Here is a 56,169-nt window from a genome sequence, read left to right as displayed (position 1 = left end):
CGCGTCTCCGCCTTCACCATGACCGACATCGACGCCATGGGCATGCGCGACGTGATGCACGAGGCGATCCGCATCGCCACCTCCGGCACGCAGGGCTTTCATGTCAGCTATTCGCCTGAGGTGACTGAATTCGCCGGCTGGGCGGCGGGCTCCGGCGGCATCACCGTGCGCGAAACGCATCAGGCGATGGAGGCGATCGCGCTGTCCGGCGGGCTGTTGTCGATGGACGTTTCCGGCCTGACATCAGGTTTGGAACCGCGGATTGCGTTAGACACCGTCAACTTCGTCATGTCGGCTTTCGGCAAGCGGATTTTGTGATCAGCCTCGCGCCTCGACCGCCGCACGCCACGAGCGCGCATAGTTTGCCCAGGCTGGGTCGGCTGGCGGTTCGACCCTTTCGCCTTTGCCTTGGATTTTTCCTTGGTCCGACGCCAGCAAGGCAGCGCCGATGCTGGTGCCGGTGGCCGCATCGGACGCAATGACGGCACGCGCCGTTGCTGCAGCCAGCATGCGCGTGAAAAGCCGGTTGCGGGCGAAAGGGCCCTCGACGATGGCCGGGCCTTCGGCACCGATCAGATCGAGGCAGGCAGCGGTCATCAGCGCCAGATAAAAAGAGATAGCGGCGAAGCGCTGGCCATTGTTGATGCCGTCGGCGTTGAGCCATGCGGCGGTGTGATGAGGAAACGGCCCCGAACCCTGTTGGATCGAAGGCAGCAAGGACGTCTCCCGCGCGAGCACTGTGGCGACATCCTCTTCGGTCCAGCCTTTCGATTGGCCTTCCATCAGCAGCGAAAACTCGCGGCCGCCCATGAAACGCGCCGAGGGCACGGGATCACCGAGCGCGTTGACGTTGACCAATGTGTCGCGGGCCGGGTCGAGCGCGATCTTGTTGCCGCCGACCGCCATCGACACCACCCAGGTGCCGGTCGAAGCGACGGAGAAAGGCGGTCTGTCGGATAGGAGATGTGGCAGCAGCGATGCATTGGAATCGTGCAGGCCGCAAAACACCGGCGTCTGCGGATCGAGCCCCGTTTGCCGCGCAAGCGCGGGCAGGATCGGGCCGAGGCGATCCTTCGCCGGCCGCACCGGCGCCATCAGGCGCCGCCATTGCATCTTGTCGACCAACGTCGAAAAATCCGCTTTCCACGGGTTCCACAGATCCGTGTGGCAGCCGAGCGAGGTCACTTCATTGGCGGCGACGCCGGTCAGGCGCAAGGCCCAGTATTGCGGGTACGTCAGGATCGCGGCGGCCCTGGCGAACTCAGCCGGAAAGTTCCTCTGCTGCCAGAAGAACTGCGCGCCGAGATTGAGACCGACCGGCAGGCGCGGCGTGCCCGTCTCGGCGAAGGGCGGACGGATCGCGTCATAGTCCTTGGCGAGGGCGTCGGGCCCGGCGAATTCATAGTCGAGCACCGGCAGCGCCAGCTCACCGGCAGCGTCCACCAGCACGCCCGTCGCGCCATGGGTGGTGATCGATATCGCATCGATGCGCTGTTCGCGATTGATCCCGGCGAGGCTGTCGAGGATGAACGACCACAGCAGCTCGACATCGTGGTGCGGGTAGGGACCGTCGGCAACGGGCGCGTTCGCCGTGCGGCGCAGCGCAACTTCGCGCAGATCGGCAAGATCGACCAGCGCCAGCTTAGCGTTGGTCTTGCCGATATCGATGACGGCGACGTGGCGGGTCATTCCATATGGAACATTGTTTCCAGCGGCACCGCCACCGGCTCGTTATCAGGCTTGGTCTCCATGATGTCGGCCATCTCGGCCCACCAGCGCTGCATCACGGGATGCTTCGGCAGTTCGTCCATGCCGTGGTCGTCGCGCCGCCACAGCACGCCGAACAGTATGTTGGTCTCATCGTCGAGATGGATCGAATAGTCGGAAACGCCGGCCTCTTTGAGCAGCGCCACCAGCGACGGCCAGATGTCGTCATGGCGCCTTTTGTATTCGGCCTTCATGCCGGGATTGAGCTTCATCTTGAACGCGAATTTCTCGGCCATCAGGTAAAACGCTCCCGCCGCACCCGCCGCCAGACGATGGGCAGCGCGATGACGATGATCAGCAGCAGGCCGATGAAGATCGACATGACGATCCCTGGCACATTGAGCAAGCCGAGGCCGAAGGTCACCAGCCCCATAATGAAGGCGGCGAGCACCACGCCCACAATGCTGCCGGCGCCGCCCAGGATGCTGACGCCGCCCAGCACCACCATGGTGATGACTTCCAATTCATAGCCTTGCGCGATCGACGGCCGGGTCGAGCCGAGCCGCGAGGTGATCAGCACCGAGGCGATGCCCGCCATCAGCCCGGTCAGGCAGAACAGGATGAAGTTGATGCGGCCGACGCGCACGCCGGAAAACTGCGCCGCGACCGGGTTGTTGCCGATGGCGAAGACGCGGCGGCCGAAGCTCGTCCTGTGCAGAAGGAGCCAGTAGATGACGGCCGCGACAAGGAACAGCGTCAGTTCGAACGACACCACCCACCAGACATAGCCCTGGCCGAAGAACGCGAAGCTCGAGGGATAGCCCTTGTAGGCCTGGTCGCCGAGGACGATGAAGGCGATGCCGCGAAACAGGCTCATCGTGCCGATGGTGACGACGATCGACGGCAATCCCAGCCTTGTGACGAGCAGCCCGTTGAAGGCGCCGCAGCCGAGCCCGACAACGATGCCGATCGCCACCAGCACCGGCGTGCCGGCGCCAGCCTGCACCGCCATGCCCATCATCGTCGAGGCAAGCGCAATGATGGCGGCGACCGACAGGTCGATCTCGCCGGAAATGATCAGCAGCGCCATGGCGAGCGCGATCAGCGCCTTTTCAGTGAAGTTGAAGGTCAGGTCCGACAGCGACCACGCGTCGAGGAAATAGGGCGAGGCGAAGCTGTTGACGGCAAAGATGGCGACCGCCACAGCGACCAGCAGCGCCTCCCATGAGAAGATCGCCGAGTTGAGCGGCTTGTCGAGCCGGTCGGGAATGTGGCGTGGAGCAGGAGTGTCGGTCATGCCGCTTCCGCCTTTTTGAGGATGATGCGACCTTGCCGGCGTTCGCCGCGCGCGTTGAGCACCACGGCCAGGATGATGGCGCTGCCCGAAATCGCCATCTGCCAGAAGGGTGAGATGTTGATGACCGGCAGCGCATTGGAGATGATGCCGAGGAACAGCGCACCGAGCACCGCGCCGCCGACCGAGCCGATGCCGCCGGCGATCGAGATGCCGCCGATGACGCAGGCGGCGATGATGTTGAGCTCGTAGCCGTTGGCGACCTCGACCGAGGCGATGACGTAGCGCGAGATCCAGAGATAGCCGCAAAGCCCGGCGGCCATCCCCGAGATGCAGAAGACGATGAACTTGGTGCGGCCGACATCGATTCCGGCATAGACCGACGCGGTCGGATTGACGCCGATGGCGTAGATCGAGCGGCCGAGTGCGGTGCGCGTCATCAAGAGGAAGAACAAGGCGATGACCAGTATGGCAATCCACGACAGGACCGGAATGCCGAGGAAGGCCGCGCGCTGCAGGCCGATGAAATCAGGGCTCATCTGGTCGGCATTGACCCAGGCGCCGCCCGATATGACGAAGGTGGCGCCGCGATAGATGGTGAGCGTGCCGAGCGTCACCACGATCGACGGGATGTTCAGCCGCCACACCAGCAAGCCGTTGATCGCGCCGAGCACCAGTCCGACCAGAAGTGCGATGACGATCAGCAGCGGGATCGGGATTGCCGGATGCGCGGCGTTCAGCATCGCTACCACCATGCCGGTGAAGCACAGGTTGGACGCCATCGACAGGTCGATCGAGCGGGTCAGGATCACCACCATCTGCCCCAGCGCCAGGATCATCAGGATCGAGGTGTCGTTGAACACCTGGCGCAGATTGGCCGGATTGGCAAAACCCGGAAAGCGCATCGAGATCAGCCCGATCAGCACAACGATTGCCGCGAGCAGCCAGACTTCGCGATATCTAGGAAAAGCCTTCATGCTGCGATCCCCGCTGCCGTCTTGACCAGCGTTTCCGCGTCGAGCCCCTTATTGTCGTAGACCGAAGCGATGCGGCCCTCGCGCATGACGACGACGCGGTCGGACATGCCGAGGATTTCGGGCAGTTCGGACGAGACCATGATCACCGACAGGCCCTGCGCAACGAGCTCAGCCATAAAGCCGTGCACGGCGGCCTTGGAGCCGATGTCGATGCCTTTGGTTGGCTCGTCGAGGATGATCACCTTGGGCGCGGTCGCCAGCCATTTGGCGATGACGATCTTCTGCTGGTTGCCGCCCGACAGCGTGCCGACATCCTGGCTGAGCGACGAGGCGCGCAAATCGAGCCGCTCGGTGTAGGAACGGGCCAGCGCGAACTCCTCCGCCAGCCGCAGCATGCCGGATTTGGATGTGCGCTTGAGTGAGGGCAGCGAGATATTCTGGAAGATCGGCAGGCCGATCACCACGCCCTGCTTGCCGCGTTCTTCCGGCACATAGACGATGCCGGCGTCGATCGAATCCGCCGCCGATTTCGGCACGATCGCCTTGCCTTCCAGCGTGATCGTTCCGCTGCTGGTGCGGGTGATGCCTGATATCGCCTGCATCACTTCGCTGCGCCCGGCGCCGACAAGGCCGTAGAAGCCGAGGATTTCGCCCTTGTGCAACTTGAAGCCGATGTCGTCGAACTCAGTCGGGTGCGACAGGCCGGAGACAGTGAGCACCGGAGCGCCGATCTCGGCCTTGCGCTGCGGAAAGATGTGATCGACGGCGCGGCCGACCATCATGCGCACGATCTGGCTCTGGCCGGCGTCCCTGATCAGGCCTTCGCCAACCATCTCGCCGTCGCGGAACACGGTATAGCGGTCGGCGATGCGGTAGATCTCGTCGAACTTGTGGCTGATGAACAGGATCGCCTTGCCTTCGCTCTTCAGGAACTCGACCAGCAAAAAGAGCTCCTCGATCTCCTTCAGCGAAAGGGCTGCGGTCGGCTCATCCATGATGACGATCTGCGCATCGATCGACATGGCGCGGGCGACGGCGACGAGGTGCTTGTTGGCGATGCCGAGATCCTTCAGCCGCGCATCGGCGTCGATGTGGCCAGCGCCCATGGTGTCCAATACTTCACGGGCTTGTCTGCGCATGGTGCGCCAGTCAATGATGCCGAAGCGCGATCGCGGCGCATGGCCGAGAAAGATGTTCTCGGCCACCGTCAGATCGTCGAACAGCACGGTTTCCTGATGGATGGCCGTGATGCCATGCCCGAAGGCGGCATGGGCGCTGGGCAGTGTGACGGCCTGGCCATCGATGCTGATGGTACCCGCGTCGGGCTGGTAGATACCGGTCATGATCTTGACCAGCGTCGACTTGCCGGCGCCGTTCTCGCCGATCAGCGCGGTCACCTGGCCGGGGTAAAGCGACAGGCTGACATCGTGCAGTGCGCGCACGCCGGGAAAACTCTTCGAAATGCCTGACAGGGTCAGGCGCGGAACCGGAGCCAGAGGCTGCTCGGTCGTCGGGCTGAGTTGGGCTGTCGTGTCCATAGTCGTATCAAGCCCTGAAGCAAGGTTCGTTTGAAGGCGCGGCGGAACCTCTGCCCCGCCGCGCCGGCTTGAAGGCTCCAGGATCAATAGATCTTGGAGAACTCTTCGATATTCGACTTGTCGAACTTGAAGGGCGGAGCCATCGCAGCCGAATTGGTGTCGTCGAGCGTGACTTTTCCAACGCGGCCGATCGACAGCGTCGCACCCGGCTTGGCTTCTTCCTTCTTCACCGCCAGATCATGGGCGAGGTAGACGGCTGAGTAGCCGAGATCGATCGGGTTCCACAGCGCAACCGCTTGGCTGGCGCCGTTGTCGATGAACTTCTTGAACTCCGACGGCAGTGCCAGGCCGGTGACGTTGACCTTGCCGATCAGGCCCTGGTCGGTCACCACCTGCGCGGCGGCAACGACGCCGACCGTGGTCGGTGCGATGATCGCCTTGAGGTTCGGATAGGATTTTAGCAGGCCCTTGGCCTCGTCCGTGCTCTTGGCCGAGTCGTCATCGCCATAGACGGTGGCGACGAGATTGATCTTGGGGAATTTCTCCGGCAGCACCTTCTTGGCCGCGTCGATCCAGGCATTCTGGTTGGTCGCGGTCGACGAAGCCGACAGGATGGCGACATCGCCGCCTTCCGGCAAATAGTCGGCGGCAAGCTTGATGATGGTCTCGCCGATCAGGTTGGTGTCCGAGGGGTTGAGGTGGAGCTGGCGGCCTTCCGGAGCGACACCCGAATCCCACGAGATGACAGTGATGCCGCGACCCATCGCCTTCTTCAGCGCCGGAACCAGCGCGTCGGCGTCATTGGCCGAAATGGCGATGGCGTTGACCTTCTGGGCGATCAGCGAATTGATCACTTCGATCTGGGCTTCGGCGGTCGCCTTGGTCGGGCCGGTGTAGATGATGTCGACGTCGCCGAGCTCCTTGGCCGCCTCTTCGGCGCCCTTGTTGGCGGCGTCGAAGAAGCCGTTGCCGAGCGACTTCACCACCAGCGCGATCTTGACGTTCTCGGCATAGGCCGCATTTACGAACATAGCGGCGGAGAACGCCGCCGTGACCATCAATTTCTTCAGAAAGCTCATCGAATATCCTCCCTTGAGCGTTGCATTCCATCGCCGCTGCGGGCCTCAGGCCTGCAGCGAAGATTCTTCCTTATTGCCTAGCGTTGTGCGGGCGACGATCAGCGTCACACCGGCGGTCTCCAACATCTTGGCCTCGCGGTCCTCGATGCCGTCGTCGGTGATGACGGTCGCGATGCGCGACAGGCCGCACAGGATCAGGCTCGAGCGTTTGCGGAACTTCGACGAGTCGACCAGCACCACCAGTTCGTCGGCCTGATCGATCAGTTTCTGCTCGGCCTGGATCAGCAGCGGATCGCCTTCCATCAGGCCCAACGGCCCGAGCCCTTGCGCGCCCATGAACATGCGGCGCGCATAGAAATTGCGCGTCACGTCATTTTCGAAGGGGGACAGGATGATGTTCTGCTCGCGGTAGATGGTGCCGCCCGACAGCATCACCGTGTTCTTGGAGTGCTTGAGCAGGTGCTCGGCGATCGGAAAGGAATTGGTGAAGATCGGCATCCGGCGGCCGGTCAGGAAATGCACCATCTGGAAGGTGGTGGTGCCGCCATTGATGATGATCGGCTCGCCGTCCTTGCACAGTTCCACGGCGTCCCGCGCGATCGCCCGCTTCTGCGCAGCGTTGATCGTCTCGTTGACGGAGAAAGGCCGGCCGGCAAGGCCGATGAACTGCGGTGGGGTGATCGCCTCGGCGCCGCCACGCACGCGGCGCAGGCGCTTTTGCACATGCAATGCGGCGATGTCGCGCCGGATCGTCGCCTCGGACGAGTCTGTCAGGTCGACCATCTCCTGCACCGTCACCACAGGCTTTTCCTGGACGGCGGACAAAATGATCCTGTGGCGCTCTTTTTCGTGCATGGTTCCTCCCTGCCAGCACATCTAGGCACTCAAAACGCGCAGTGTCAATCATTTCCGATCAGATAAATCCATTGTGCAGTGCAATATGATCGATGTTGATCGTTTGTGATTGACAACGCCGCCGCTTGCGTAGAAATTCGGACCAAAGGAACCGCGCCTTTTTGCGCGTCTCACGTCACGGGAGGATTACCTATGCTCGACAAGCGCTCCGGCACGCGCCTCGCCAATCTTTGGAATGAGGCGAAAGCCCTGGGGATGAGCGAGCCGGAACGTCTCGTCTATCGCTCGAATGTTCTTGGCTCCGACAAGCGCGTCACCAACTATGGCGGCGGCAACACCTCTTCCAAGATCTGGCAAAAGGATCCGCTCACCGGCGAGAGCGTGGAAGTGCTGTGGGTCAAGGGCTCGGGCGGCGACAGCGCCTCGATCAAGCTCGACGGTTTCGCCACGCTCTACATGGACAAGCTTAGGGCGCTGAAGGGTCTCTACCGCGGCCTCGAGCATGAGGACGAGATGGTCGGCTATTTGCCCCATTGCACCTTTAATCTTAATCCACGCGCGGCCTCGATCGACACGCCGCTGCACGCCTTCGTGCCGAAGCCCCATGTCGACCACATGCATCCCGACGCGATCATCGCGATTGCCGCCGCCAAGGATTCGAAGGCGCTGACCAAGGAGATCTTCGGCGACGCGATCGGCTGGTTGCCGTGGAAGCGTCCGGGCTTCGAACTCGGCCTGTGGTTGGAAAAATTCTGCCTCGAGAACCCTGAAGCCAAAGGCGTTGTGCTGGCAGGCCATGGCCTGTTCACCTGGGGCGACACCCCAAAGGAATGCTACGAGACGACGATCTCGGTGATCAACCAGGCGATCGAATGGTTCGAGCGCAAGTCTGAAGGCAAGCCGATCTTCGGTGGGGAAGTCGTCAAATCGCTCGACGCGCCGGCGCGTCGCGCCGTGGCGGCAAAGCTGATGCCGAGGATCCGCGGCCTGATTTCAGAAAAAAGCCACAAGCTTGGCCATTTCGACGATTCGCCCGCCGTGCTCGAATTCGTCAATTCGAAGGATTTGCGCCCGCTCGCGGCGCTCGGCACATCCTGCCCGGACCATTTCCTGCGCACCAAGATCCGGCCGCTGGTCATCGAGTTCGATCCTAAGGACCCCGATGTCGATGCTGTCATTGCCCGCCTCGCCGATGACGTGGCGGAGTATCGCGTTGGCTATCAGGCTTATTATGACAGGTGCAAGCATGCTGATTCGCCACCGGCGCGTGATCCGAACGCCGTGGTCTATCTGATGCCCGGCGTCGGCATGTTCACCTTCGCCGGCGACAAGGCGACGGCGCGCATCTCAAGCGAGTTCTACGTCAACGCCATCAATGTCATGCGCGGCGCCTCGACGGTGTCGACCTATGTTGGACTGCCCGAGCAGGAAGCGTTCGACATCGAGTACTGGCTGCTCGAAGAGGCAAAGCTGCAGCGCCTGCCCAAGCCGAAGGCGCTTGCCGGCCAGATCGCGTTGGTCACCGGCGGCGCCGGCGGCATCGGCCGGGCGACGGCCAACCGGCTGCTGCGCGAAGGCGCCTGCGTCGTGCTGGCCGATATCGACGAGACAGCCCTTGCCAGCACCAATGACGAGTTGGCGAAAGCCTATGGCAAGGATTTCGTGCGACCGGTGGTGATCAACGTCACGTTAGAGGACCAGGTGATCTCCGGTTTCGCCGAGACCGCGGTCGAGTTCGGCGGCATCGACATCCTGGTGTCGAATGCCGGCCTGGCAACCTCGGCGCCGATCGAGGAGACGACGCTGGCGCTGTGGAACAAGAACATGGACATCTTGTCGACCGGCTATTTCCTGGTTTCGCGGGAAGCATTCAGGCTGTTCCGTGCGCAAAAAATCGGCGGCAACGTCGTCTTCGTCGCCTCCAAGAACGGTCTTGCCGCATCGCCCAACGCCGCGGCCTATTGCACTGCCAAGGCCGCCGAAATCCATCTGGCGCGCTGCCTGGCGCTGGAGGGCGCCGACGCCCAGATCAGGGTCAATGTCGTCAATCCCGACGCCGTGCTGCGCGGCTCGAAGATCTGGACCGGCGAGTGGAAGGAACAGCGCGCCGCCGCCTACAAGATGTCGACTGACGACCTCGAGGAGCATTATCGCTCGCGCTCGATGCTGAAGCGTTCGGTATTCCCCGAAGACATTGCCGAGGCGATCTATTTCTTCGCCTCCGACATGTCGGCCAAGTCGACCGGCAACATCGTCAACGTCGACGCGGGCAACGCGCAGAGCTTTACGCGATAATAGTTTGAAGGCGGCGCTGCCCCTCACCCTTACCCTCTCCCGTGACGAACGGGGAGAGGGGGTCGCCAGCGCCGGCGCACTTCCCTTCTCCCCGTCTCTATACGGGGAGAAGGTGCCGGCAGGCGGATGAGGGGCAGCGCCAACCGAACGCATTTGGGAGGAAACGCAGTGTCCGAAACCATCATCTCAGCCGACATCGTCGACAAGGACAACGCCGCGCGCGCGGCCGACCTCAAGCGCGATTACGACTCGCTCGGCGAGCGCCTCGACCGCCGCGGCATCGCCATCGACGCTATCAGCGACAAGGTCGAAAAATTCGCCGTGGCGATCCCGTCCTGGGGCGTCGGCACCGGCGGCACCCGCTTTGCCCGCTTTCCCGGCGCCGGCGAGCCGCGCGACATCTTCGACAAGATCGAAGACTGCGCCGTGATCCGGCAGTTGACGCAGGCGACGCCGACAGTCTCGCTGCACATTCCGTGGGACAAGGCCGACCCGAACCGGCTGAAGCAGGCGGCCTCCCGCTTCGGCCTCGGCTTCGACGCCATGAATTCGAACACGTTCTCCGACGCCAGGGACCAAAAACTTTCCTACAAATTCGGCTCGCTGTCGCATGCCGATGCCGCAACGCGCCGGCAGGCGGTCGAGCACAATCTCGAATGCATCGAGATCGGCAAGACGCTGGGCTCGAAGGCGCTGACGGTGTGGATCGGCGACGGCTCGAATTTTCCCGGTCAGGTCAATTTCGCCAAGGGGTTCGAGCGTTATCTCGACGCGATGAAGGAGATCTACGCCGGACTGCCGGACGACTGGAAGCTGTTCACCGAGCACAAGATGTACGAGCCGGCCTTCTATTCGACGGTCGTGCAGGATTGGGGCACCAACTACATCATCGCCAAAGAGCTCGGCGACAAGGCGTTCTGCCTGGTCGACCTCGGCCATCACGCGCCCAACGTCAACATCGAGATGATCGTGTCGCGGCTGATCCAGTTCAAGAAGCTCGGCGGCTTCCATTTCAACGATTCGAAATATGGCGACGACGATCTCGACGCCGGCTCGATCGATCCCTACCGGCTGTTCCTCGTCTTCAACGAACTGGTCGATGCCGAGCTTTCCGGTGCCGAAGGTTTTGATCCGGCTCACATGCTCGACCAGAGCCACAACGTCACCGATCCGATCGAAAGCCTGATGTTGTCGGCGGTCGAGGTGCAGCGCGCCTATGCGCAGGCGCTGCTGGTCGATCGCAAGGCACTGGAAGCCTATCAGGACGCCAATGACGCGCTGATGGCGACGCAGACGCTGAAAGCCGCCTATCGCACCGACATCGAGCCGATCCTCGCCATGGCGCGGCTGAACACGGGCGGCGCCATCGATCCGGTTGCCGCCTACCGCGCCGCCGGCTATCGGGCCAAGGTCGCGGCGGAACGGCCGGCGGTTGCGGTTGGCAGCGGCGGGATTGTTTGATACCGGCCTGAAACGAAAAAACCCGCCTGAGGCGGGTCGCGGCGCAAATCAACATTGTAGTCAGTTTTGTAGTATAGTTGTCGGCACAAAGCAAGAACAAAACGGCTGAAGGTTGAGGCATGGGGCTTGCCGTCAACGCGGCGACGCTGAGAGGTAACGGCATTGGATCCTAGGATCCATGCCGTTACATCAGCCGAAGATCGCAACGGTGGTTACGAGGCGGCCGGTGACGGGTGCACCAATCCTTTTCCGTCCTATTGCCATGGACTCAACCCCTCCAAGCGGCTTTCCTAGGCGCACCCCCAGCCTCGGAGAACGGTCATGCACCGCCGCACCCTAATCGCAATCAGTCTTTCCCTCACCTTGACCTTTGCGCCGCTGACGGCCATCTTCGCCGCCTCGCCGCAGCCGGCGAAGGGCGAGCACGGCATGGTGGTGACCGCCCAGCATCTTGCGTCGGAAGTCGGCGTCGAGGTGCTGAAGAAGGGCGGCAATGCCGTCGATGCGGCGGTCGCCGTCGGCTATGCACTGGCTGTGGTCTACCCGAACGCCGGCAATATCGGCGGTGGCGGCTTCATGACCATCCGCTTCAAGGACGGCCGCTCGACCTTTCTCGATTTCCGCGAGCGCGCGCCGCTCGCCTCGACGAAAACCATGTATCTCGACAAGGACGGCAAGCCGGAGAAGGGCGCCGCCCTCGACGGTTATCTCGCTGTCGGCGTGCCGGGCTCGGTGGCCGGCTTTGAGACCGCGCGGGAAAAATACGGCACGCTGACGCGGCAGGACTTGATGGCGCCGGCAGTCCGCTATGCCAAGGACGGCTTCGTGTTGGAGCAGGGCGATGTCGCCTCGCTCGAAGGCGGGGCCGCGCGGCTCGCCAAGGACCCAGCGGCGGCCGCCATCTTCCTGAAGCCGGGCGCCAAGCCTTATGCCACCGGCGAGCGCCTCGTCCAGGCCGATCTCGCCGCCTCGCTCTCGGCCATATCGAATGAAGGTCGCGATGCCTTCTACAAAGGACCGATCGCCGATGGCATCGTCAAGGCGAGCGCGGAGAAGGGCGGCATTCTGGCCAAGGCGGATTTCGAGAACTACGCGGTTCGCGAACTCGAGCCGGTGACCTGCAACTACCGCGGCTATGAGATCACCTCCTCGCCGCCGCCGAGCTCGGGCGGCGTCATCATCTGCGAGATTCTCAACGTGCTGGAATTCTACCCGCTGTCCTATCTCGGCGCGGGTTCTGCCCAGACGGTCCAGATCATGGTCGAGGCGATGCGCCACGCCTATGTCGATCGCAATTCGGCGCTCGGCGATCCCGACTTCGTCGACAATCCGGTCGAAAAACTGCTCGACAAGAATTACGCGGATGAAATCCGCGAAAAGATCGATCCGTTCCGGGCCGGCGTGTCGCAGGAATTGATGCCGAAGGGCTTTGGCGAGAGTCAGGAGACGACGCATTATTCGATCGTCGACAATGACGGCAACGCCGTCGCGGTGACCTATACGCTGAACGGTTCGTTCGGCGCCGGCGTCGTCGCCGACGGCACCGGCATCCTGCTCAACAACGAGATGGATGATTTCACCCAGAAACCGGGCGTGCCCAATCTCTACGGCCTGGTCCAGGGCGAGGCGAATGCGATCGCGCCGAGGAAGACGCCGCTGTCGTCGATGAGCCCGACCATCGTCGCCAAAGACGGCAAGCCGTTCATGGTCATCGGCAGCCCCGGCGGCTCGCGCATCATCACCATCACGCTGGAAGCGATCGTCAATGTCGTCGATCACGGCATGAACATCCAAGAGGCGATCGACGCGCCGCGCATCCACCACCAATGGCTGCCCGACACGGTCTATATCGAGCCGTTCGGCCTGTCGCCGGACACCGAAAAACTGCTTGCCAGCATGGGCTACCACCTCGATCTCGCCGACGCGAGCTGGGGTCAGGCGGCCGGCATTCTGGTCGGCGGAAAGAGCCTGGCGGAAATCGAGAAGGGCGGCGGCGGCCGCTACAACGGCGCCATCGACAGCCGCGCCGTTTCCGGCGAGGCCATCGGGTATTAGGTTATTCTCTTGAGTTAAGTGACCAGCGCAATGGTCGACGCGATCCCCCCGCTTCGCGGCGGGCGAGGTACCCAGGCCTTGAGAGGTCGAGGGACAGCACCCTGCCAATTTCCCCCGCGGGGAAATTGACAGCTTCGCGGAAGGTGCAAGCGGTGTCCAGTTCTCCGGCTCTAGCCTTCGAGGCGAGGAAAAATGCCGCCGCAATGACGACCAGGAGGCCCGTTCCCGATAATGAAGGATCCGCCTGTAGACCGTGCCAGCTTCCGTTGTCGGAGAAACGCCGCAAACCACCTGGGTCACTCACATCAGGGGTCACAGATGGCTCTCGTTGCGCCGACGCTCCTCTGGACAGTTGGGAAACGTAGGAGCAAGTTTGTCAGGCCGAAGGGTGATTAGCCAAGGAGCGCGACGATGTTCATGAAGCATGTCATTCGACTCGCACTGTTTGCCACGTTATTGGCCTCGATGGAGGCCAGAGCCGAGACGTTGCCACTGCCGGCAAATCTCATCGGGGCGGCTTCCGATGCCGGTGAAACGCTCCTGATCGAGGCCGATGCCCGGGAAGCCTATTTTCCGCTGGCCATAAATTTCGTCACCCAGAAGAACCAAGCTTTTTGTGGGGTGGCCAGCAGTGTCATGGTTCTGAATGCCATTGGCGTTCCAGCCCCACCAGTGCCCGAGTACGACCCCTACAGCACCTTCACTCAGGACAATCTTCTGGATGCCCGCAGCGAGCAGGTCATTCCGGCTGAGACAATCAAAAAGCAGGGCATGACCTTAGATGAATTGGGTGGCCTTCTTGCCTTGCAGCCCGTGCAGGTTGAAGTGCGACATGCTGCTGACAGCAGCCTGGACACCTTCCGCAAGGAGGCCCGAGGCTATCTCGCGACCAAAAAGCAGTTTGTCATCGTCAATTACTTGCGCAAAGCCATGGGCCAGGAAAAAGGCGGCCACATCTCGCCCTTGGCCGCCTATGATGCCGAGACCGACCGTTTCCTCATCCTCGACGTTGCCCGCTACAAATATCCCCCCGTCTGGGTGACGACAGCCGACCTATTTAACGCGATGAACACGCAGGACTCGGACAATGCCAACCGTACGCGGGGTTATGTTCTGATTGCTGCCAAGCCCTGATGTTGGCTAGCCGGGTTGCAAATCGATTCTATGAGGGGTCGGAATAAGAACTGTTCCCCCCAGACACGCTAAGGTCAAACGGATCGTGAGCTTTCGTCACGAATGCGCATGATCGTCTGCCGGCTGGTCGCAAACTTTCTGGCGGCGGCCGAAACAATCATTCCCGTGGCCAGATCGTCGCGCAGGTCCTGCTTCTGCTTTTCGCTGAGGGTCGAGGGGCGACCGAGAGCCTTGCCTTCCGACTTGGCGCGTTTGAGGCCGGACTGGGTGCGTTCGATCAGCAAATCCCGCTCGAACTGTGCGACAGCATTGAGCACGTTCATGGTCATCGTCCCGGCCGAGCTGGTAAGGTCGACGCCGCCAAGAGCGAGGCAATGAACGCGCTCGCCCATTTCGGCCAGCGTCCGGACCGTGGAACTGACGTCGATGGCGTCGCGGCCGAGACGATCAAGCTTGGTCACGATCAGTATGTCCCCTGATTCCAGCCGATCGATAAGCCGCGTGAAGCCCTGCCGTTGCGCAATGGCCGTGCTTCCGGAAACCGTCTCGGTGATGATGCGGCGCGGCTCGACGTGGAAGCCTGCGGCTTCGATTTCCTGAATCTGGTTCTCGGTGGTCTGCCCGGTTGATGCCGAAGGGCTTTGGTGAGAGCCAGGAGACGACGCATTATTCGATCGTCGACAATGATGGCAACGCCGTCGCGGTGACCTATACGCTGAACGGTTCGTTCGGCGCCGCCGTCGTCGCCGACGGCACCGGCATCCTGCTCAACAACGAGATGGACGATTTCACCCAGAAACCGGGCGTGCCAAATCTCTATGGCCTCGTCCAGGGCGAGGCGAATGCCATCGCGCCGAGGAAGACGCCGCTGTCGTCGATGAGCCCGACCATCGTCGCCAGAGACGGCAAGCCGTTCATGGTCATAGGCAGTCCCGGCGGCTCGCGCATCATCACCATCACGCTGGAAGCGATCGTCAATGTCGTCGATCACGGCATGAACATCCAGGAAGCGATCGACGCGCCGCGCATCCATCACCAATGGCTGCCCGACACGGTCTATATCGAACCGTTCGGCCTGTCGCCCGATACCAAAAAACTGCTTGCCGGCATCGGCTATCGCCTCGACGTGACCGACGCGAGCTGGGGTCAGGCGGCCGGCATTCTGGTCGGCGGAAAGAGCCTGGCGGAAATCGAGAAGGGCGGCGGCGGCCGCTACAACGGCGCCATCGACAGCCGCGCCGCATCCGGCGAGGCGGTCGGATATTAATTTCGTTCGGTCAGATGACCAGCGTGATGGTGGACGCAATCAGCATCACGGCCGCGATGCCGACGAACAAGGCATAAATACGCGGCCGATCGAGCAGAAGCGCATTTCCCGATATCCACGCCGCGGTGGCGCCGCCAAGCGCGTACAGGAAGCCGTTACGGTGCCCCAAGGCCAGGGTTGCGGCCATCAAGCCGCCAATGATGAGAGCGCCGAAAACGATGATCACGGCGACCGCGTATTTCTCGAAATCGTTGCTGGCCACACCCGGACCCATCACGTTCAACGTCGTCAGGTCGTCCGGGTCGAAGGGGTTGGCCGACCCATATTCGTCTTGACCGGCAGGCTCGTGCATCATTCATTCTCCTTGAAGCGGCAACAAATCATCAAGCCTTGCCGAGTGCAACCGGGTCGCGACGCGTTCAATGCGATCGGCACGGTCTTCAACACTTTCTGGCCGCGGCTTGCTAGCGGTTTCTTGGATTTATGTCGGATCGTCGTGCCGTTCCAGGCGATCTGTGGGATCGTGTTGCCGTTCCAGGCGATCTGTCGGATTGGAATCGCCAGCCGGGCGTTTCAAGTTGAACGTCCGCCGCTCTGCAGCCGGATTCGAACCGCTGCCCCTGACTGTCGGGCCTGACGACGATCACGCGCAAGCTTCGCCCTCGAACGGCGTGCCTGACGATATCGGTGGCGAAGATTGGTCGGTGGCGAAGATTGGGTTCGGCGGGGAAGAGTGGCCGGCGCCACTTTGGGGGGCGTTGGGGTAGATTGCCTGATGGGCGCCGGCCAAGCGGAAATCAGGCCCGCCGCAAGAAAATATAGCAGGAATTGCGCGGTATGGCAGTGGTGTGGTCGCGGAAGATGGTTCGCGCTTTCCCTGTGCGGTGACCCATTATGGGCCAGTCGTCTGGCACCTGAATTGCACGGCAAGCAATGCCGGGCAACAGCCCGGAAGTTGTCCCCAAATATGGGGCCTCGCCGCTTCGCAAATGGAGCGGCGGGCCTTTTTGGCTGGCGCATCGGGGCGGCGGCACGATTGGATTCAATCATCGGCACGCCGATATAAGCGCGGCGCCACCGGAACTCGATGGCAGGTTTCGCAGCACGCCGAGATTTTTAGGCTGCGGGAGCCGGTGGCAGTTCGAACAGGTTGGCGCCATTCTCCTGGCCTCGCTCGACATAGCCGATAATCCGGAACCATTTTGCGACGTCCGGTCTCTGGAGCCAGCTGCGCGAGTGAATGGGGAGGTTGCCGGCGAGCGCTTGGATATGGCGAATGTGCTGCTTGCAGAAGCGAACGGTCGCGGCGCTGAAGAAATCCTCCTGCGCGGCGAACAGCGTATCAGCAGCGTCGCTATTCTCGTGCCACGCGATGAGCGCTACCGTTTTTTCGCCCTGCACGAGCGCATGAGCACGGCCTTCTTTCAAGTTCATCATCAGATTGTCGTAGGCGATCTTGCTGTCCTTGCCGGCCGCGACGTACTCCTCCGATATCCGCTTGGACAGATCACTGAAAACATTTTCCAGATCTCCAACCGTTGCTGCGCGTGCTCTCATTTCGCCTCCTAGAGCCCCAGCAGGCAGTTTGCCCTAAGGATAGGGGATCACCAAGCAAATCAAATCCGTCATCCGCCCGATGCGAGCAAAGATGTTTCGCCGGGGGAAGAACGCTGCGCGGCATGCCGTGACACCGACGGGCTGATCCCTGCCAACTGATTAGCAAAGTCGGCGGCCATGGCATAAGCTGCTGAAATTGCTAGGTGCCCTTGAAGTGGATTCGAACCACCGACATGCGGATTTTTAGTCCGCTGTCGATGGTTGAAATCGTTGAGCTTTTTAGCTCCATGTCGCGTTCATGTCGCGTCAGGCCAAAGTGCCCGTTCGGCCGCAGCCAGTTCCTCGGCATCATCGCCGCGCGGGAACAGGTTGCCCGTAGACGTCCATTGTCATCATGATAGAGGAATGGCCGAGCCGTTCCTGAACCACCTTGGGTGGCAGGCCCAGGCCACCATCGGCAACCGCCGGACTGCAGCACGTCGGCCGATGACGCCAATAGCCCTCAGTGCGTGGTGACGCCGCCCACAGGAACCTTTTGGCGCTGGCGGGACAGCGCGCCCCTCTTCCGTTGTGCCGTCAAAAAAAGCCGCCGGGCGAAACCCGGCGGCTTGATCGTTCGACTGGGTCGTTTCAGGCGCGATCGGCTTTACGGCGCCGGAGCCAGCTTGGCGGCCGCCTGGTCGATCTTGTCGGCAAGCACACCCTTGGCCCAGTCCGTGACCTCGGCGTCGACGGGCTTGTTGGCCATGTCGGCCAGTGCCGCGTCGAGCGATGCATCGTCGGTGCCGACAGCGGCCTGGTCGGCAGCCGTCTGGGCTGCGGCAGCCGCTGCTTCGGCATCCGAGACCGTGGTTTCCTGGGCCGCGACCTGCGCTTCCAGATCCGCGATCTGTCCCGGCAGGGCCGCCTGTTCCTCGGGCGTCATGGCTGCAATCTGGTCAGGCGTAAGCCCGTTCAACGTGTCGAGCTGCGCGTTCAGGGCATCCAATTGGGCCTGAGCGTCGACCGCCGCCGCGGCCGCCTTGTCAACCGCGGCCTGTGCGTTCTGGGCGTTCGCGGACGCCACCGCAAAGGCCTGTACGGCAGCAAACTTCTTGCTCTTGGAGTTCATGTAGGCGTTGACGTTGCGCTGCAGCGAGTTCAACCGGCCGAGCTTGGCACGGATATTCTTTTCCTTGGACACAGGGGCGGTCTGCTCGGTGTCGTCAACACTTGCAACAGTCTCCGTTTCGGCCTTGGCCACCTGCCCCTTGGCTGACGCCGACTTGCCGTGCGACCCGCTATTGCCGGAATTGCCGCCAGCATTGCCGTTGCCGCCGCCGTTACCGTTGCCGCCACCATGGCCGTTACCGCCACCATGGCCGTTGCCGCCACCATGGCCGTTACCGCCTGCACCGGCCAGCGCCGGAGATGCCAGAAGCGCGAACACGGCAAACGCGGCGAAAAGAGTCTTTCGGGATGTCATAATTCCTCCTTTTGAATCGCACCTCCGCATATAACTGCCAAATATAACGAAGAGCTAATTTATATCTGAGAAACTTTATGCAAATGCGAAAGTCCGGCGGGTTGCGACGCCGACCTGCACCGAGGCCCTCGAAATTCCCCCGGGCAGAACTGTCTCAATCAAAGCCAAAAAGACTCTAACCGTTCGTTTCTGCTAAATTCGGAAGACCGTTCTTGGAATTGCGCTAGAGCGGATGCAGGATATCGGCGCCCGCCTGTTCGTCGAACAGAACCGCGCAGCCGCGCTTGAGTGCCACCGCTGAAAGGGCGTTCGCCATCGCATCATCCGGCGACACAAAATCCACCGGTCAGCACCCTCAGCTCTTCCACCGCCCTGACTATCGAGCGGCGACCGTCCTCTCACAACGTCTGGTCCGTAGGTCGCGCAGGCAATCGCCATCGGCCCGGCCTAGTGGCGATGATACGCCAGAACTGTACTGCCGCGTGGCGATTTGTGGCGATCAGATAAGGTGAACCCAGCACCCTCGATCAAAGACTGAAGCCGGATGTCGTCTTCGTCGGGGACTCGCGCCACAATCGTCTGTGCGCGGTTGATGATGTCGGTGAAGATGCGATCGGCCTCCTCCTGACCCAACCCCCTGCGGACATGCTGGTACACAGCGAGAAGAAGCACGATATCGTAACTGTCATTTAGAACAGATTGAAGCTTTCGGCTGCCTAGGTTCATGGCGTCAAATCGACTTTCTACGTTCGATCCTAGAAAGATGGAACGCGCCACGCGGGTGTGTGGCTTCAGAATGTCAATGCCGTGGATGTAGGCCGGTCTGCGTTTGGCGATTTCATAAGCGACGATGCCCATATTGCAGCCAACATCAAGGATCGTCTTACCGGAGTAGTTTATCCCGCATGAAAATAATCCATCGAGCCGATCGTCCCACGTTCCTGCGCTATATTTCTTGTGCGATTTCCAAAAAGGCACGACTATCCTTCCGTGTCCTGGACCAAAGTCGAATTTTATCTGCGCCCGTTAGCATTTTCCGGCAAAGTCCAACGAAACGTCTGTCGGACGGTTAAGCAATTGCCATGGAAAATGGTGCCCAGAGGCGGAGTCCAAGCGATGGCAAACTCGCTCTGTTTCCAAATGGTTAGGACTCCGCTATAGCAGGACTAGCCAACAAAAATACCAACAAAATATTTCTGTGGATTGGTTCGGTTCCCGGTTATCGCTCTATTCGCTCAATGCCATCGCGTCCCAACCTTATCTCAAAAGCCCATGCTGTCGCTACTCGAGTTTGGTCCAGATAGGTCCTCTCGATCGCATTGCACGGTGCGTGAGCTAATCGCAGGTCCGCTGCCTCCGATTCCCGACCTCTGATCGCTCTACCATTGAAGATGGCGGAGAGAGCGTCTTTCGATTCCCTTCCCATCCCATTGGAAATAACTGCATCCTGCTCGCAGAACTACAGTCAGTCCGCGATGTGCCCGTTTCCTCAGCGAGCCGAGATCGGGCAGCAGGTGCTCGTGGAAATGGTTCACATTCCATCCAAGGTAGCGATAACGATAAAGTTCCAGCATCTCTTCAATCGCTTCGGCAGGCACCCGACGGGTCGAAATCTTGCCCAAACGCCGGTCGAGCAACCCAACTTCCCCAGCCCCTTGTAACGGTCGCGGGCGAAATTGCCGCCCCGACATGCCAAGCAACTCGCCTGCCTCCATCATCGAAAGATCGCCGCCATTCCAGCGGCTGAAAACCTCTACAAACTTCTGCATTCTCCGGTCATTTAGCCATGCTGTCCGTTTCATCCCCACCTCCGTGCGCTGGCGAAAACCGGACGACTCACGTGCGACCTAATCTGGACAACTCATCTGCTTACGACACGCGCTGATGCGGCGCTTGCTTGACGCACCATGTGAGGCTATATTTTGCCTCAAATGGAATGGAAGAGTGAAATGCTAGCGTTCGGAAATGTCGCCGACGTGTTGGGGCTGCCCGTTAAAGAGGTGGCGGCGCGGTCGCCCTTCGGGCTGATCTCCCGGATCGAGGATGGACTTCCCGTTGGGGCACTCGAGCGCGTTGCGCGTCTTTTGGCGCCTGGCGATGCTCAGTTCAAATACAGGCTGATTCCCAAGGCGACCTACGAGCGGCGCAAGATGGTACATCGCCTCTCGTCGGACGAGGGCACGCGATTGGCCCGCGTGGCGCGCGTCTGGGGCCTTGCTGTCGATGTCTGGCAGAACGAAGAGGAAGCGCGCGATTTTCTGTTTCGGCCGCACCCGATGATGGAGGACAAGCGACCGATCGATGTCGTTATCCTGAGTGAGTTCGGCGCCGAAATGGTGGTCGATATCCTCGGCGGTCTGAAGTACGGCAGCGCTGCGTGACGGCGCAGTCTCTCGATCGCACCTTATCGTCGTTTCGCATCGGCGATCCGGCCGGCACCTACCCGATCTTCCACGCGACCGGCTCGACAATCGCGCCTGGGCGGTGGAACACGCCCGGAAGTCCTATCATTTACACCAGCGAGCACTATTCGACGCCTTTGTTGGAAAAGCTGGTGCATGGCAGCGGCCGACTGCCGCCCAACCAGCACTACATCGAAATCACGATCCCGCGCGGACTGAGCTACGAGGTCTTTTCCCAGCCCTCGCTGCCCGGCTGGGACACGATGCCGGCGACGGTGAGCAAGGGATTTGGCGAAACCTGGTGTTTAGAACGGCGCAGCGTCATCCTGCTGGTGCCCAGTGTCGTGGCGCGTCTCGATTGCAATGTGCTGATCAATCCCGCGCATCCGGAGTTTTCAAGGATTCAGACAAGTCTGCACCAGCCCGTCTACTGGGACCGGCGGCTGTTTGGCGCGTAACGGGGAGGGGCTTTCTGTCGGCTACAACCCCGAGGCCTTGGTGAGATTGAGGGCGTAGCGCTGGGTTCCCGCCAAACAACAACGCGCCAGCACTGCCGGGCGGGCGCGAGCAAGAAAGCAGCCGCCATGCTCTTTTGTCCGGCCTCCGGCCGGGGCAACTGGACGCGCTCGATGCGCTTCTCATCACCGAACCCAATAAGGGCACCATTCCTCTTACATGGCTGAAGGCCATACCAACAGCGGCGAAGCTCGATCACGTTCGTGACATTCTCGAACGCCTGCGCCAGATCAGAGAGATCGGAATTCCGGCAAGACTCAGCACTTCCGTGCATCCCGACCGTTGCCGGCAGTTCGTGCGCGAAGGGCGCGCCTCTCCTGCCTACCTGATCGAGCGCTATATGACATCGCGCCGACGGGCGAGGTGTGGGCCAGCATCGTCCGGAACGGCTTCGCCGGCTGATCGGAGATGCGATTTCCTCTGGGATCGAGCCGCAAGGGCGATCGGCCGAAAAGCGCTCAATCTGTCGCTAAGACAAAGCGCGGCGTGGCGGGGTTCAGGCTTCGTTCTCCCTTGGCGTTGTTGGCCTTTATCAACCAAAGACAGCAATAGGCTTGTGATCAGGGCCTTCCCATGCGATTCTTGGAGCGTGATCTGGCGGAGATGAAAATGCCTGAAACGATGCTCGCAGCGCTTTCCAACATTCGGACTGTTGAAGAAATGATCGTGGCCTTCAGGGATGAAGAGCATTGCCGACGATTGCTGGAAACCATGGTGTGGCCAGAAGGTAGAATCTGTCCGGGCTGCGGGTATAAACGCTCGATCGCACTTGCCGGCCGCGATACAGGCAAGCGGCGTGCGCGACCGGGTCTTTATCAATGTTCCAATGGCGACTGCCGGTTCCAGTTCACCGTAACGACCCACACCCCGCTGCACTCGACCAAGCTGCCCTTGCGTGTTTGGCTGAAAGCCATGTGGCTGATGCTCCAGTCGGACAAGGGCTTGTCCTCGGTCCGGCTCGCCGAGATCCTTGGCGTGAGCCAGCCGACGGCCTGGCGGATGGGTCACGCACTGCGGCTGATGGTGGCGCGGGAAAACATGCTCGACGGCACGGTTGAGATCGACCATTTCCATCTCGGGGGAAGTCCCCGAAAGCGCCCGGATGATCCACCACCGGGACGGGGCCGGAAAGGTCAGGCGAATACGGAGAAGGCGCCGGTCATGGCGATGGTGCAGCGGCCGACCGACGTCACGCCCGGCGCTCCGGCCGGTGACGCGCGTGCCGCGGTCGTGACCGGTCTTTCGTTGCGTGCGGCCGAACGTGCGATTGAAACACAGATCGCAACCCACGCGCATTTGATGAGTGATGAGGCGAAGGCATTCATGGCCATAGGCGAGAGTTTTGCCAAGCATGAGACCGTGAAGCATTCCAGCAACGAATATGTTCGCGACACGGTCCACGTCAATTCGGTGGAGGGTTTCAATTCCCGCGTCCGGCGGACGATCGCCGGCGTCTTTCACCATATCAGCCCGCAACATGCCGACCTGTATTTCCATGAAATCGGCTTCCGCTGGTCTCAGCGCGTCGTGTCTGGAAGCGCCATTCGGAAAACTCGGCACGGGCGGGAAATCATGCGAACGCTCTGGTCACGGGTGCCGCCAGCGCTGCAACTGCCGACTGTCTTTCGCGCTGCCACGGGACGCCAGATGCGCCGAAGCCCCGATGGCGGCATCACCATCAAATCGGCCGTAGCTGTCTTTGGTTGATAAATGCCGCGTTGTTTAGCGGGGAATCAACGCTATGCTCTCAGTCGGATCAGATCGCCACCTGCGTTCCGATCTCGACAACACGTCCGGTCGGGATCTGGAAATACTCCGTCGCATCCGCCGCCGTGCGCGCCAGCCCGATGAACAGCTTGTCCTGCCACACCGGCATGCCGGAGTTGGGCGACGCCTTGAGCGAACGCCGCGACAGGAAGAACGAGGTCGTCATGATGTCGAACTTCCAGCCTTGCTTGCGGCAGATCGCCAGCGCACGCGGGATGTTTGGCTGCTCCATGTAGCCGAAGGTCAGCGTCACCCGCATGAACAGCTCGTTGACCGTCTCCATCTTGACCCGCTCGCTGTCGGGCACCACGGGCTGCGGCGCCGTCACCACCGAGAGGATGACGTTCTGTTCGTGCAGCACCTTGTAGTGCTTCAGGCTGTGCATCAGCGCGGTCGGAGCGCTGACGGGATCGCTGGTCAGGAACACGGCCGTACCGGACACCAGCTGCGGTTTCTTCTTCAGCAGATTGCCGGCGAGGAACTCGAGCGGGATCTCGTTCCTGCGCGTCTTGTCGAACAGATAGCGGGCGCCGCGCATCCAAGTCCAGATAATGAGGCACATTACCAGCGCAATGGTTAGCGTAACCCAGCCTCCTTCGATCACCTTAATGATGTTCGAGCCGAGGAATACCAAGTCCACGATCAGGAAGAGTGCCGACGCCGTAAGGGCACCAGTGAGAGACCAGTTCCAGATTCGGCGCATAACAATGAAGAGAAGCAGGTCGGTGACCACCATCTGGCCAGTGACAGAGATGCCGTAGGCTGAGGCGAGATTGCCCGACTTCTGGAACCCGAGCACCAACATCATGACGCCAATGCCGAGCAACCAATTGACCCTCGGAAGATAGATTTGACCCTCTTGCATCTCGGATGTGTGCAGGATGCTGAATCGCGGCAGAAGATTCAGCTGGACAGCTTGGCGTACCAGCGAAAATGCCCCGGAAATGACAGCCTGACTGGCGATGATCGTAGCGGCGGTGGCCAAGGCGACCATCGGCACCAGCGCCCAGCGAGGCTGCATGTCGAAGAAAACATTCTCCGGCAGCTCAGTGCGGGTCAAAACAAAGGCGCCCTGCCCAATGTAGTTGAGCAGAAGGCACGGAAACACGATCCACAGCCAAGCCACCACAATCGGTCTGCGGCCAAAGTGGCCGAGATCGACGTAAAGCGCCTCTGCGCCGGTCACAGCCAGGAAAACAGCACCGATTGTACCCAGCGCAAGTGCTGGATTGGTCGCGAGATATTGGACAGCGTAATAGGGATTGACGGCCCACAACACCCCGGGATTGGTGACGATGTGGCTTACTCCGGAAACCCCTAGCGCGACAAACCATGCGAATGTAATAGGCCCGAAAACGCCTCCAATGGCGCCGGTCCCGAATCGTTGGACGGAGAAGAGCCCCGCGAGAATAACAAGTGTGATTGGCAACACGTAAGGCTCAAGGGCTGGCGTAACGGTCTCAAGACCCTCCACTGCAGCCAGCACCGAGATCGCTGGCGTGATCATCGAATCGCCCGTAAATAACGCCGCGCCAAGGACGCCCAAGACCAAAATGGCAGCTGAGCGCGCCGGAAAGCTGCTGCCTGCCAGGGACATCAGGGAGAGCGTGCCGCCCTCGCCCTTGTTGTCCGCCCGAAGAACAAACCTGACATATTTCACCGTGACGATGAGAGCCAGCGCCCAAATGATAAGCGAAAGAATGCCAAGCACGTCCTCACGCGTCGCCGAGCCGTCCGATGCAGCTACCAACAGGGCCTCGCGGAATGCATAGAGAGGACTTGTTCCAATGTCGCCATAAACTACGCCGAGAGCGCCCAGAATCAGTATTCGCAGGCTCTGCTGGGAGTGGACGTCAGGCGACGCGGGCTGTGCTGTTGCATCCCCGCCGTTGCCTACATCGGCATTGTCCATGAACTTACTCCTTCGGATAGGGCGGGGTCGGATAATCCCCTTGCATCGCAAAGCAAACGTTTCGTTGTCGAAGTGGTGAACGCGAGATACCTCGCTGGTGTCGACGCTCAAATCCCCACTGGGTGAAAGTCCAGTTGCAGATTAGTATGTGCTTCTATAACGTTGCGTTCCACAAGTACCTCAATCGCGAATCCTAATTCCTGAGTGGTTCTCAGTAAGGAATGAGATTCTACTTCAAAGTCTATCCCTTGCAGTGCAACCGACTTCTTCAACACACTGTCGGTAGATTTGCGGTAGTTTGCTGGCTGTCGGCCTTCCTGGGTTTATTTACAGTCGAGCATGCCGGAAATATTGACGATCAAGGGCCAGGGCCAAGAAGCGGCCCACGATATCGACCAGCATGGAAGGCGCCGAAGGCCGTTCATCGGGGTCGAATGCAAGCCCAATGGCGGCACGCGGGCCCCCTGCTGTTGTCGTTACGGGCCAAAAGTCAAAGCGCGAGGTCACGGCCGGGTAGACTCCGGCGCTCACGACAAGTCCCGTTGCCAATGACGATCGCGCCGCCTCGATTTCGGCCTCCTGGGGCTCTACGTCGCCGACTTTCTCGACGGAAACTACTTTGCCATCCAAAACGAGAATGACGACGACAGGAACTTGAAAAAGCGCTGCAAGAGTTTGGCAGGTGATGGAGACGATCGCCTTTGCATTGTCGATCCCTGCGACGTCGCGACTGTAGCCTTGCAGCAATGTTGCCTGCCTCTTCAGGAGTGCCGCTTCAGCAGCGCGGCGCCGGGAGGTAAAAGCCACGCCACTAACGATAAGTCCGATGACAAAAAGCAGTCCAATCGCCCAGACGTTTGCCGGGTCATCGACGATCAGTGTGTAGCGAGGCTCGGTCAGGAAGAAATTGTAGGCGAGAGCACCAAGTATCGCCGCACAGAGGGAGGGGCCTAAGCCTAGGCCAACGGCCGCTATGGTCACCGGCACCACGAATATGAGGGAAAGGTTCGGGATCGTCACGCTGCTGTCGATACCGACAGCCAAGGCGGCGGCGATGGCGGTCATTGCAACCGAAGCAAGGTAGCGCACTGAAGCGGGAGCCTCAAATGATGCTAAGCCCAAAGGCGGCTCTGAATCCTGCAACAGTAAGATGTCCCGTTGCAGCTTCGATTTGACATCGGCCATTCGTTCAACTCCCTGCCGCGGTCGCTGCATGACGCAGACGTAGGTCGATACGCATAAAGGTTCCATTCGTGTGTGAGCCCCAATATATAAAGATTCCATAGGGGAAGAGCCGGCGGATTGGCATGCAGGTGCATGCGGCTGATATCCGCACAGTTGATGCGAAGGCGATCCGCAAGAAGCTGGACCTTGTACAGGACCAAATGGCGACCGTGCTCGGGACCAGTCCGTCCGGCTACAAGAAGTGGGAGCAGGGGAAGAGGCAGCCCGGTGGCGCTGCGCGCACGCTGCTTCGCATCATGGGGCGGAAGCCGGAACCCGTATTGCGTGCCCTATCTGGGAATCGTGAGATCGGCGAAACGCACGCTTCACCTGCAGCGTCTCACTGAAAGGTACATCAATCAGCTTCGTCCTACGTGATTAGCCGCGCTGCCCGTCCGAGCGTGCGCTCGGCGTCATTGTAGTAGTTCGACGCCTGCTGGACCGAGCGATGCTGCGACTGCTGCATGGCTTCGGGCAGCGGAATGCCGCGGCGGGCGGTCTCGGTGAGATAGCCGGAGCGCAGGCCGTGGGCGGAGAAACTTTTCGGATCGAGCCCCGCATCGGCGAGGCGGCGTTTCAGAATCAGGTTGACCGCCTGTGGCGTCAGCGCGCGTTTTTTGAGATTGCCCCAGCGGTCGATGCCCCGAAAAATGGCGCCCTCGGTGATCCCGGCCCGAGACAGCCATTCCTTGAGCGCCAGCACCGGCCGGCCGACGAGCAGCACGAAGGCGTCGCTGTCGGCCTGTGTCGTCTTAGTCCGGCCGAGCCGGATCGACAGGCACGGGAGTTTTTCGCCGCCGCTCGCGCGGAATGTTTTTCGCGCCGAGATGCAGGCAGGCGAGATGGCGGGCGGCAAGGCCTTCCTGCCGCAGTAGTGCGGCCACCAGCACATCCGCACCCCAACCCACGAGCTCACCCGGGCGCACGCGGTGCTGCGAACCCGCCGGCGCATTTTTTCGCAGAAGCCAAACTGGGCGCTCGGCCGCGACGGTTTTTTGACCCTGACCGGCCGCGGCGGCGATGGCGAAAAGCCAGATGGAACGTCGGCTCAAACAACGGCGCACCAGCTCGAAACTGGCCGACCTGGTCGAATTCGTACTCTCCCGGCCGATCGTATCGACCGGCATGATCCAAGAGGTGCTAAAAGTCTCCAAGCAGGGCGCGCTCAATCTTATCGGCGAGCTCGGCCTTCGCGAGATGACGGGGAGGGGAAGATTTCGCGCGTGGGGCATCGTGTGATCGGCAGTCCGTCGCCGTAAGGATCCGCCGACTTTACGAAATTATCGAACTTGACGAACTTGCATTTAGTGGCCACATTGGTGGAAGCAGGAGGTTGTCATCATGGCCGCTCCAAAGCGCAGCAATCACAGCGTGACCCCGTCCCATGCGGGAGTCACGACAATGGCGTTCACCACGAAGCTGCCTTCGCAGTCGGACTTCAAGAAGGTGCTGCTCGAACGTTATCAGGAAGCAATCGCACGCAGCCGCAAGATCGGCCATCGGGTCTCGTTCCGGGTGGAAGTCGACCCGGCGGCCGGTGCCCAGACAATTACCCCGGTCGAGGAACAGACTGTTGCTTCGGATGAAGCGTTTCCCGTCGAGGACATGGGCAAGCCTGACGCCGAGCTTGAGGCGGCTCTTACCGCGGCGCGTGAGCGCGGCCGCAAGCGTGTCGCCGAAATTGTCGCCGGCGACGACATGCTGAGTGCGGATGCCTTTTCCAAGCTGATCGGCACGTCGCGGGTGACGGTCAACGCCAAGCGGCAGAGCGGGCAGGTGCTCGGGATCGATGGTCCCAAGCGCGGCTTCCGCTTTCCCGTATGGCAGCTCGACAAGGATGGCCGGCCGTTCGGTGCATTGCCGGCGCTCCACGCGACGTTGGGCAACAATGCCTGGGCTGTCTACCGGTTTTTGGTGTCACCTCATGGCGCGCTCGATGGGCGGACGGGTCTTCGTGCGCTTCAGCAAGGCGATGACGCTTCGGTGTTGGCCGTTGCGGAAGGTATGGCCAGAGGCGACTTCGACTGAATGCCTGGCGTTCCACCTCCATCCGATTTCGGGCGCGCAAAGCTCGAAATCGAAACCATACCGTCGGGGCAGACATTCGCACGGATCTACTGGAGCACCTATCCCGATCCGCTAGGCTACGGGAAGTCGCCGAGCCGCTTTAGCGATCCTCGGCGTCGTGCTGCTACCAATCGTTTTGGCGTTCTTTACCTTGGGGATTCCCTCAGGGTGTGTTTCCTCGGCCGCGAAGGACTGGTCGACGACCTTCCGATAGATGAGCTGGAGCTGACACAACGGCGCTATGCGGAGATCGCGACCACTGCGGACCTTCGCCTTGTCGACCTCAGGGACGACAATGCCGTCAGGATGGGCGTGCCAACGGATGTCGTTTCGGGCGCGGCGCCAGAACTTGGCTCGCCGATGGTCGGTGGCGTTTCACGAGCACCCAGCCCAGCCTGACGGGATCATTTATCCATCGCGCCTCAACGGTGCGACCAATCTCGCTATATACGATCGTTCGATTGCAAAGCTTCAGCCGAAACGCGTTATGACGCTTCTCGGCGCGCCAGGGTTGGGGCAGGTTCTCGATGATTTCCGGGTGGGATTGGTGTGAGACCTGGCTGTATTCGTATCGCCAGCGAAGGTCGTCATAGCGGCCAACTACCGACATCCCCAAGCCACCACTCGGACGTCGCGTTTGGTGCCGGCAGCCGAAGTACCGCTCCCGCTAGCCGCGGTTAAGAAGCGGACGATCCGCCGAACAGTCTGGGACACGGCGTGCAAGCTAGTTGTCAAGTGGGTAGGCGTGCGCCCGATCGTCATAGGCTAATCTAGTGCTTCCTAACGGCGAACCTCTTCACCGACGGCGTCTCGTTCAGGAACCGTCCCGCCTCCTTGCCCGCGACCTCCACAAGGAACTGACCGAAGATCTCGAACAAGCCGGCGGCGTTGCGAACGGCCTCGTGCTCGGTCTTGGCGAGCGAATCGGCATCACGCCGATCATTGCTATGAGCCGAAAGCTTGCCGCGACACCATCACGATTTCGCCGCCGCGCAACAATTTCGTTCTCGGCCGGCCGCCGTTCAAGAATCTCCTGGATGAGCTGATGAAGACCGGATGCGCGACCCGCCATGTCGGCCTTGACCCGGCGGCGACTGCGTGCAAGCTCGGCGAACTCCTTGCAGGCGACGTCCCTGCACAAACCCATATCTATGTGTGCGGTCCCGAGCCGCTGATGGATGTGACCGTCAGGCTCGCCGTGCCCAAGCTCGGCACGCACGTCGTTCATCTCGAACGGTTCAGTCCCAGAGACATTGCGACCGATCGGACCTGCCGAGCCTTTGCCGTGAAGCTCGCCCGCAGCGGAAAGACGCTCGACGTGCCTGCTGACCGGTCGCTTCTGTCCGTTCTCGTCGCAGCGGGAGTCCGCATATCCTCCTCCTGCCAGGAGGGCGTATCTGGCTCGTGCGTCACCGGCGTCCTTTCCGGCGTTCCCGATCACCGCGATTCCTTCCTGACCGACGAGGAAAGGGAAGCCGGGCAGGACATCTGCCCCTGCGTGTCGCGGGCCAAGACAGCGAAACTTGTCCTTGATCTCTAGAACCACGGAACCTGAATGGGAGCAGCACGATGACGATCACAATCAGAAGCGACGAGCCGCAGGCAACGAGCGACTGGACGCCGGGCCATTGCCTGCCCCAGGCCCTGTACCAGAGCGAGGGCATATTCCGCTCCGACGTGCAGATGTTGCTGGATGGCCAGTGGCTTTTAGTCGATCACGAAAGCCGCATCCCGAGCTCGGGAGATTACTTCCTGTTCGAGATCGGGGATGAGAGTATCATCGTCCTTCGCTCACGCTCCGGCGCCGTAAACGCCTTCCACAATGTCTGCCGCCACCGCGGCTCGCGGATCTGTCTGGAGCCGGAAGGCAGCAAGCGCATCCTCACCTGCCCTATCACGCCTGGAGCTACGATCTCGATGGCAGGGTGCGGGCGGCGCAACTGATGCCTGAGGGTTTCGACAGCACGAAGGTCTCGCTTGAGCCGGTCAATGTCGGCGTATTCGAGGGCCTTATCTTCCTGAACGCGGCGGCCGCGCCACCCTCCTTCGAGGAGATCGTGGCGCCCTTCCACGAGTTGGTGCGCGGTCAAGGCGTGGCGGCCGGCAAGGTCGGTGCGCGCAAGCTCTATCCGACACGGGCGAAGTGGGAGCTGGTCGTCGAGAACTTCTTCGAGTGCTACCACTGCAACACCGCACACCCGACCTATTGCTCGGTTCACGATAGGATGAAGATGCTCGCCTTCGGCGCGGGCGCCGGATCGGGCGACGACGTGGCTGTCCAGGAATATGAGAAAAAGCTGATGGCCTGGGAGGCCAGATCGGCCTCGCTCGGCTATCCGACCGGGATGTTCGCGGACGGACCGGAGACTCCGTTCTTCAGGTGGGCAACCGCCTGCCAATTTCGGACGACGCAAGGACGGAAAGCGTCGACGGTAACCCCGTCGCACCGCTGATGACTGCCTATGGCGAGTTCGACGGGGGGCAGACCGGATGCGTCTTCAATCCCGTGAGCACGATCCTGGTCAACAATGACCATGCCGTCATGTTCCGCTTCACACCGCGCGGTCCGCAATCGACGGATGTCGAGGCGATCTGGATCGTCCGCGGCGATGCACGCGAGGGCACCGACTTCAGGCCGGAAGGGCTCATGCGCGTGTGGGACACGACGCTGCGGGAAGACAAGACAATCACCGAGAACAACCAGAAGGGCGTCAATTCCTCCGCTTACAGGCCTGGCCGATACTCCACCCAGGAAAAGCGCATCTCGGAATTCGCAGACTGGTACATGGGCATGCGCGAGCAGCGTTTGGAACAAAGCGCCGCCTGACAGGGCGTCGCCACAGCGGAACGAATCCGGTTCGACCCGCTGCCGACGGTCTGCCAGAGTGCGCTTTGGTTCGGTCAGTTTCGGGGAGCGGCGGCCTCGAACGCCGGAAGTTTCGCACAACGCTGTGCGATCGCGTTGACGCGCTGCAATGCGCCTATGTCCGCATTCCAGCGATGGGCGTTATAGAGCTGCGGCACCAGGCACAGATCGGCCATGGTCGGTCGGTCGCCGTGGCAGAAGAGGCCTTGTCGCGGGACTCTCGAGGAGCGTCTCAAACGCGGCCAGCCCCTCGCCGATGAACTTCCGCATCCACGCGACGCGTACCTCTTCGCCCCCCTTTGTCAGGGCCATCACATGGCTGACAGGGCCAAGGTTGCAGACCGGATGGAGTCGGCAGCGATCGCCTGTGCCAGCGCCCGTACACGCGCGCGCCCGGCTGGGTCCGGCGGCAACAGGCCGGAGCCCGGGCGTGTCTCGTCCAGATATTCAATGATAGCGAGCGACTGGGTCAGCCTCAGCCCGTCGATCTCCAGCACCGGCACTAGTCCCTGCGGGTTGCGGGCGAGATGCTGCGGCGTCTTGTGCTCCTTCTCCAGAAGGTTCACGGATACCGTCTCGCAGGAGATGCCGAGCAGGTTCATCGCGATGCGCACCCGATAGCTCGCCGACGAGCGCCAGTAGTCGTAGAGGACAGGCTTGCTCATCGCGGGGTCCGATCCCGCGGTGTGGCGCCCCTTTCAGATGGCGGCCGGCCGTCGGGGTTCATGCCTTGGACAGTTCCTTGGCATGCAGCCATTCGGCATGCTTCGGGGCGCGCTTGGTTTTCGACCATTCCTCCAGCATCTCCCACTTCACCGCTTCGAGCCGCTCGATCATCGCCTCTTCCTTCGGATCCGGGCAGGCCAGCTCGATCCGGTGGCCGTTGGGGTCGAAGAAGTAGATGGAATGGAAAATGGAATGGTCGGTGACGCCCAGCACATCGATCCCGTTCTTCTCCAGCTTGTCCTTGAAGGCCAAGAGCGTGTCGCGATCCTTGACCTTGAAGGCGATGTGCTGGACCCATTTCGGCGTGTTCGGGTCGCGGCCCATCTCCGGCTTGGTCGGCAACTCGAAGAAGGCGAGCACGTTACCGTCGCCCGCGTTGAGGAAGACGTGCATGTAGGGGTCGTGCTCGTGGGTCGACGGCACCTGATCTTCGGCGATGGCGAGCACAAAGTCCATGTTGAGGTTGTTGACATACCAGTTGACGGTCTCTTTCGCGTTCTTACAGCGATAGGCGACGTGGTGAATTCTCTCGATCTTCATTGGAATGGCTCCTCTGCCTTGGCCCTGGCTCCGGACACTTCCACCCGGAGCTGCGTCCTCCCTTGTCATCATTCCTATTGCTGTGGGTCCGCCGCCGCCCTAAGCGCATCACTCAACACCCGGCCGTCGCCGATATGGTTGGCCAGAAGCAGAACCAGCCGCACATTGATGGCGTCACTTTCGGCCTTGCTTCGCCCGTCGTGCAGAGCCAGCAGCTCGGCGTAGAAATCGTCCGGCTGCGGAATGTTCGGAGCCGTATTGAGTGTCGTCATCGCCGGTTTCTCCCGTCAGCGTCCCGTGGCCTTCGCAAGCGCGGCTTCGACCTCCGCGCGGTCGAACGCGGTCCAGCGCGCGGCGACGTGCTGGTCGGGGCGCAACAGATAGACCGCCGAACCCGCATCGCCGAGATAGCGCTCTCGCAGCGCGTCGGTCGGATCGTCCGCAGCCGACAGGGCCAGCCGCTCGGCCGCAATGCCGCCGCTTTCGATCAGATCGGGCGCCTCGGCTTCAATGGTGAGAAGCTGGAAGCGGTCGCCCAGCCGGTCGAGCAGCCAGCCGCCCTTTATCGGCGCATCGACGGCCGGCGAGCCGGGCCGGGTGCGCGGCGGCAGCCCCTGCGCGTCAGGGCCGTTGAGCGGCGAGCCGTCATAGGTGCACGGCACCGACAGGCGCCCGGAATTGACCAGCGGCCGCGCGAAGGCGAAGTGCTCGGACAGATCGAGCACGGCATCGCGAAAAATCCGGCTCATCTCCGACTTCGGCGTGATGAAGTCAGTCGACCGGCTGGAGTTGAGGATGTTCTCGTCGGCGCCATGGATACGCTCGGTATCGTAGCTGTCGAGCAGGCTTTCGGGCGCCCTGCCGTCCATCACAAGCTTCAGCTTCCACACCAGGTTGTCGGCATCCTGCAGGCCGGAATTGGCGCCGCGCGCGCCGAACGGCGAGACCTGATGCGCCGAGTCGCCCGCGAACAGCACCCGGCCGTGGCGGAAACTCTCCATGCGCCGGCACTGGAAGGTGTAGATCGACACCCATTCGAGTGTGAATTTGGCGTCCTCGCCCAGCATTGCCTTGAGCCGCGGGATGACGTTCTCCGGCTGCTTTTCCCGCTCCTTCTCGATGTTCCAACCGAGCTGGAGGTCGATGCGCCAGACGCCGTCGGGCTGCTTATGCAATAACGCCGATTGGCTGCGGTTGAAGGGCGGGTCGAACCAGAACCAGCGCTCGGTCGGAAACTCGGCGTCCATGACCACGTCGGCAATGAGGAAATTGTCCTCGAACACGCGGCCGATGAAGTCGAGCCCCCTCATCGCGCGGATCGGCGAGTTGCCGCCGTCGCAGGCGACCAGCCAGTCGGCACGCAGGCGGTAAGGGCCTTCCGGCGTGTCGATGGAGAGCATCACCCCGTCGCGATCCTGTTCGACCGCCGTGACCTTGTTGTTGCCGCGGATTTCGATCGGCCTGCCTTTCGCCTCCAGTTCGCACACGCGGTCGACGAGGAATTTTTCGAAATGGTACTGCTGCAGGTTGATGAAGGCCGGCCGCCTGTGGCCGGCCTCCGGCAGCAGGTTGAACTCGTAGACCCGGCGGTTCCCGAAGAACACCTTGCCGACGTTCCAGACGATGCCCTTCTCCACCATCGGCTCGCCGCAGCCCAGCCGGTCCAGGATCTCCAGCGGCCGCTTGGCGAAGCAGATCGCGCGCGAGCCGACGCTGACCTTGTCGTTCTCATCCAGCACCACCACGGGAATGTCCTGGCGAGCGAGATCGATGGCGCAGACCAGACCGACCGGCCCGGCGCCTACCACAACAACCGGACGGCGCACTGGCGCGATTACGTCCTGATCAGGGGAGCGCCTGTAGGGATAAAGCGGCGTCTCGAAGATCTTTGCCATGTGTCCTCCCGCCGGGTCGCGTCCGGACTGCTAGCCCTGAAGTTCCGCCCACATCTGTCGGTCGCGCTCTGCGGTCCAGATGCGCGGCATGTCGATGCCGAGCGCCTCGTCGTAGGCGCGGGCGATGTTGAAGGGCAGGCAGTGCTCGTAGATAGCGTAGGATGCGAATTTCGGATCGCACGCCGCGCGCGCCGCGTCCCACGCCTCCTTCAGCGAGCCACCGCCCTGCGCCACCCGCGCCACCGGCCGGTAGGTGGAGCTGACGAAATCGGCAGTGTTGTCGAGCGCGGCATTGACCTTCTCCGCGCCAACCAGCGCGTCGCCGCGTCCCGGCGCGATCGCGTCGAGGTCAAACGACCGGATCGCCTCCAGCGTGCGCGGCCAGTCGGCAAAATGGCCGTCGCCGCAATAGCAGGCCGAATGGTACTCGACGATGTCGCCGGTGAACATGACGTTGGCGTCGGGCACGAAGGCGACGATGTCGCCTGCCGTATGCGCGCGGCCAACGAATTCAAGGTCCACCCGCCGCTTGCCGAGATAGAGCGTCAACCGGTCGGTGAAGGTCAGCGTCGGCCAGGTCAGGCCGGGGATCGACTCGTGGCCCTGGAAGAGGCGCGGAAACCGGCCGAACTCGGAGTCCCAGTCCTCCTGCCCGCGCTCGGCGACCATGGCGCGCGCCTTCTCCGACATGATCGTCTGCTGCGCGCCATAGGCCGAAGCGCCGAGAACCCGCACAGCGTGATAGTGCGTCAGCACGACATAGTTGATCGGCTTGTCGGTGACGGTCCTGACCTTCTCGATCACCTTGCCGGCCAGTCGGGGCGTGACCTGAGCGTCGATCACCATCACCGATTCGTCGCCGATGATGACACCAGTGTTCGGGTCTCCCTCGGCGGTGAAGGCCCACAAGTCGCGGCCGATCTCGGTGAAGGAGATCTTTTTCTCTGCCATATCGCCGACAGATGCGAATTGCTTGGCCATGGTCTCAGGCTTCCTTCTTGTGTTGCGTCACCGTCTGCTCAATCGCGCCGAAGATCGAGTGGCCGGCCTTGTCTCTCATCTCGATGCGGACCGTGTCGCCGAAACGCATGAAAGGTGTCTTTGCCGCACCCTGCTGGATAGTCTCGATCATGCGGATCTCGGCGATGCAGGAATAGCCGACGCCGCCTTCAGAGACAGGTTTGCCCGGCCCATCGCCGAGCTTGTTCGATACCGTGCCCGAGCCGATGATTGTGCCGGCGGCGAGCGGCCGTGTTTTCGCCGCGTGGGCGATCAGCGTAGGAAAATCGAAGGTCATGTCGATGCCGGCGTTGGCGCGCGGGTTGGCGAGGCAGTTGGCGCCGATCGGGCCGCGGTCGGGCAGGGTGAACTTGGCGCCGTAATTCTCGCAGACATACCCGCGGGCTTTGCCGTCGATGAGCTCGACCTTGAAAGTGAGCCCGCGCGGCAGCACGCAGATCTCGCCGGGCCGGATCTCGATCACACCCATCCTCGTGCGGGTGCACAAGCCGCCCACCTGCGGCACCACCAACAGCTCGCCATCGGCGTTGAAGAAATGGTCGTCCACCATGTCGGCATTGGCGACATAGACATGCGCGGCCATGCCGGCCTGACCGAAGACGTCGCCAGCCGTCGTCACGGTGCGGATGCCGTGGATGAAATCGGTGGGCTCGTCCGGCATCGGCGTCGGATTCCAGCGGAGTTGTCCGAGCGGCAACTCGTGGTCGCCCTGATTGGGCGCGGGACTTCCACAGCGGAAGCTCGAACGAAGAAAAACGATGGTGATGCTTGACGCTGGGGCGGATGCGGTAGAGCCAGGAGCGCTCGTTGGTGCCGCGCGGCGCGGTGAAGGGCGAGCCGGAAAGCTGCTCGGCATAAAGTCCGTAGGCCGGCAGCTGCGGCGAGTTCATGCCCTGCGGCAGCGAGCCCGGCAGGGTCTCGGTCTCAAAGTCGTTGCCGAAGCCCGGCATATAAGAGAAGGCCGAGGGAGCCTTGCCGAGCGCGAGCCCACGGCCTACGGGAATAGTCATCTCGTTCATGTGAACCTCCCGTTCAGGTTTCGACAGATCGCCGCCCGCAGACAGGCTTGACGATCCAAGTTGTTGCGTCTGTAACTATCGAAAATGTAACTATCAAGGCCGGAAGGGGCGGATCGGCAGGACGTACTTTCGCTGGAGGATTTTCTGCTGTCGCTTGGCAGTTAACTGTGAGAATGCAGTCCTTTCGACCAGGATTGGCATCTAATTTGAGAAATGGGAGTTCGGATTCTCAAATTAGATGCAATCGTATTGGCCGAAAGGCGTGCATCCATTGAATTCCATAAGCCGTCCGCGAGAAATACGAGGCCGATAAGGTGTTAACGTTGATTCTCACATTAAATGCCAATGGCCGGGCTCGATTATCAAATTAAAGTGCACATTCTTAAATTAGGCGTATTAGCTAACGCACTGAAAATCGTTGACAAGCCATTCTCATCATTAACTGCAAAGCGACAAGCAGTCGAGACCAACCAAGCCCAGATCGCCCCAGCACCGCTACCGCTGGTGCTGCATTCCGCTTACGTCGTCGGGATAGTGGCCGCTTACTTCCTGTTGCGCTGACTGCTGTGGGCTGGCCCGATATCGGGCTGTGCACGGTAGGAAAAATCCCACTGAGATTCAGCTACCCTGTCCCTTAGGACCGTTGAGCGCCCCGACAGGCAAGAAACCCGACTATGATCACGATCACGATCGTCGTCACCAGCGCCAGCCCCACGAAGCTGGGCCCGTAGCCGGTCAGAGGCCCGATGCCGGCGGCGGCCCCAATCACGCCCAGGGCCACGCTGATGACCCCGAGCCGTGTTCCTAAACGCACGGCCTCATCGGGGTGGTGACTGGCCGCACGGAGGGAGCGCCATCCCCAGACGGGGGCGTGGTCAACAATGAGCGCCGCCGATCGCGCTTCGGATGCCAAACCCAGAGCGTCACGGTACCATGCACTCATCACAATGAGGTCGGCTGGTGCGGGGTCAGGAAGGGGCCGACGGTCCCCGGCAGCGTTGTATCGGTTGGTGAAGTTGCTATCGATCTTGCGTACTTGGCAGTGGACGTGCCGTCGATCTCGCCAGGAGCCGGCGGGTTTCACAATCTTCAAAACGGAGCGGGATGGCCACTCCGCCATCCAAACCCAGCCCGAGTTGGCCTCCTTGTCGCGCGCAACGTAGATCCGGTAATTGCGTGGGGGCTTCATCGTGGTTGATCCGCTATTCCGGCCACACTTTCGCGCAAGGCGTTTGAAGTATGATACCGCAGGGCAATTGCCCAGCGAGCTGGCCCGCGACGGCGGCATCTGCGTCGTCTGTCAACTAGGCAGCCGATAGCAGTCGGATTGAATTCCGCCTGGCGGAGCCCCATCCGATTGCTATTCGATATCCTGTTGAGCTGCATACCGATTGCCTAATCGGCATCGGGCGGAGATGCTTCGATGGCCGGGACCTCTAAGCCCTCAATTTCTTGCATCACCTTTCCAGCGATGCCTTGCAAGTCGCCGTACATCCCGACGGTCGACTCGATCACACCTTGGATCTGAGCCTCCCGCTTGGCCCACAGGCGTGTTGTGGCCCTGCGTTCTCTGGCCAGGTCCTCCTGCATATCAGAGAACTTTTCGACGATCGCCTCGACGCGATGGCGGAACCGGGGACCGGTCAGATAGCCATAGACCTGCTCCATTTTGGTAGCCTGGCCGTCCTGGGCGAGGCGGGAGTTCGCCAGCTCGATCAGGGATTGCCGGAGCATGATGGCGATCGGAATCGCGCATTTGGTATGGGCGACATAGACCCCGTCCAGAAGATCGAAAGTTTCCACACCGGGAGGCAGCGCCTCCGAGATCATCAGCGCGATATCCGCTTTCGCCGCCCGTTGATCCGCCCTGAGCTTCCCCAGCCAACCCTGGCTCCAGTTTTTGGTGCGTTTTGATTCCCACAAAATGGCGCCGCATGGCTGGCCGGCCGGTCCCACAACGCGGTGCAGGACATCTCCACCGAACTCGCCCTTGGCTACCGGTTCAATGATGTCCATTGGGAACCGGCTGGCAATGAGGGACTCCAGTTCGAGCTCCAGAACCTCTCCCTGCAGCTGCTGGGAACCCTGTTCCGCACGGCGCTTCAACTCCTCAATCTGACGCTGCATGCCGGCGATCTGTTCTTCTTTTTCGGCAACCTTCATTTTGAGGCCGTCTTCGGCTTCGGACCTCGCCTTGGCGCGAACGGCGTCCAGCCCCTCCAGGATCTTCCTTTCGATGGTCAGCGCCATCTCGCGCTTTTCATCGTCAAGCGCACGCTGCTTTTTCAGGAATTCCGCCTGTTGCTGCTGGGCCTGGCTGAGCTTTTCGCGTTCGCCGAGAGGACACTGTGGCTAGGTTGGGAGGCGATGAATTCGTGATCCTGCAGGCGGATGTCACACAGCCAGCCGATGTTGATCAACTTGCCCAACGTATACTCGAGGTTCTTGGCGAGCCATACCAGCTCGACGGGCATCAGGTGATTATCGGGGTGAGCGTCGGCGTAGCCGTGACCTCCGGGATTCCCGATGACCCAGACACGCTTCTGAAAAATGCCGACTTGGCGCTCTACCGGGCCAAAGAACACGGGCGTGGCACATATCGCTTTTTCGAGCCCGAGATGGATGCGCGTCTTCAGCGCCGTCGGACGATCGAACTCGATTTGCGTGCCGCCGATTTTGACCAGGAGTTCGATGTAGTATTCCAGCCGATCGTGAACATTCACACGCTGCAAGTTACCACACTTGAAGCACTGTTGCGGTGGCCGGGCTGCAGACACGGACCCGTCGAAACGGAGGAAATCATCGCCATCGCCGAAGCCACGGGCTTGATCGTCAACCTGGGCGAGTGGGTGTTGGAAAGAGCCTGTCGAGCGGCTGCAAATTTGACTGGCGAGCTCAATTTCGCCGTTAATCTATCACCAACGCAGTTCATGCGAGGCGATGTCGTTGAGATGGTCTCCAGAGTACTCGCCGCTACGGGATTTCCTGCTAATCGCCTTGAACTGGAAGTGACAGAAACGTTGTTGCTTGAGGACAGCCAAAGGTCGTCGTGTGCACTGCGGGATTTGCGTGCGCTGGGTGTCCGCATATCACTCGACGATTTTGGCACCGGTTATTCCTCGCTCGGCTATCTCAGAAAATATACCGTGGACAAGATCAAAATAGACCGTTCCTTCGTGGAGCAAATCTCCACAAATCAAGATCACATGGCGATCGTGCACGCGATTGTCAGTTTGGCCCATGCTTTGGGCATGAAGACCACGGCTGAAGGAATAGAGACCGAGGACCAGCTAGAAATTGTTCGCGCTACAGGTTGCGACGAGGTTCAAGGATATCTATTCAGCCCACCAAAATTACTAGCTGAAATAACGGACTCCCTCGGCAATCGTAGGAGTAAAGCGGCTGCTGCGTAGCTTCTGTCAGCCCCGTGCCGTGAGGATCTCGCCTCCGACTGGAGCCCGGAAGCCCGTTCGCTCTATGCACCTGGCTTTGGCCCGTGGGAGCTCCCTCGCCGCCATTTGGCGGCATCTGCCATACGCTCCTTTGGCGTTAGTAGGAGGAGCGCTCGGGTGTTTGGCGGTAATCTCGATCATATCGGGCCCGGAACCGCAAGATGGCTGCATTGGCGGAAAAATTGAAAAATTCGATTAGCACGGTATCTCGATGCTGATCCGAATGGCCAATGGGACGCGTCATGGGCTGAGGTTTGCAGGAGCTGCTGGCTCGGCGCTGGAGGGACTATCCCCAGCCTCGCGACCGTCAAGGAGGTCATGGACAGGCTTGCCGAACTCGGCCCGGCTGCTCAACGTCAAGCCGGTCTGGCAGATCGCATCGCCAAGATGGAAGAAGATCAGGCTACCTTCTTGCGCGAACTTGCCATCATGGCTGCAGAACTCGGATTGGAGCGACCAGCAGAGAGTGCCCTGAGACTCTGGGCGCTGATGTCCGCCAGAGTGGAAGAGGCTCGGTCGAAAAAGGCAGAAAGGGAATCCAAGCAGCTTGCTCTCGAGGATCAGAGTCTCAAAATCCGGGACCTGGAGGCTGAAGTCGCGATTTTGCGAGCGCCGCAAATCTGAAATGACGCAGCTGCTCGGTGTATCTTCCTTGCAGGACGTAGAGAAAAAGCTGCGCATGATCGAGCAAAGGAGGGACTTGCGACGGCGTTGCAATGCCATCGAACATGAAATCCGAGAGGCGCTATCAATCCAGGACATGGGCGATGTCGAAGAGATGCTTGACGCCGCGGATCGGCCTGCGCTGGAAGCCGAGCAGGTCGAACTCAGCGCCCGGTTCGAGGATCAGGATCGGCGCGTACGAGAGCTGTTTACGGCATACAGCAAAGCGTCCGACGAGGTGGATGCCGTCGACGGCGCTAGTGCCGTGGCTGCTCTTGAAGAGCAACGGCGCACGGTTCTCCTGGAAATTGAGGATAAGGAGTTCAGCTACTTCCGCCTCAGGGCCGGCATCATCGCGGCCGAGCAGGCCTTGCGCCTTTATCGCGACAAGCATCGCAGTTCGATGATGCTTCGCGCCTCGGCGGCGTTTCAGGTGATCAGCCGCGGCGCCTATCGTGGTCTGGCGACCCAGCCTGACAAGGACACCGAAGTCCTTATTGGCATCGGGGCCGATGGAAGTTCCAAGCTGACGCAGGAAATGCCAAAGGGAACGCGCTTCCAACTCTATCTCGCGCTCAGAGTGGCCGGCTACCACGAGTTCGCCCAATCTCGCACCCCTGTTCCTTTCATCGCCGATGACATTATGGAGACGTTCGACGACTTTCGGCCGAGGAAGCCTTCCGGCTATTCGCCGACATGGCGAAAGTGGGGCAGGTAATCTACCTCACGCATCACCAGCATCTTTGCGATATCGCCCGGCGGGTTTGCCCCAATGCGCGCATACACGAGCTGGCCGTGCCGCTCGTGCCGGAACGCCGAGCTGCGTGAGGCGTCGCATCCCAGAGCTGCCCCTATCAAGGCCGGCCGGGCCGGCGACCAGCACCCGGCAGCCGGGCAGCGCGCCAAAAGGACCCCGGTCACCCCGGATCCACCGGCCGCCCGTCATATGAATTGGATCCCTCATAGTGCGTCGCAGCATTTTGTTGCTGCACTGCGGAACTTTCCGGTAAGGCGGAAGTTCTCTGTGCTTCTAGCAAGCGAGGGCTCGATGAGGCGCTACAAGATTCTGCCGTCGGAATCAGGGCTGTGGTCTGTGATCGATAGCCTGACAGGGCTTCCCGCCGAGAGATACGCCCGGCCGCTCACCGGGCTGACCCGGTACGAGGCCGAAGAGGCTGCCTTTAACCTCAGCGAGAGCACTCCGACATGGATGGCCAGGGTCAGACATCGCAGACGTTAATCAAGGCTGCCGATTCATTTTTCTACAGTATATCCGTGCCGCTTTAATGTTCAGGGGCCTCATTGATGAGGAGGACAGCGCCCCACCAGAAGTGCTCGAGCAGCACACTGCCAGCACGGGTCCGACAGCCGAAGCTCCAGACCAGATCGCACCGCAGATCCCGATCGCCATTGATCGCTCGGAATTGCTCGAAAACTGTGTGCGGACAATGGCCAGCGCAGCAGGTACGATCGCAGCCGCCGCCATGCCCAGCAAGCCCCGGGCCGCAATGATCATTGATGGCGTTGAAGAGAACGCGGCGGCAAACGACGCTACACCGAAGGCCACAAGCCCGCTGCACACCATCTTTCGGTGCCTGATCCTGCCGGACAAGGCGCCGAAGCCTGGTAGTAGCCCAGCCATCAGAAGCGAATAGGCGTTGACCATCCATAGCTTCTCGGATGTCGACGCGCCCAGCTGTTCTGTAAGATGCGGCAGGGTGACGTTGAGGACCTCATATCGATGCCGATGATGGGCCAGCGCACCTGACAAGGCTGCCAGGCAAAGCAATGGGCGAGGTTTCATGGAAAGACCCGAGAGTGCGATGGATAGCAGTCGCTGGAAGCCCGGGGATGGGAGGCAACAGGCCGGATCAGATCATCCGGATCCGTTCTCCCATCCGCTGGAGCTTAGACCGTGACGGCGACTTCGTTATAGAGCTCAGCGAGGCGGTGATCTTGTTTGGGCTCCCTTCGGCGATCGCCAGCAGATCGTCGAAGCGGTCGAAAACGTGCTTCGCTCCCGCGGCCTTCAGCCGGGTAGCGTGCGAGGGCGGGCAATGTCCCGCCAACGAAGCCCAGAGGCGGATTGTGCTTCGCGGATTCCCTCCCCTTCTCGGCTAAATTTCCAACTGCGAGCGCGCCGCCGCTATAGAATTTATAGAATATCGTTTGACCTGATTTGGTGCGGGCCTAGCGCGCAGGCAAAGCGTGGGAGATTGATGACTTGGCACGATTATCGGTTCTCGGAATATCGGGTGGCGTAAATACGCCATCCCGCACCACGGCGGTGGTGAATGCGCTGGTCAAGGCGTTCGCGTTGCGCGTGCCGGCGGACACCGGTTTGATCGAGATCACGGAGGCAGCACCTTCGCTTTTCGCCGGGCTATCCCGAGACGCGCTCGGCGCATCCGGAGAAGCAATCATCCAGCGGGTCGAAAACGCCGACCTGCTCGTGGTCGGAACTCCTGTCTATAGGGCTTCCTACACCGGCGCCCTGAAGCATCTGTTCGATCTCGTCGACTATCGTGCGCTGACCGGCAAGACCGTGCTTCTCGCGGCGACCGGCGGCAGCCCATATCATGGTCTGGTTCTTGAACATCAGCTTAGGCCGTTGTTCGGCTTTTTCGGCGCTGTCACCGTCCCAACCGGCGTCTACGGCGCGCCAGAGGATTTCATCGATGCCGAAATCGTCGGCGCAGCGGTCATCGAGCGCATTTCGAGGGCCGCTACTGAAGCGGTCTCCTTGCTCAATTCCAGTCATGCAAACGCTGCCGTCGCCACGCGCGTCGGCTGAGCCAATCAAAGGGGAAACGACGACATGGCCTCGCATTCCGACAGCCTCAAATTCGCCTACTGGGTTCCGAATGTCTCGGGCGGACTGGTTATCTCCAACATCGAGCAGCGGACCGGCTGGGACATCGATTACAACCGCAAGCTTGCCCAAATCGCCGAGGCCAACGGCTTCGATTACGCGCTGAGCCAGATACGCTTCACCGCCGGCTACGGCGCCGACAACCAGCACGAATCGGTGTCGTTCAGCCATGCCTTGCTTGCCGCCACCACAACGCTGAAGGTCATCGCGGCGATCCTGCCCGGCCCATGGAATCCTGCGCTGGCGGCCAAGCAGATCGCTACCATCAACCACCTGACCAATGGCCGCGTTGCCGTCAATGTCGTCAGCGGCTGGTTCCGTGGCGAGTTCGCCGCCATTGGCGAACTCTGGCTCGACCATGACGAGCGCTACCGGCGTTCTGAGGAATTCATCCGGGCGCTGCGTGGTATCTGGACCGAGGACAGCTTCACGCTGAAGGGCGACTTCTACCGCTTCACCAACTATTCGATGAAGCCCAAGCCGATCGAGCCCTTGCCCGAGATCTTCCAGGGCGGCTCGTCGCGCGCCGCGCGCGACATGGCTTCGCGGGTCTCCGACTGGTATTTCACCAACGGCAACACGCCGGAGGAGATCCGGAAGCAGGTCGACGACATCCGCGCCAAGGCGAAAGCAAATGGTCACAAGGTCAAGATCGGCGTCAATGCCTTCGCCATCGCGCGAGACAGCGAGCAGGAAGCGCGCGCAGTGCTCGACGAGATCATCGCCAAGGCCAATCCCGAGGCAGTCCAGGGTTTTGCCGATCAGGTCAAGAATGCCGGCAAGGCCTCGCCGGAAGGCGAAGGCAATTGGGCGAAATCCTCCTTCGAGGATCTGGTGCAATACAATGACGGCTTCCGCAGCAATCTCATCGGCACGCCGGAACAGATCGCTGAACGCATCCTCAAGCTCAAGGACGCCGGCGCCGACCTGATCCTGCTCGGCTTCCTGCATTTCCAGGAAGAGGTCGAGTTCTTCGGCAAGCGCGTCATCCCGCTGGTGCGCGAACTGGAAGAGGCTCGCGACAGGGAACTTGTCGCCGCGGAATAGGTCAGGCGCGGCCCTCGGGCCGCTGCCAGCTCTCCTTCAAATCAGGGACGTTTCATGATTGGTGCTTCGCTGGGAGCCGCCGCATACGAGCGCGCGCCCGAAATTTCCGCCATCCTCGCGGTGACTAACCCCGTCGGCGACAGGCGTCCGGCATGCCTCTCGTCACGGCCGGATGCGGTTCTCGCACTGAGCGGGATCGGCATTTCCTTTGGCGGCGTCAAGGCGCTGAGCGATGTTGACCTCGAGGTCAAGAGCGGTGAGATCCGCGCGGTGATCGGCCCCAACGGCGCCGGCAAATCCTCGCTGATCAACATCATCAGCGGCCTTTATCACGCCGACCACGGCACGATCGCGATCGACAGCCAGTCCTTCTCCCGGGTGCCGGCGAGCCGCCTGGCACGACTGGGCGTTGCGCGAACCTTCCAGAATCTGGCGCTGTTCGGCGGTCTCTCCGTGCGCGACAACATCGCTCCCGGCCGCGTCTACACCAGGCGCGCCAGTTTTGTCGAACATATTGCCAGTCTGCCACGCGCCCGGCGTGAAGACGCGGGAATCGCCGAAAAGGTCGATCAGGCAATTGCCTTCCTGCATCTCGAGGCCGTCGCTGACCGCCTAGTCGCCACCTTGCCCTACGGCCTGCAGAAGCGGGTCGAACTGGCCCGCGCCTTGGTCGCCGAGCCCAAGATCCTGCTGCTCGACGAGCCGATGGCCGGCATGACGGCGACCGAGAAAGCCGAGATGGCCGGGTTTGTGCGCGCCGCGCGCAACCGACACGGCGTCACCATCATCCTGATCGAGCACGATATCGGCGTGGTCATGGGGCGCTCCGACCGGGTCGCCGTGCTCGACTACGGCCGCAAGATCGCAGACGGGACGCCAGCCGAGGTCAGGGCCGATCTGGCAGTGATCCGGGCCTATATCGGCACCGCCGAGGGCGGGAATGGCGAGGACATCTAATGAGCTATTATGATTTCCTCTTCGTCATCGAAGTGCTGGTCGGCGGCCTGCTCTCTGGTGTCATGTATTCGCTTGTCGCCATCGGTTTCGTGCTGATCTACAAGACGTCGGGCGTGCTGAACTTCGCGCAAGGGTCGATGGTGCTGTTCGCAGCGCTCACCTTTGTCAGCCTTGTCGAACGCGGCATCCCCTTCGCGCTTTCGCTGCTCATCACCTTCACGGTCATGGTCGCGCTGGGCTTCACCATCGAGCGGACTGTGCTCAGGCCGCTGGTCAATCGCTCGCCGATGACGCTGTTCATGGCTACGCTTGGGCTGTCCTACATCATTGAGGGCGCTGCCCAGTTGATGTGGGGCACGCAGGTGCACGGGCTCGATCTCGGTATAGACGACACGCCCTTCGAGGTCGGCGGCATCCTGATCTCGTCGTTGGACCTTCTCGCCGCAGGCATTGCCGCGGCGATGGTGGCGGGCTTGAGCGCATTTTTCTCCTGGACCCGGATCGGGCTGGCGTTTCGCGCCGTCGCCGACGACCAGTTTGCAGCACTTGCCGTCGGGCTGCGGCTGCCCCGGATATGGGGAACGGTGTGGACGGCCGCGGGGTTCGTGGCCCTGGTCGCGGGGCTGCTGTGGGGTGGGCGTCTCGGTGTCCAGTTCTCTTTATCGCTGATCGTGCTGAAGGCGCTGCCGGTGCTGGTGCTCGGCGGCTTTGATTCCATCCTCGGCGCCATCGTCGGCGGCCTCATCATCGGCGCCAGCGAAAAACTGGCCGAGGTCTATCTCGGCGCCTTCGTCGGCGGCGGCATCGAAGGCTGGTTCGCCTATCCGCAGCGCCGTGCCACCGGTCGAGCGTCCGCCAGCCAAGCCGCATGTTATCAGGACCGACGCCGAGGCAATCGCCGTCGCCGAAAAACTGGCCGCCGAATTCGCCAAGGATGCCTCCAGGCGGGACCGTGAACGCATCTGGCCGAAAGAAGAGCTCGACGCGTTTTCGCAGAGTGGCCTGTGGTCGATCAACGTGCCGAAAGCCTATGGCGGGCCGGAACTCTCCTATGTGACGCTGTCGAAAATGATCACCATCGTCTCGGCGGCCGATCCGTCGCTCGGACAGATTCCCCAGAACCATCTCGGCGTCGTCGCCGCCATCCGCACCGTCTCCGACGAGGCCCAGAAGAAGCTGCTTTTCGCCGAGGTGTTGTCCGGCACGCGCTTCGGCAACGCGTTCTCCGAATTCGGCTCCAAGCGGGCGGCGGACTTCGAAACCAAGTTCGTCGACGCCGGTGACCATGTCGTCGTCAACGGTCAGAAATTCTATTCGAGCGGCGCGTTGCTTGCCCATCTGGTGCCGATCGTGGCGCTCGATGACGAGGGCCGCGCCTGGTATGCCATCGCCGATCGCGGCGCGCCCGGACTGACGGTCATCGACGACTGGTCGAGCTTCGGCCAGAAGACGACGTTGTCCGGCACGGTCTTGCTCGACAATGTGAAGGTGCCGAAGACGCATCTGGTTCCCGGCTATAAGGGCTACGACCGGCCGACGGCCGACGGAGCCATCTTCCAGATCATCCAGGCCGCGGTCGATCTCGGCATCGCCAAGGCGGCGATCGACGAGACGGTCAGCTTCGTGCGCACCAAATCGCGCGCCTGGATCGACAGCGGCGTCGATCATGCCTGGCAGGATCCTTATACGATCCAGGCGATCGGCGACCTTCGTCTGCGGGCCAATGCGGCAGCGGCGGTTCTGGAAAAGGCCGGGCTTGCGGTCGATCGCGCCGTCGCCGACCCGAACGAGAAGACCGTCGCGGAAGCGCAGATCGCTGTGGCGGAATCCAAGATCCTCACCACCGAGATCGCCATCAATGCCACCAACAAGCTGTTCGAGCTCGCCGGCACACGCTCGACGCTGGCCGAGCACAATCTCGACCGGCATTGGCGCAACGCCCGCACCCACACGCTGCACGACCCGGTGCGCTGGAAATACGCGATCCGCGGCAACTACTTCCTGAATGACGTCAATCCGCCGTTCCATGCCTGGAGCTGAGCGCGCGCGTCGTAAAGTCACAGAGGGACCATTCATGACCATTGCCACTCCCGACAGGATCAAGGTCCTGTGGTTTCTCCCAACCCATGGCGACAGCCGCTATCTCGGCACCTCCGAGGGGGGTAGGGCGGTCGACTTGCCCTACCTCACCCAGGTCGCCAAGGCCGCCGATGCCATCGGTTACTATGGCGCGCTGCTGCCGACCGGCCGCAGCTGCGAGGACAGCTGGGTCGTGGCGTCGGCTCTGGCGCCACTGACGCAGCGGCTTCGCTTTCTTGTCGCCGTCCGGCCGGGCCTGCAATCGCCGACGCTCGCCGCGCGCATGACCTCGACGCTAGACCGCATTTCCGGCGGGCGACTGCTGATCAATGTGGTTACCGGCGGGGACCCGGTCGAGAACGAGGGCGACGGCATCTTCCTCAGCCATGACGAGCGCTATGAGGTGACGAGGGAATTCCTCGACATCTACAAGGGGGTGCTTCGCGGCGAGACCGTAGCGTTCGAAGGCAACCACTTCCGTATAGAGGATGGATCGATCGCCTTACCGGTACACTGTTGATCGGCTTCGGCATCAAAATGCTAGCCGAGCGTATCTGAGCGGGTCAACACTGCCCAGAAAATAAGCTGGCGCGGCGCTAAAGGTCGGCTGACATGCCTCTTCACGGCCCGCCGTGTCTGTTGCTTGAACGGGAGATTTCATTGGGCACACGTCTTGCGGAACATATCGTGTACTACTTTGAACTGACAGATCTGGCAACGGGAGTCAAAATGGCACTCGCAGGTGTGTTTCCCCCATGCGGTTTGAAAGCGGGGTGTCCGCCCGAATTGTGGCTTCCGAAGGGCTGCCGACATCGGGATCTGCCAAGGGTCAGGCCTACGCAATCGGCTATCGAGCTTGCCATTGAAACCGAGCAGTCGCCGCCAGGAAAAGGGACAGCGCGTCACATTTCTGACAGATCGGTCGACATTGGATGCACTGCTTGGCGCGAGCCCCCGAAAAAGCCTTTGTCGAAGGAACCATGATGTCCGCTTCCATTGCCCCGCAACCATTTAATCAGCGGAAGAGACTTTTGGTCGTCCGGGCCTTGAGCATAGCGGCGATTGGCTCGCTGCTATTCTCTCGCCCCGGTTGGGATGAAGCATCTAGCCTTCACGAGGTCGTCGAGATGATCGGTTTTGTTCTGATCCTCGTCTGCATATTCGGGAGGTTGTGGAGCATCCTCTATGTCGGGGGGCGGAAGAACAGCGAGTTGGCAGTCAGCGGGCCGTACTCGATCACTCGCAATCCCCTATATCTGTTTTCGACGATCGGAGCATTCGGCATCGGCCTCATGTTCGGATCGCTCATCGTTGCATCCGCTCTGGGGGTGTGCACCTATGCGGTTTTCGGGATGACTGCCCGAAAGGAAGAGACGTTTCTTCGTGACAAATTTGGTCCGGAGTTCGAAGCATATGTGGCAAGGACGCCGCGGTTCTGGCCCAAGCCGTGGCTGCATCAGGACAAGCATCAGCACACGTTCTCCACGAACGCATTAAGAAGCACATTCTTCGATGCCCTCTATTTTCTGGCGATCTTTCCAGCCATCGAAGGCATTGAATACCTCCAGGTAGCTGGCTACCTGCCCACCTTTTTTTGGCTGTTCTGATCCTAAAGACGGAGCAATAAGCCGCCGCGAATAGCCCTCCTGTTAGCCTTTGTAGCGTACCAGAACCGCGCCTGTTGCGATCAAGGCAACCCCTGCCCAGTTCGACAATGACAAGTGTTCCTTGAGGAATGTCACTCCGAACACCGCCACAAGCACGACGCTCAGTTTGTCGACAGGGCAACGCGTGCTGCGTTCCCAAACTGGAGCGCGCGAAAGTAGCAGATCCACGATGCACCCGTCGCCACCCCGGATTGTCCTGCGTCACGTAATCGTCCAGGCACTCGGGAAGCAGTGCCGCTTGCCGGCGATCCTCGCCCTCGACAAACCGCTTCAGCCCGACTCACCTCGCTGATCGGGAATCACGTTATCAAATCAACGCGTTTCCACGACAGGCTGGACCCGTTCCGGCCGTTGCCGTTGCGAGCCACGAAGGGTCTTGCAAGGGATTGTTAAGGTCCTCACACCTCTTGGCGATCACCGGAGCAGACCTGGCATTCCTAAGACGTTGTGGCACGGTGGCTTTGTTAGCGCACCGGTATGGTGGGTGTGGTCCTGGACGGAGGCGCGCGTCGCTTCGGGTTTGGCAGGCGATGCACACCGAACCGGCCGAGTGCCAGCGTGCCGTTGTCAAGACACGTGGAATGCGGCGTGAAATATCGCGCCAGTGCGAGGCATATTGATAGACGGCTACGGTATCTTCGACCGCGTTGTGGTCGACGGCGCTTTCAGGTTGCACCTCCTCACCCTTCATCTGGACGATTTGCTTCTTGGGCCTCGAGGATCGTCGTGCGGCCATGCAGGATGGTTCTGTCGCAAATCGTGCTTTTTGGTCACAACGGGACGCTTTCGCGCCGATGAGTCATGCTGCAAGGATTTCGAACTGCTCGGCGATCGAGGGACGTGGATTATAGGCGAACCTCGCCTGCCGTTTGCGCATCATGTGAACCATCTCGATGCCGGAAAGGACGGCATCGGCACTGGCCATCGACTTGAAGCCGAGCATCGACCGAGTGCGGCGCTTGATGCGCCGATGGTCCTGCTCGATCCGATTGTTGAGGTACTTGCTCTTGCGGATGCGGATCGGCTTCAGCGCTCGTCGCGATCGATTCCGCAGACGGTGTTCGGCGTCGCAGGAAATGATCGCCTCATGATTTGGTCGGGCTGCCGCGATGACGATGCGATCCGGTCTGCCGTGGCGCTCCAGGGCCGTCCGGAAGAGGCGCTTGGCTGCCGGCAGGTCGCGGTGTTCGCTGAAGAAGAACTCGACCGTGTCGCCGACGCCGTCGACGGCACGATAGAGATACATCCATTGGCCGCGTATCTTGATGTATGTCTCGTCCATGTGCCACTTGCCGGTGACGGCGCGCTTGCGCCCGTTGAAGCGCTCCAGAAGCTGGGGCGAGAAGTGGACGACCCAGCGGTGCACAGTCGAATGGTCGACGTTCAGGCCGCGTTCGGCCATCATCTCTTCCAGATCGCGCAGGCTGAGATTGTAGGCCAGATACCAGCGCACGCACAGCAAGATCACTGATCGGTCGAAATGACAGCCTTTGAACATAGCAAGCGCGCTCCCCGAAAAAGAGAGGCCTTCGTGCCAGATATGGCTGCCATTCCGTTTGCGACAGAACCGTCATCGCTGTCAGCAACAATTGTGTTTAATTTTGTTGCTGTGGTCCCCGGCAGGCCTCCTCCCGGCCCAACAGTCGCCGCGTCTGTGGCAGCGATTCCATCCGCGCGGCGCGGACCAGCGCTTCCGGCGGGCGCCAGGCCGCTGCGCCTTAGCAACTCTTAACAATACATAACCCACCGCAATGACAAATCGGGATTAATGCCGCCCAGGAGCGATTGCGAAGAACGATCGCCATACGCGGTGCTGCCGGTGGAGACCTAAATGTTTCCGCTGGGTGGCGGCCCCGGAACAAGGCGGTAGACATGCATCGACTAGTGGCCATCACCATGATGGCCTTTCTTGCTGGCTGTTTCGCGCCGGGCCGTAATGCCTGCCAATCGAAGGCCGCGATGAAGGCGGCCTATCGCAGGATTGTCGGTATGGGCGGTCTTGGAGCGTGCCTGATCGTGTCAGGCTGCACGACCGTCGCCAGCGTTCAGGAACCTGATTTGAAGATCGCGAATGCCTGGCACGCGACCTTTCCGCATGGCGGCCGGACCGGCGATCTCGTGTCCTGGTGGTCCACGTTTTCCGATCCATCGCTGACGGCCCTCATTGCATCTGCGCAGGCGGAAAGCCCCAGTCTCGAGTCCGCCGCTGCAGAGATCGAGAGGGGGCGCGCCACGCTGGCATCTACGCAGGCGAGCCTTTTTCCGGGGCTTGGCGGCTCGGGATCGCTCGCCCGCTCCGGCACGGGCGGCAACAAAGCCAACCAAGTTGCTGCCGCTACGACGGTGAGCGGCAGCCTCGACGCTTCTTGGGAAATCGATCTGTTCGGCAAGACGCGGCAGAGGAGCGAGGCTGCGCGGCTGCGGGTCCACGAGCGCACCGCCGATTGGCACGATGCGCGCGTCTCACTCGCGGCGGAGGTGGCGGACTACTATATGCAGTACCGTGCCTGCCGGCAGCTGGAGCAAGTTTATACCACCGAACTCGCCTCGCAGCGCGAGACGATCCGGGCAATGGAAATGGCCGCAACCTCCGGCCTTACGTCGAGCGCCGACCTTGCGCTAGGGCTGGCGAGTGCTGCTACCTCGGCCTCGACACGGACCGCCCAGCGTGCCGAGTGCGAGGTTCTCGTCAAATCTCTCGCCCGCCTTATCGGCGGTGACGAGCCTCACGTCCGCGATATTCTGGCGATGGGCAAGCACGGGTTACCCACGCCGAGGACCCTCAAGCTATCCGCCGTGCCTGCCGACGCCTTACGGCAGCGCCCCGACATCGACGCCCTTGAGCTCGAGGTCGCTGCATCGCTCGCCGAGATCGGCGCGGCAAAAGCCGATCTCTATCCGAGCCTCAGCCTCGGCGGCTCGGTCACGATCGACAGTTCATCGCTGATGGGAACCTCTCTGCCCTGGTCCTTCGGCCCGGCCATCTCGATCCCGCTCGGCTCGCGCCGGGCGGCAGTGGGCAGCGCGGCAGCCGCATATAAGGTGGCGGTGGCCGCCTACAAATCAGGTGTGCTGGACGCGGTCGCCGAAGTCGAGACCGCACTCGTGCGGATCGACAGTACGCGACGGCAGATCGGCGACGCCAGTGTCGCGGCGCGCAACTACCGCGCCTACTTCAAAGCCGTGGATTCGAACTGGAAGGCCGGTGGCGCAAGCCTGCTCGACCGCGAGGACGCCCGGCGTTCGGCGCAGTCGGCGGAGGTCTCGCTCATCGAAATCTGTCGTGACTCCGTGCGCTATTGGATCGCCCTCTACAAGGCGCTCGGCGGCGGCTGGGATGCGAGCGCCTCCTCATCCAAGGACCTGCCGCAAAAATCGAAAGAAAACCTGCTCTGATGCGATCTTCACCTCTTCTCCTCGCCGCTTTCCTGAGCGGGATCCTTGTTTTCGCCGCAGAGCCCGCGCTCGCGCAACAGAACGAGGCGGCAGCGCTTACCGTCGCAGTGGCAAAGCCCGCGGAACGCCAGTGGCCTGAAACGATACCCGCCAGCGGCTGGCTGAAGCCCTGGCACGAGGCCGTAATCGCCGCGGAAATCGGCGGCCTGCGTGTGACCGATGTCCTTGCCGATGTCGGGTCGGTTGTCTCAAAGGATCAGCCCCTGGTTCGGCTGGCCGACGAAACGGTGCGCGCGGAACTGCGCAAGGAAGAGGCTGTGCTGGCAAGCGCCAAGGCGGACCTCGCAAAAGCCAGGACGAGTGCGGGCCGAGCACGCAAGGTGCAGGGAAGCGGTGCGCTTTCTGAGGAGAAGATCACCGAATACCTGATCGCCGAGCAGACTGCGATCGCGGGTGTCGAATCCGCCGAAGCGTCGTTGGAAAGCCAGAAGAGCGGCCTGCTCGCCTTCGATCGCTTGGCGGTTCAGAACTTCCCCGACATGGTGCTGCCGACTGTCCAAATCAACGCCGCGCTCGAAGGTGCAGCGCCGGCCCAACTCGAAACCGAAGTCGCGCGCAAGATCGAGGACAAGCTCGCCTCCCTGAACCTCCTAGAGCACGTCACGACCACGATCACGGACGGCGCGGTCAGCATCAATGTCTCATTTCAGCTGGAGAAGGACGGCGAGGCAGCGCTGAACGAGGTGCGCAATGCCGTCGACAGTATGAGCGGTGACCTGCCCGCCCAGATGCAGACACCAAGCGTGACGAAAACGACGGTGCAGGGATCACCAATCCTTACCTACGCCGTGCGCTCCATCCGCCTCAACGAGACGGAACTCTCGTGGTTCGTCGACAACGACATGACGAAGACCTTGCTTGCCGTGCCCGGCGTCGGCCAGGTCAGCCGCATCGGCGGCATCGATCGTGAGGTGCATATCGATCTCAATCCCCAGCTGATGAGTTCGCTCGGCCTCAGCGCTGCAACCGTTTCCGCGCGGCTCAAATCCGTGCAGTCGGACGCTTCGGGCGGCCGGGCCGAAATCGGCGGCAGCAAGCAGGTGATCCGCACGCTTGGCGCGGTTTCGTCGATCGAGGCGTTGAGGGCGCTCGCAATCCCGCTTCCGAGCGGAGCTCTGGTGCGTCTGGACGAGATCAGCACGGTTACGGACAACTTCGCCGACCGGTCGTCCATCGCCTATCTCGACGGCAAGCCGGTAATCGCATTGCAAGTCAAGCGCTCCAACGGCTTTTCGGATACGGGCGTCGCGACGGCTATCCAGGTGGCCATGCAGAACTTCGCCGCCGCCAATCCTGATGTCGAGATTGTCGAGGCGTACAGCACGATCGGGCCGATTATCGAAAACTATGACGGCTCCATGCACATGCTCTACGAGGGCGCGATCCTCGCAATCGTCGTGGTCTGGCTCTTCCTGCGCGACTGGAGGGCAACCTTCCTTTCGGCGGTGGCGCTGCCCCTATCGGTCATCCCGACCTTCCTTGTGATATACATGGCGGATTTCAACCTCAACACGGTGACGCTGCTCGCGCTCTCGCTTGTGGTCGGCATCCTCATCGACGATGCGATCGTGGAGATCGAGAACATCGCGCGCCACCTGCAAATGGGGAAACCGCCGAAGGAGGCCGCGCTCGAAGCCGCAGACGAAATCGGCCTTGCCGTCATCGCCACGACCTTCACGCTCGTTGCCGTCTTCCTGCCGACTGCCTTCATGGGCGGTATTCCCGGCCTTGTCTTCCGCCAGTTCGGTGTGGCGGCAGCCGTGGCGGTTCTCGCCTCCCTGGTCGTCGCGCGCCTGCTGACGCCGATGATGGCCGCTTACATGATGAAGGCGCATCCTGTCGAGGCAAAGGACGGCCGGATCATGCGCGCCTAACCTGAACTCCTTGCCCTGCGGTCACCGCTGCTCGTTCACGCTGAAAGTGCGGTAAATCGAGGTGTCCAACTGAGCCCGCATCAGAGTTCGACGAGGAAGAGTATGGCGGGCTAGTCGCCTGTGGGCAGGGCCCGCATATCCACCCCGTGGATGCACTATATCCAAACAATCAAGTTTACCGATCCGTCATGATGCTGCATAGCGCATTATTTGAAAGCCCATGTCCCGTGCTTTCCAGCTCACGTTTTACTCGGTTGTTCTACAGTTGTTTCACAGCTAACCTTGACATGGATCTATTATGCGCATTTGCGGTATCAAGCTAACGCACGACGGGGCAATCGCTGTCGTCGAGGACGGCCGATTGATCTTTTGCATCGAGCAGGAGAAGCTCAATAATAATCCACGATACCAATCCATTGATCGTCTCGAAGCGATTGTTGCTGCCTTAGCGGGACATGGCCTGGATCCGCGCGATGTTGACCGGTTCGTCATCGATGGCTGGGACGGTGAGATCGAGTCGGAATTCCAGGTTGTCAGTGAGGGCGCACCGATCACTCTCCACGGGGCACCATATGTAGAGCGGGACGCTAAAAGTCCCCTGACAGCTTATCACAGCTCGGGCCTCATGCTCGGCGAGGGGGTATTTTCTTATGAAAGCTATCCGCATGTCCTTGGCCACGTAGCTTCCGCATACTGCACCAGCTCATTCGCCAAAGCAAAACAACCTGCCTTTTGCCTGGTGTGGGACGGCTTCATTTTCCCCGCGGCTTTACTACGTGGAACCAAGCGGAGTGCGGTTTATTGGATGCCTGTTTCCGATGATAGGTCATGCCTATGCCGCCGCGGGCCAACACTTCGGTCCTTATAGGCAGGAAGTGCGGACCGGCTGGAATCTAGATATCGCCGGCAAGCTGATGGCCTATATCGCGCTCGGGGCTGTTCACGAAAACATCGTAACTGTATTTCAGGAGCTTTACGACCAACATTTCGCTGGAGATTCGAAGCTTGCCCTTGAATACAGGAACAACAGCCGCTGCGAAGACGCGTTACTCACGGCTTTGCATGGTTTTTTCGATGTAAGCGAGTCACGGCTAGCCGCCGAGACACCCGAGGACATACTCGCTTCGTTTCATGCTTTTCTCGAGCGTCTTCTCGTTCGCGAGATGACTATCGCGCTGCGTGGGCACACGGGAGCCGGAACGCGAAACCTGTGCATCGCCGGCGGATGCGGACTGAATATCAAATGGAACAGTGCGCTTCGCGCGAGCGGTTTGTTCGATACAGTCTGGGTGCCTCCGTTTCCAAACGACAGCGGGTCGGCGAGGTCGCGTCCCTACAGGTGGTGTAGCTCGGCGGTAGCGAAGCCGCTCGCGAGCGCGCCCTCGATAGCGCTGTAGATGCTATGGGCGGCGGCGAGCGTGTGGCACCCTCGACGCTGTTGAGCAGCTACCTAAGGAGCGCCCC

The 56,169-nt window shown here is 61.3% G+C and carries 50 protein-coding genes and 11 pseudogenes (1 of these 61 only partly in view); 32 read left to right on the top strand and 29 right to left on the bottom strand.

Translation table 11 applies throughout. From position 1 onward, the window contains the following. On the top strand, positions 1-318 hold the 3' end of the coding sequence (locus tag AC0L14_RS27175) for an alanine racemase (RefSeq protein ID WP_473751349.1). It extends 1,509 nt beyond the left edge of the window; only the last 318 of its 1,827 coding nucleotides appear in the window; the start codon falls outside the window, past its left edge; its stop codon occupies positions 316-318. Here AC0L14_RS27175 and AC0L14_RS27170 read toward each other — a convergent pair whose 3' ends face one another. The 7 genes from AC0L14_RS27170 to AC0L14_RS27140 form a co-directional block, all read right to left on the bottom strand. Continuing rightward, positions 319-1,689, bottom strand: coding sequence for an FGGY-family carbohydrate kinase (locus AC0L14_RS27170; RefSeq protein ID WP_473751348.1), 1,371 nt, complete (start codon positions 1,687-1,689; stop codon positions 319-321). After that, positions 1,686-2,003, bottom strand: coding sequence for an L-rhamnose mutarotase (gene rhaM / locus AC0L14_RS27165; RefSeq protein WP_473751347.1), 318 nt, complete (start codon positions 2,001-2,003; stop codon positions 1,686-1,688). Before rhaM ends, AC0L14_RS27170 begins: the two co-directional genes overlap by 4 nt. Continuing rightward, positions 2,003-3,004, bottom strand: coding sequence for an ABC transporter permease (locus AC0L14_RS27160; protein WP_473751346.1), 1,002 nt, complete (start codon positions 3,002-3,004; stop codon positions 2,003-2,005). The genes rhaM and AC0L14_RS27160 overlap by 1 nt, the downstream gene beginning before the upstream one ends. Then, entirely contained in the window at positions 3,001-3,978 is a 978-nt protein-coding gene (locus AC0L14_RS27155) for an ABC transporter permease (RefSeq protein ID WP_473636252.1), read from the bottom strand. Before AC0L14_RS27155 ends, AC0L14_RS27160 begins: the two co-directional genes overlap by 4 nt. Further along, positions 3,975-5,516: a sugar ABC transporter ATP-binding protein gene (locus AC0L14_RS27150; RefSeq protein ID WP_473751345.1), complete on the bottom strand. Its 1,542-nt coding sequence runs from the start codon at positions 5,514-5,516 to the stop codon at positions 3,975-3,977. Before AC0L14_RS27150 ends, AC0L14_RS27155 begins: the two co-directional genes overlap by 4 nt. 83 nt (positions 5,517-5,599) lie before the next feature. Then, on the bottom strand, positions 5,600-6,595 hold the full coding sequence (gene rhaS, locus AC0L14_RS27145; RefSeq protein WP_473751344.1) for a rhamnose ABC transporter substrate-binding protein: 996 nt from the start codon (positions 6,593-6,595) through the stop codon (positions 5,600-5,602). Positions 6,596-6,640: 45 nt separating this feature from the next. Further along, positions 6,641-7,450 carry a DeoR/GlpR family DNA-binding transcription regulator gene (locus AC0L14_RS27140; RefSeq protein ID WP_473483688.1) on the bottom strand — a complete coding sequence of 270 codons (810 nt, stop codon included), beginning with the start codon at positions 7,448-7,450 and terminating at the stop codon, positions 6,641-6,643. A 192-nt stretch (positions 7,451-7,642) separates the two neighbouring features. On the opposite strand from AC0L14_RS27140, the gene AC0L14_RS27135 reads away from it, so the two are divergent. From AC0L14_RS27135 to AC0L14_RS27120, 4 genes are all read left to right on the top strand, one after another. Beyond that, a complete protein-coding gene (locus AC0L14_RS27135) occupies positions 7,643-9,745 on the top strand; it encodes a bifunctional rhamnulose-1-phosphate aldolase/short-chain dehydrogenase (protein ID WP_473483686.1) in 2,103 nt (700 codons plus the stop codon). A gap of 168 nt (positions 9,746-9,913) precedes the next feature. Beyond that, on the top strand, positions 9,914-11,206 hold the full coding sequence (gene rhaI, locus AC0L14_RS27130; protein ID WP_473751343.1) for an L-rhamnose catabolism isomerase: 1,293 nt from the start codon (positions 9,914-9,916) through the stop codon (positions 11,204-11,206). Positions 11,207-11,527: 321 nt separating this feature from the next. Then, positions 11,528-13,261: a gamma-glutamyltransferase gene (gene ggt, locus AC0L14_RS27125; protein ID WP_473751342.1), complete on the top strand. Its 1,734-nt coding sequence runs from the start codon at positions 11,528-11,530 to the stop codon at positions 13,259-13,261. A 411-nt stretch (positions 13,262-13,672) separates the two neighbouring features. Continuing rightward, positions 13,673-14,395, top strand: a complete 723-nt coding sequence (locus AC0L14_RS27120; protein WP_244602620.1) for a phytochelatin synthase family protein — start codon at positions 13,673-13,675, stop codon at positions 14,393-14,395. A 74-nt stretch (positions 14,396-14,469) separates the two neighbouring features. Here AC0L14_RS27120 and AC0L14_RS27115 read toward each other — a convergent pair whose 3' ends face one another. After that, positions 14,470-14,997 carry a recombinase family protein gene (locus AC0L14_RS27115; protein WP_473751365.1) on the bottom strand — a complete coding sequence of 176 codons (528 nt, stop codon included), beginning with the start codon at positions 14,995-14,997 and terminating at the stop codon, positions 14,470-14,472. A gap of 14 nt (positions 14,998-15,011) precedes the next feature. On the opposite strand from AC0L14_RS27115, the pseudogene AC0L14_RS27110 reads away from it, so the two are divergent. Further along, positions 15,012-15,662: pseudogene (locus AC0L14_RS27110) on the top strand (gamma-glutamyltransferase); the annotation flags it as partial. Between the two features lie 10 nt (positions 15,663-15,672). Here the strand turns inward: AC0L14_RS27110 and AC0L14_RS27105 are convergent. The 6 genes and pseudogenes from AC0L14_RS27105 to AC0L14_RS27080 all read right to left on the bottom strand — a co-directional run bounded on the left by AC0L14_RS27105 (position 15,673) and on the right by AC0L14_RS27080 (position 20,486). After that, positions 15,673-16,017: a hypothetical protein gene (locus AC0L14_RS27105; protein WP_165848428.1), complete on the bottom strand. Its 345-nt coding sequence runs from the start codon at positions 16,015-16,017 to the stop codon at positions 15,673-15,675. 761 nt (positions 16,018-16,778) lie between these two features. Next, complete coding sequence (locus AC0L14_RS27100; RefSeq protein WP_473751341.1) at positions 16,779-17,219, bottom strand: hypothetical protein; 441 nt, start codon at positions 17,217-17,219, stop codon at positions 16,779-16,781. A 296-nt stretch (positions 17,220-17,515) separates the two neighbouring features. Further along, positions 17,516-17,675 (bottom strand): annotated as a pseudogene (locus AC0L14_RS27095) (site-specific integrase); the annotation flags it as partial. A gap of 190 nt (positions 17,676-17,865) precedes the next feature. Next, a complete protein-coding gene (locus tag AC0L14_RS27090; protein ID WP_473751340.1) occupies positions 17,866-18,684 on the bottom strand; it encodes a hypothetical protein in 819 nt (272 codons plus the stop codon). A gap of 447 nt (positions 18,685-19,131) precedes the next feature. Continuing rightward, positions 19,132-19,662 (bottom strand): class I SAM-dependent methyltransferase, encoded by a 531-nt coding sequence (locus tag AC0L14_RS27085; RefSeq protein ID WP_473751339.1) that lies wholly within the window; start codon positions 19,660-19,662, stop codon positions 19,132-19,134. 401 nt (positions 19,663-20,063) lie between these two features. After that, positions 20,064-20,486 (bottom strand): hypothetical protein, encoded by a 423-nt coding sequence (locus AC0L14_RS27080; RefSeq protein ID WP_473751338.1) that lies wholly within the window; start codon positions 20,484-20,486, stop codon positions 20,064-20,066. A gap of 147 nt (positions 20,487-20,633) precedes the next feature. On the opposite strand from AC0L14_RS27080, the gene AC0L14_RS27075 reads away from it, so the two are divergent. The 3 genes from AC0L14_RS27075 (at position 20,634) to AC0L14_RS27065 (ending at position 23,309) form a co-directional block, all read left to right on the top strand. Then, positions 20,634-21,065, top strand: a complete 432-nt coding sequence (locus tag AC0L14_RS27075) for an antitoxin Xre-like helix-turn-helix domain-containing protein (protein ID WP_473751337.1) — start codon at positions 20,634-20,636, stop codon at positions 21,063-21,065. Then, entirely contained in the window at positions 21,062-21,544 is a 483-nt protein-coding gene (locus tag AC0L14_RS27070) for an RES family NAD+ phosphorylase (RefSeq protein WP_473751336.1), read from the top strand. Before AC0L14_RS27075 ends, AC0L14_RS27070 begins: the two co-directional genes overlap by 4 nt. A 667-nt stretch (positions 21,545-22,211) precedes the next feature. After that, positions 22,212-23,309, top strand: a complete 1,098-nt coding sequence (locus AC0L14_RS27065) for an IS1595 family transposase (RefSeq protein ID WP_473751335.1) — start codon at positions 22,212-22,214, stop codon at positions 23,307-23,309. Positions 23,310-23,358: 49 nt separating this feature from the next. Here the strand turns inward: AC0L14_RS27065 and AC0L14_RS27060 are convergent, their stop codons facing one another. Both AC0L14_RS27060 and AC0L14_RS27055 read right to left on the bottom strand, forming a co-directional pair. Next, positions 23,359-25,281 carry a potassium transporter Kup gene (locus AC0L14_RS27060; RefSeq protein ID WP_473751334.1) on the bottom strand — a complete coding sequence of 641 codons (1,923 nt, stop codon included), beginning with the start codon at positions 25,279-25,281 and terminating at the stop codon, positions 23,359-23,361. A 327-nt stretch (positions 25,282-25,608) separates the two neighbouring features. Beyond that, positions 25,609-26,466 (bottom strand): DUF4118 domain-containing protein, encoded by an 858-nt coding sequence (locus AC0L14_RS27055; protein ID WP_473751333.1) that lies wholly within the window; start codon positions 26,464-26,466, stop codon positions 25,609-25,611. Between the two features lie 122 nt (positions 26,467-26,588). On the opposite strand from AC0L14_RS27055, the gene AC0L14_RS27050 reads away from it, so the two are divergent. Next, the gene (locus tag AC0L14_RS27050; RefSeq protein ID WP_473751332.1) at positions 26,589-26,852 is read left to right on the top strand and encodes a helix-turn-helix domain-containing protein; all 264 of its coding nucleotides are present in this window, start codon (positions 26,589-26,591) and stop codon (positions 26,850-26,852) included. A gap of 23 nt (positions 26,853-26,875) precedes the next feature. Here the strand turns inward: AC0L14_RS27050 and AC0L14_RS27045 are convergent. Next, positions 26,876-27,292 (bottom strand): annotated as a pseudogene (locus AC0L14_RS27045) (tyrosine-type recombinase/integrase); the annotation flags it as partial. Continuing rightward, positions 27,258-27,632 (bottom strand): DUF1612 domain-containing protein, encoded by a 375-nt coding sequence (locus AC0L14_RS27040; RefSeq protein ID WP_473751331.1) that lies wholly within the window; start codon positions 27,630-27,632, stop codon positions 27,258-27,260. The gene AC0L14_RS27040 and the pseudogene AC0L14_RS27045, both read right to left, overlap by 35 nt. Here AC0L14_RS27040 and AC0L14_RS27035 point away from each other — a divergent pair. The 8 genes from AC0L14_RS27035 to AC0L14_RS27000 all read left to right on the top strand — a co-directional run bounded on the left by AC0L14_RS27035 (position 27,541) and on the right by AC0L14_RS27000 (position 31,399). Continuing rightward, positions 27,541-27,744 (top strand): helix-turn-helix domain-containing protein, encoded by a 204-nt coding sequence (locus AC0L14_RS27035; RefSeq protein WP_473751330.1) that lies wholly within the window; start codon positions 27,541-27,543, stop codon positions 27,742-27,744. The two genes, AC0L14_RS27040 and AC0L14_RS27035, sit on opposite strands and share 92 nt — an antisense overlap. A gap of 162 nt (positions 27,745-27,906) precedes the next feature. After that, positions 27,907-28,533: an XRE family transcriptional regulator gene (locus tag AC0L14_RS27030; protein ID WP_473751329.1), complete on the top strand. Its 627-nt coding sequence runs from the start codon at positions 27,907-27,909 to the stop codon at positions 28,531-28,533. Beyond that, complete coding sequence (locus AC0L14_RS27025) at positions 28,534-28,971, top strand: hypothetical protein (RefSeq protein ID WP_473751366.1); 438 nt, start codon at positions 28,534-28,536, stop codon at positions 28,969-28,971. Further along, positions 28,868-29,125, top strand: coding sequence for an RES domain-containing protein (locus AC0L14_RS27020; RefSeq protein WP_473751328.1), 258 nt, complete (start codon positions 28,868-28,870; stop codon positions 29,123-29,125). Before AC0L14_RS27025 ends, AC0L14_RS27020 begins: the two co-directional genes overlap by 104 nt. 492 nt (positions 29,126-29,617) lie before the next feature. Further along, complete coding sequence (locus AC0L14_RS27015) at positions 29,618-30,112, top strand: 2Fe-2S iron-sulfur cluster-binding protein (RefSeq protein ID WP_473751327.1); 495 nt, start codon at positions 29,618-29,620, stop codon at positions 30,110-30,112. 29 nt (positions 30,113-30,141) lie between these two features. Then, entirely contained in the window at positions 30,142-30,516 is a 375-nt protein-coding gene (locus AC0L14_RS27010; RefSeq protein ID WP_473751326.1) for a Rieske 2Fe-2S domain-containing protein, read from the top strand. Then, the gene (locus AC0L14_RS27005) at positions 30,516-31,025 is read left to right on the top strand and encodes an SRPBCC family protein (protein ID WP_473751325.1); all 510 of its coding nucleotides are present in this window, start codon (positions 30,516-30,518) and stop codon (positions 31,023-31,025) included. The genes AC0L14_RS27010 and AC0L14_RS27005 overlap by 1 nt, the downstream gene beginning before the upstream one ends. Beyond that, a complete protein-coding gene (locus AC0L14_RS27000) occupies positions 31,025-31,399 on the top strand; it encodes an SRPBCC family protein (RefSeq protein ID WP_473751324.1) in 375 nt (124 codons plus the stop codon). The genes AC0L14_RS27005 and AC0L14_RS27000 overlap by 1 nt, the downstream gene beginning before the upstream one ends. Positions 31,400-31,473: 74 nt before the next feature. On the opposite strand, the pseudogene maiA reads toward AC0L14_RS27000, so the two are convergent. The 6 genes and pseudogenes from maiA to AC0L14_RS26970 form a co-directional block, all read right to left on the bottom strand. Then, a pseudogene (gene maiA, locus AC0L14_RS26995) lies at positions 31,474-32,103 on the bottom strand (maleylacetoacetate isomerase). A 58-nt stretch (positions 32,104-32,161) separates the two neighbouring features. Continuing rightward, positions 32,162-32,704 (bottom strand): VOC family protein, encoded by a 543-nt coding sequence (locus AC0L14_RS26990; protein WP_473751323.1) that lies wholly within the window; start codon positions 32,702-32,704, stop codon positions 32,162-32,164. Positions 32,705-32,778: 74 nt separating this feature from the next. Further along, positions 32,779-32,976 (bottom strand): DUF2783 domain-containing protein, encoded by a 198-nt coding sequence (locus AC0L14_RS26985; RefSeq protein WP_473751322.1) that lies wholly within the window; start codon positions 32,974-32,976, stop codon positions 32,779-32,781. Positions 32,977-32,991: 15 nt separating this feature from the next. Beyond that, positions 32,992-34,599, bottom strand: a complete 1,608-nt coding sequence (locus tag AC0L14_RS26980) for an FAD-dependent oxidoreductase (RefSeq protein WP_473751321.1) — start codon at positions 34,597-34,599, stop codon at positions 32,992-32,994. 30 nt (positions 34,600-34,629) lie between these two features. Further along, positions 34,630-35,580: an MBL fold metallo-hydrolase gene (locus AC0L14_RS26975; protein ID WP_473751320.1), complete on the bottom strand. Its 951-nt coding sequence runs from the start codon at positions 35,578-35,580 to the stop codon at positions 34,630-34,632. A 4-nt stretch (positions 35,581-35,584) separates the two neighbouring features. After that, positions 35,585-36,629, bottom strand: a pseudogene (locus AC0L14_RS26970) (homogentisate 1,2-dioxygenase). 354 nt (positions 36,630-36,983) lie between these two features. Here AC0L14_RS26970 and AC0L14_RS26965 point away from each other — a divergent pair. After that, positions 36,984-37,199 (top strand): hypothetical protein, encoded by a 216-nt coding sequence (locus tag AC0L14_RS26965; RefSeq protein ID WP_473751319.1) that lies wholly within the window; start codon positions 36,984-36,986, stop codon positions 37,197-37,199. A 73-nt stretch (positions 37,200-37,272) separates the two neighbouring features. On the opposite strand, the gene AC0L14_RS26960 is transcribed toward AC0L14_RS26965, so the two are convergent. Both AC0L14_RS26960 and AC0L14_RS26955 read right to left on the bottom strand, forming a co-directional pair. Continuing rightward, positions 37,273-37,827, bottom strand: a complete 555-nt coding sequence (locus AC0L14_RS26960; protein WP_473751318.1) for a hypothetical protein — start codon at positions 37,825-37,827, stop codon at positions 37,273-37,275. Positions 37,828-38,033: 206 nt separating this feature from the next. Continuing rightward, positions 38,034-38,963, bottom strand: a pseudogene (locus tag AC0L14_RS26955) (DUF2130 domain-containing protein); the annotation flags it as partial. A 50-nt stretch (positions 38,964-39,013) separates the two neighbouring features. On the opposite strand from AC0L14_RS26955, the gene AC0L14_RS26950 reads away from it, so the two are divergent. The 3 genes from AC0L14_RS26950 (at position 39,014) to AC0L14_RS26940 (ending at position 41,471) form a co-directional block, all read left to right on the top strand. Then, entirely contained in the window at positions 39,014-40,051 is a 1,038-nt protein-coding gene (locus tag AC0L14_RS26950; RefSeq protein WP_473751317.1) for a putative bifunctional diguanylate cyclase/phosphodiesterase, read from the top strand. A gap of 357 nt (positions 40,052-40,408) precedes the next feature. After that, the gene (locus tag AC0L14_RS26945; protein ID WP_473751316.1) at positions 40,409-40,714 is read left to right on the top strand and encodes a hypothetical protein; all 306 of its coding nucleotides are present in this window, start codon (positions 40,409-40,411) and stop codon (positions 40,712-40,714) included. 1 nt (position 40,715) lies between these two features. Beyond that, positions 40,716-41,471, top strand: a complete 756-nt coding sequence (locus AC0L14_RS26940; RefSeq protein ID WP_473751315.1) for an ATP-binding protein — start codon at positions 40,716-40,718, stop codon at positions 41,469-41,471. Between the two features lie 522 nt (positions 41,472-41,993). Here AC0L14_RS26940 and AC0L14_RS26935 read toward each other — a convergent pair. Next, entirely contained in the window at positions 41,994-42,557 is a 564-nt protein-coding gene (locus AC0L14_RS26935; protein WP_473751314.1) for an MFS transporter, read from the bottom strand. A 420-nt stretch (positions 42,558-42,977) separates the two neighbouring features. On the opposite strand from AC0L14_RS26935, the gene msuE reads away from it, so the two are divergent. The 7 genes and pseudogenes from msuE to AC0L14_RS26900 all read left to right on the top strand — a co-directional run bounded on the left by msuE (position 42,978) and on the right by AC0L14_RS26900 (position 49,315). Further along, positions 42,978-43,547, top strand: coding sequence for an FMN reductase (gene msuE / locus AC0L14_RS26930; protein ID WP_473751313.1), 570 nt, complete (start codon positions 42,978-42,980; stop codon positions 43,545-43,547). Between the two features lie 24 nt (positions 43,548-43,571). Then, complete coding sequence (gene sfnG, locus AC0L14_RS26925; RefSeq protein WP_473751312.1) at positions 43,572-44,672, top strand: dimethylsulfone monooxygenase SfnG; 1,101 nt, start codon at positions 43,572-43,574, stop codon at positions 44,670-44,672. A gap of 54 nt (positions 44,673-44,726) precedes the next feature. Continuing rightward, positions 44,727-45,629 carry an ABC transporter ATP-binding protein gene (locus AC0L14_RS26920; RefSeq protein ID WP_473751311.1) on the top strand — a complete coding sequence of 301 codons (903 nt, stop codon included), beginning with the start codon at positions 44,727-44,729 and terminating at the stop codon, positions 45,627-45,629. Further along, positions 45,629-46,453: pseudogene (locus tag AC0L14_RS26915) on the top strand (branched-chain amino acid ABC transporter permease); the annotation flags it as partial. The gene AC0L14_RS26920 and the pseudogene AC0L14_RS26915, both read left to right, overlap by 1 nt. Then, a complete protein-coding gene (locus tag AC0L14_RS26910; RefSeq protein ID WP_473751364.1) occupies positions 46,452-47,669 on the top strand; it encodes an SfnB family sulfur acquisition oxidoreductase in 1,218 nt (405 codons plus the stop codon). The pseudogene AC0L14_RS26915 and the gene AC0L14_RS26910, both read left to right, overlap by 2 nt. A 34-nt stretch (positions 47,670-47,703) precedes the next feature. Further along, a pseudogene (locus AC0L14_RS26905) lies at positions 47,704-48,216 on the top strand (LLM class flavin-dependent oxidoreductase); the annotation flags it as partial. 433 nt (positions 48,217-48,649) lie between these two features. Continuing rightward, a complete protein-coding gene (locus AC0L14_RS26900; RefSeq protein WP_473751310.1) occupies positions 48,650-49,315 on the top strand; it encodes a methyltransferase family protein in 666 nt (221 codons plus the stop codon). A 42-nt stretch (positions 49,316-49,357) separates the two neighbouring features. Here the strand turns inward: AC0L14_RS26900 and AC0L14_RS26895 are convergent. Together AC0L14_RS26895 and AC0L14_RS26890 are read right to left on the bottom strand one after the other, a co-directional pair. Next, positions 49,358-49,566: pseudogene (locus AC0L14_RS26895) on the bottom strand (EamA family transporter); the annotation flags it as partial. Positions 49,567-50,174: 608 nt separating this feature from the next. Next, on the bottom strand, positions 50,175-50,873 hold the full coding sequence (locus AC0L14_RS26890) for an IS6 family transposase (RefSeq protein ID WP_473751309.1): 699 nt from the start codon (positions 50,871-50,873) through the stop codon (positions 50,175-50,177). A 374-nt stretch (positions 50,874-51,247) separates the two neighbouring features. Here AC0L14_RS26890 and AC0L14_RS26885 point away from each other — a divergent pair, with 374 nt between their 5' ends. From AC0L14_RS26885 to AC0L14_RS26875, 3 genes and pseudogenes are all read left to right on the top strand, one after another. Then, complete coding sequence (locus AC0L14_RS26885; RefSeq protein ID WP_473751308.1) at positions 51,248-52,771, top strand: efflux transporter outer membrane subunit; 1,524 nt, start codon at positions 51,248-51,250, stop codon at positions 52,769-52,771. Between the two features lie 494 nt (positions 52,772-53,265). Further along, a pseudogene (locus AC0L14_RS26880) lies at positions 53,266-54,702 on the top strand (efflux RND transporter permease subunit); the annotation flags it as partial. 301 nt (positions 54,703-55,003) lie between these two features. After that, positions 55,004-56,027, top strand: a pseudogene (locus tag AC0L14_RS26875) (carbamoyltransferase N-terminal domain-containing protein); the annotation flags it as partial. Positions 56,028-56,169: the final 142 nt, after the last annotated feature.

It is taken from the genome of Mesorhizobium sp. WSM4841 (assembly GCF_055811515.1).
This window is presented reverse-complemented; position numbering and strand designations above follow the sequence as displayed.

Excerpts from the sequence above, each read along its gene's own strand:
- AC0L14_RS27050 (WP_473751332.1), top strand. The coding sequence starts at position 26,589 with ATGCAGGTGCATGCGGCTGATATCCGCACAGTTGATGCGAAGGCGATC.
- AC0L14_RS27055 (WP_473751333.1), bottom strand. The coding sequence starts at position 26,466 with ATGGCCGATGTCAAATCGAAGCTGCAACGGGACATCTTACTGTTGCAG.
- AC0L14_RS26975 (WP_473751320.1), bottom strand. The coding sequence starts at position 35,580 with ATGGCCAAGCAATTCGCATCTGTCGGCGATATGGCAGAGAAAAAGATC.
- AC0L14_RS26960 (WP_473751318.1), bottom strand. The coding sequence starts at position 37,827 with ATGAAGCCCCCACGCAATTACCGGATCTACGTTGCGCGCGACAAGGAG.
- rhaS (WP_473751344.1), bottom strand. The coding sequence starts at position 6,595 with ATGAGCTTTCTGAAGAAATTGATGGTCACGGCGGCGTTCTCCGCCGCT.
- AC0L14_RS27040 (WP_473751331.1), bottom strand. The coding sequence starts at position 27,632 with ATGCCGGTCGATACGATCGGCCGGGAGAGTACGAATTCGACCAGGTCG.
- AC0L14_RS27075 (WP_473751337.1), top strand. The coding sequence starts at position 20,634 with ATGCTAGCGTTCGGAAATGTCGCCGACGTGTTGGGGCTGCCCGTTAAA.
- AC0L14_RS27150 (WP_473751345.1), bottom strand. The coding sequence starts at position 5,516 with ATGGACACGACAGCCCAACTCAGCCCGACGACCGAGCAGCCTCTGGCT.
- AC0L14_RS26885 (WP_473751308.1), top strand. The coding sequence starts at position 51,248 with ATGCATCGACTAGTGGCCATCACCATGATGGCCTTTCTTGCTGGCTGT.
- AC0L14_RS27140 (WP_473483688.1), bottom strand. The coding sequence starts at position 7,450 with ATGCACGAAAAAGAGCGCCACAGGATCATTTTGTCCGCCGTCCAGGAA.
- AC0L14_RS27030 (WP_473751329.1), top strand. The coding sequence starts at position 27,907 with ATGGCGTTCACCACGAAGCTGCCTTCGCAGTCGGACTTCAAGAAGGTG.
- AC0L14_RS26965 (WP_473751319.1), top strand. The coding sequence starts at position 36,984 with ATGGCCGGGCTCGATTATCAAATTAAAGTGCACATTCTTAAATTAGGC.
- AC0L14_RS27005 (WP_473751325.1), top strand. The coding sequence starts at position 30,516 with ATGCCTGAGGGTTTCGACAGCACGAAGGTCTCGCTTGAGCCGGTCAAT.
- AC0L14_RS26920 (WP_473751311.1), top strand. The coding sequence starts at position 44,727 with ATGATTGGTGCTTCGCTGGGAGCCGCCGCATACGAGCGCGCGCCCGAA.
- AC0L14_RS27135 (WP_473483686.1), top strand. The coding sequence starts at position 7,643 with ATGCTCGACAAGCGCTCCGGCACGCGCCTCGCCAATCTTTGGAATGAG.
- AC0L14_RS27090 (WP_473751340.1), bottom strand. The coding sequence starts at position 18,684 with ATGACATCCCGAAAGACTCTTTTCGCCGCGTTTGCCGTGTTCGCGCTT.
- AC0L14_RS26890 (WP_473751309.1), bottom strand. The coding sequence starts at position 50,873 with ATGTTCAAAGGCTGTCATTTCGACCGATCAGTGATCTTGCTGTGCGTG.
- AC0L14_RS27020 (WP_473751328.1), top strand. The coding sequence starts at position 28,868 with ATGCCGTCAGGATGGGCGTGCCAACGGATGTCGTTTCGGGCGCGGCGC.
- AC0L14_RS27100 (WP_473751341.1), bottom strand. The coding sequence starts at position 17,219 with ATGAGAGCACGCGCAGCAACGGTTGGAGATCTGGAAAATGTTTTCAGT.
- AC0L14_RS27155 (WP_473636252.1), bottom strand. The coding sequence starts at position 3,978 with ATGAAGGCTTTTCCTAGATATCGCGAAGTCTGGCTGCTCGCGGCAATC.
- AC0L14_RS27015 (WP_473751327.1), top strand. The coding sequence starts at position 29,618 with ATGAAGACCGGATGCGCGACCCGCCATGTCGGCCTTGACCCGGCGGCG.
- sfnG (WP_473751312.1), top strand. The coding sequence starts at position 43,572 with ATGGCCTCGCATTCCGACAGCCTCAAATTCGCCTACTGGGTTCCGAAT.
- ggt (WP_473751342.1), top strand. The coding sequence starts at position 11,528 with ATGCACCGCCGCACCCTAATCGCAATCAGTCTTTCCCTCACCTTGACC.
- AC0L14_RS27065 (WP_473751335.1), top strand. The coding sequence starts at position 22,212 with ATGCCTGAAACGATGCTCGCAGCGCTTTCCAACATTCGGACTGTTGAA.
- AC0L14_RS26980 (WP_473751321.1), bottom strand. The coding sequence starts at position 34,599 with ATGGCAAAGATCTTCGAGACGCCGCTTTATCCCTACAGGCGCTCCCCT.
- AC0L14_RS27120 (WP_244602620.1), top strand. The coding sequence starts at position 13,673 with ATGTTCATGAAGCATGTCATTCGACTCGCACTGTTTGCCACGTTATTG.
- AC0L14_RS27160 (WP_473751346.1), bottom strand. The coding sequence starts at position 3,004 with ATGACCGACACTCCTGCTCCACGCCACATTCCCGACCGGCTCGACAAG.
- AC0L14_RS26940 (WP_473751315.1), top strand. The coding sequence starts at position 40,716 with ATGACGCAGCTGCTCGGTGTATCTTCCTTGCAGGACGTAGAGAAAAAG.
- AC0L14_RS26935 (WP_473751314.1), bottom strand. The coding sequence starts at position 42,557 with ATGAAACCTCGCCCATTGCTTTGCCTGGCAGCCTTGTCAGGTGCGCTG.
- AC0L14_RS27080 (WP_473751338.1), bottom strand. The coding sequence starts at position 20,486 with ATGAAACGGACAGCATGGCTAAATGACCGGAGAATGCAGAAGTTTGTA.
- AC0L14_RS27010 (WP_473751326.1), top strand. The coding sequence starts at position 30,142 with ATGACGATCACAATCAGAAGCGACGAGCCGCAGGCAACGAGCGACTGG.
- AC0L14_RS26990 (WP_473751323.1), bottom strand. The coding sequence starts at position 32,704 with ATGAAGATCGAGAGAATTCACCACGTCGCCTATCGCTGTAAGAACGCG.
- AC0L14_RS27105 (WP_165848428.1), bottom strand. The coding sequence starts at position 16,017 with ATGATGCACGAGCCTGCCGGTCAAGACGAATATGGGTCGGCCAACCCC.
- AC0L14_RS26985 (WP_473751322.1), bottom strand. The coding sequence starts at position 32,976 with ATGACGACACTCAATACGGCTCCGAACATTCCGCAGCCGGACGATTTC.
- AC0L14_RS27060 (WP_473751334.1), bottom strand. The coding sequence starts at position 25,281 with ATGGACAATGCCGATGTAGGCAACGGCGGGGATGCAACAGCACAGCCC.
- AC0L14_RS27170 (WP_473751348.1), bottom strand. The coding sequence starts at position 1,689 with ATGACCCGCCACGTCGCCGTCATCGATATCGGCAAGACCAACGCTAAG.
- rhaM (WP_473751347.1), bottom strand. The coding sequence starts at position 2,003 with ATGGCCGAGAAATTCGCGTTCAAGATGAAGCTCAATCCCGGCATGAAG.
- AC0L14_RS27000 (WP_473751324.1), top strand. The coding sequence starts at position 31,025 with ATGACTGCCTATGGCGAGTTCGACGGGGGGCAGACCGGATGCGTCTTC.
- AC0L14_RS27025 (WP_473751366.1), top strand. The coding sequence starts at position 28,534 with ATGCCTGGCGTTCCACCTCCATCCGATTTCGGGCGCGCAAAGCTCGAA.
- AC0L14_RS26945 (WP_473751316.1), top strand. The coding sequence starts at position 40,409 with ATGGACAGGCTTGCCGAACTCGGCCCGGCTGCTCAACGTCAAGCCGGT.
- AC0L14_RS27035 (WP_473751330.1), top strand. The coding sequence starts at position 27,541 with ATGGAACGTCGGCTCAAACAACGGCGCACCAGCTCGAAACTGGCCGAC.